This is a genomic window from Enterobacter sp. S-33, assembly GCF_028735835.1.
Lineage (GTDB): Bacteria > Pseudomonadota > Gammaproteobacteria > Enterobacterales > Enterobacteriaceae > Enterobacter > Enterobacter vonholyi.
In genome coordinates, this window is record NZ_CP117838.1 from 2402566 (window position 1) to 2458971 (window position 56406).

Here is a 56406-nt window from a genome sequence, read left to right on the forward strand (position 1 = left end):
CATATTTACCTCTCCTGAATTAAACGTGTTGCAGGGCTTTTTCCGCAAGCTGTGCAAAATAGCGGGCAGCGGGCTCAATCAGCGCTTCATCCGGGTTGAAGGCCGGATGATGTAAACCATACGGGCTGTTGCTGCCAATGCTGACAAACGCGCCGGGAACTGACTGCAAATAGACCGCAAAATCTTCCCCGCCCATATGCAGTTCCGCGTGCCGGGTTTCATATCCGGCGTCACGCGCGACCGAGGTGGCAAAATCGGCCCAGCGCTCATCGTTCACCAGCGCGGTGGGCCCGGCATACCAGGTGATATCAATCTGCGCGCTAAAGGCGCTGGCAAACCCGGCGGCGATTTCACCCACGCGGGCTTTCACATTCTGCTGCACTTCCGTGCGATGGGTGCGCAGCGTGCCTTCCAGCTCGACGCTTTCCGGCAGCACGTTCCAGGTGTTACCGCCCGCGATGCGGGTCACGCTCAGCACCACCGAATCCAGCGTGTTGACGTTGCGGCTGGCGACGCTTTGCAGCGCCGTCACCAGCTGGCTTGCCAGCACAATGGCGTCGTTGCCTTCGTGAGGACGCGCGGCGTGCGCGCCTTTACCGGTAATGCGGATCACAAAGCGATCGACGTTGGCATAGAACGGCCCGCCGCGCGTGGCGAACTCACCGACCGGCAGGCCGGGCTCGTTGTGCATGCCGAAGATTGCGCTGACATCGCGCAGGGCACCGGCACGCACCATGCTCTTCGCACCGCCAAAGTTCTCTTCGGCAGGCTGAAACAGGATCCGCACCCGGCCGTTTAGCGAGGCTTCCCGCTCTTTCAGCTTTAACGCGGCGCCGAGGATCACGCTGGTGTGGATATCGTGTCCGCAGGCGTGCATTACGCCTGCACGCTGCGAGCTGAACGGCACGCCGCTGCGCTCTTCAATCGGCAGGGCATCAATATCCGCCCGTAGCGCAATCAGTTTGCTGCCCGAGCCGATTTCCGCCACCAGCCCGGTCGACAGGTCGTAAGGCTGCAGGGTAATCCCGGCATTCGTCAGCCACTGGCGCAGGCGCGTTGTGGTCTCCACTTCCTGGCCGGACAGCTCCGGGTTCTGGTGCAGTTCGCGACGCCAGGCAATCAGCTGTTCGCCAAAGCTCATACGGTGACCTCCTTGTTAAGACGCGCCTCGGCCAGCAGACGCAGCGACGCGACGCGCGTTGCTCCCTCCGCCACCGGCGTGTCGATTATAAATTCGTCAATGCCCCACTGCTGATGCAGCGCGTTGAGCTGTTCCACTACCGACTCAGCGGTGCCCGCCAGCAGCGACTGCGCGCGACGTGCGATGCGCACCGGCTCGCTGCCCGCCTGCCGCGCAAACGCGTAGGCCTGCTCTTCGCTGGCCACGGTGACACGCTGTCCGTTTGCCAGCTCAACGCCCCACACTTCGACCTTCTGCGCCAGCGCGTCTGCCTCGGCCTGCGTCGGCGCGACGATCGCCTGTACCGCCACAATCACGTTCCGCGCGCTATTCTTACGCCAGGTCGAAACCACCTCGCGCAGCAGGTCCGGATCGCCGTTCAGGTGCGCGGCAAACACAAAGTTCCAGTCGAGCCCGGCGGCCAGCAGCGCGCTATCGATACTCGCGCCCAGCAGGAAACCCTCAGCAGGCGACGGCGGCAGCGGCGTGGCGCGGACGGCCTCTTCATTTGACTGATGCTCAGGACGGATCCAGCGATCGAGCTGGGCCAGCTGTTCTGCAAAGCTGCCCTTTTCCTGTTGATTCAGGCCCTGCTGCAGCGCGCGGGTTGAGAGCGGTAATCCGCCGGGGGCTTTCCCGACGCCGAGATCGACGCGGCCAGGCGCCAGCGCGGCCAGCACGTTGAAATTCTCAGCGACTTTATAAGGGCTGTAGTGCTGGAGCATCACGCCGCCAGAGCCAACGCGAATGCGCGTGGTCTGTCCGAGGATCCAGGCAATCAGCAGCTCCGGCGAAGGGCTGGCAAGCTGTGGGGTGTTGTGGTGTTCGGCAATCCAGAAGCGGTGATAGCCCAGATTTTCTGCCTGCTGCGCCAGCGCCAGGGTACGCGCCAGCGCATCGGCAGCCGTTTCGTTTTCAGCGATGGGGCTTTTATCCAGAATGCTGATTCGCCATGACATGTTGCGTTCTCGTTTGACTTAACATGTCGACATTATTAAAGGCGCATTTCACCACTGAGAAACAATTAATTTACATTTAGTTTGCCGGAAATCAGATATATAAAACCATGCTAAGAATAAGACTTTAAGGAGGCGATCAGAGTTTCCACCTGCTCCCGACGGGTAATGCGGACGAAGCGAATATGGCTGTATTGCGGGTTTTGCAGATCGGCTTCATAGCGCGTGCGGTTATTACGCCAGGTTTTGATCGTCCAGATGATAATGGATTCTCTGCTGAAGAACGCGCGCCGGAAACTCTCTTTATTTCCCGTTCCGGGCCAAAGCTCGTGTTTATGCCAGGCCCGTTTTATTGCTCGGGTAACCGCCTGCCTGAGGGTGCGGGCAAACCCATAATCCACCCACACCACCACGTCTACATTGCGCCATTTCACCGGTCGCGTACGGTTGTAGTTTCCGTCGAGCACCCAGTCTGGCGAAGCCTGTAGCGCCTGCTCCAGCTTTTCCTGAAACTCATCGTCCGGCGTGCCCTGCCAGTCAGCCTGCCAGTAGAGTCTGTCCATCTCGATACAGGGAATAGACAGCGCGGTCGCAATCTGCTTCGCCAGCGTGCTTTTTCCGCTCCCGCTGGTTCCGATGACGTTAATTTTCACCTCAGCCTCACTGTGTTAACGAAAACTGACCAAATGATAGCGTTTTCATCCTGTTAACGAAACGCTATTTCAGCATGACAATTTTTCCAGAGTGACGATCTCCCTCTTGCAGTTTGGGTTATGTCATTTATTTGCATCGCCATCCAAAAATGCCCCTGAAAATATTTTCATTTTTATTACATCCGACAAAATTAACAGATTAAAAATAATGAACGGTGGGTATTTCAGACTGTCAGAATTTCAGAGAGAATATGAACAAGACAGTTATAAAAAATAATCACCCTCATCTTGCCGGAGCATTTTCCGGATGTTTTTTATTCTTGCACATCACCATGGAGTTACTCATGAGGCGTAACACTCCCGTTACACAAAACGAGTATTTACTTAACGATGGTTCGACGTTAATGTCGACCACCGATACAAAAAGTCATATTACCTACGCTAATTCCGCTTTTATTGAAGCCAGCGGATATAAAGAAGAGCATCTTTTGGGCGAGCCGCATAACCTCATCCGCCATCCCGACATGCCTGCCGAAGCGTTTGGCGACATGTGGTTTACCCTGCAGCAAGGTGAGACCTGGACCGGGCTGGTGAAGAATCGTCGTCATAATGGCGATCACTACTGGGTGCGAGCAAACGTGACGCCGGTCTGGCAGGGCGGCTCCCTGACGGGCTATATTTCCGTGCGAAATAAACCCACACGCGAGGAGATTGCGGCCAGTGAAAAACTCTATACAAAAGTGCGTAATAACGAATTAAAACATTACCGTTTTTATAAAGGATTGCTGGTTCGACGCGGTTTATTTTCATTTATCTCGCTCTTTAAATGTCTCAGCACCAGTAAACGAATCCATCTTGGTATTGCGACGACGGCGTTACTCTCCTGTCTGGCCGTGTATTTATTTCCTGATAAATTTGTGCAATCGGCAAGTCTGGTGCTGCTGTTTACTTCCCTGGGTTATTATCTTCATGCGCAGATCGCCAGTCCGTTAAAATCCATTGTGCAACAGATGCAGCGCGTGGTTTCAGGACGTAAAACGGACTATTACCATTTTGACAGGATCGATGACATCGGGCTGATGATGCGCCTGGTGAATCAATCAGGTTTGAACCTGAATTCGCTGGTTGACGATGTCGGGGCGCAAATCAGCGGAATTAGCACCATCAGCCAGCAGGTTGCCAAAGAAGGTGCGGCGCTACAGACGCGCTCTGAAGAAACAGCAGACTTTCTGCAGCAAACCGCGTCGGCAGTAGAAGAGATTGCCAGCGCGGTGAAGCAGACGGCTGAAACCGCGAACGAGGCGATCCAGATGGCCGATCGCACCAGCGACAGCGCACACCGCGGTGAAGCGATGATGAAAGAGACCATCGGTATGATGCAGTCCGTGTCGCAGGATAACAGCCAGATCGTTGATATTATCAGCGTTATCGATCGCATTGCCTTCCAGACCAACATTCTTGCGCTGAACGCTGCCGTTGAAGCGGCGCGTGCGGGTGAAGCCGGGCGCGGTTTTGCCGTGGTGGCGGCTGAGGTGCGTAATCTTGCGCAGCACTCCGCGACGGCGGCGAAAGAGATCAAAGCGCTGATCGAGAAAAACGTCGCCAGCGTCAACGCTGGCGTGGAGAAAGTGGAACAGACCGAAACGCAGCTGACGGTTATGATCGACAACGTGCTGCGGGTCTCCTCCCTGATTAAGGAGATCGGCCACGCCACGCAGGAGCAAACCCAGGCGCTGACGCTCATCAACGCATCCATCTCCCGTATCGGCGCAATGACCCACAACAATACGGGGATGGTGGATAACGTCACTCACGCCGCGAATCACCTGACGGAGCGCACGACGCGCCTTAAGCAGGCGATTGCCGTTTTTGGCGGTTAGCCGTTCGGGGTCTGTGAAGCCTGAGATTATTTTTGTGCGTTATCGCAGATCCGTCACCCGCCTGTTACCGTTTCATGTTAACGGCGGGTGCTCTGAGGTAACCCCAATTTATACCATCTGGTAATAATTAAGATATTCTGATGATTAAATAATCAACCTCGCGATTGTTTTGACTAAAAACTCATCACGATTCAGCGTGTTGTGATCCCCGTCTGCTCTGACCACACGATTTCCTTCGACGTGCATCACTTTCGGCACGGTTATATTTTGCGTCGCTTATGAATTGCAGGTAGGATGCCTCGCCATGTTTCGCCTTATCCATACGCAGAATGACTGGGAAGGCGACATGTGTTTGCGCAGAAGCAATCGTTTGTATTGCGCTCTGCCAGGCAGGACTATCACGATAATGGTTCAGACAGGCAAACAGGTAACTCAATGAAAACAAGCAATAAAAGCGCAGCCGATCATCACGCTGCTAAACGTCGCTGGTTGAACTCCCACGAAGAGGGCTACCACAAAGCGATGGGCAACCGTCAGGTTCAAATGATCGCCATCGGCGGCGCTATCGGAACGGGTCTGTTTTTAGGTGCTGGTGCACGCCTGCAGATGGCTGGCCCGGCTCTCGCCCTGGTCTATCTGGTGTGCGGGATCTTCTCTTTCTTCATTCTACGCGCGCTGGGCGAACTGGTACTGCATCGCCCTTCCAGCGGCAGCTTCGTCTCTTATGCCCGTGAATTCCTCGGTGAAAAAGCCGCTTACGTTGCGGGCTGGATGTACTTCGTCAACTGGGCAATGACCGGTATCGTCGATATCACCGCCGTAGCGCTGTATATGCACTACTGGGGCGCGTTTGGCGATGTGCCACAGTGGGTCTTTGCGCTTGGCGCGCTGGCGATTGTCGGCACCATGAACATGATCGGCGTGAAGTGGTTCGCGGAGATGGAGTTCTGGTTTGCGCTGGTAAAAGTACTGGCCATCGTGGTGTTCCTGGTCGTGGGTACCGTCTTCCTGGGCAGCGGCAAGCCGCTGGACGGCAATGCCACCGGCTTCCACCTGATAACCGATAACGGTGGATTCTTCCCGCACGGTCTGCTGCCTGCGCTGGTGCTGGTTCAGGGCGTCGTGTTCGCCTTCGCCTCCATCGAACTGGTGGGTACCGCAGCAGGTGAATGTAAAGACCCGCAGACCATGGTGCCAAAAGCCATTAATAGCGTGATCTGGCGTATCGGTCTGTTCTACGTCGGTTCCGTGGTGCTGCTGGTTCTGCTGCTCCCGTGGACTGCCTATCAGGCGGGTCAGAGTCCGTTCGTGACCTTCTTCTCTAAGCTGGGCGTGCCTTACGTTGGCAGCATCATGAACATCGTGGTCCTGACCGCGGCGCTCTCCAGCCTGAACTCCGGCCTTTACTCTACCGGTCGTATCCTGCGCTCCATGTCCATGGGCGGTTCTGCGCCAAAGTTCATGTCGAAGATGAGCAAGCAGCACGTGCCGTACGCCGGTATTCTGGCTACGCTGGTGGTCTATGTCTTCGGCGTGTTCCTGAACTATCTGGTGCCGTCTCAGGTATTCGAAATCGTTCTGAACGTGGCGGCACTCGGGATTATCGCGTCCTGGGGCTTTATCGTGGTCTGCCAGATGCGTCTGCGCAAAGCGATTAAAGAAGGCAAAGCCGCTGACGTCAGCTTTAAGCTGCCTGGCGCGCCGGTGACCTCCTGGCTCACCCTGCTCTTCCTGTTCAGCGTGCTGGTGCTGATGGCGTTCGACTACCCGAACGGCACCTACACCATCGCGACCATTCCGCTGCTGGCCGTGCTGCTTATTGCGGGCTGGTTCGGCGTGCGTAAACGCGTTCATGAAATTCACAGCACCGCGCCGGTTCATCCTGATGATGAAAAACACGACGCGCCGCTGGTGGAAGAAACCTCGCGTTAAGCATCCGGTAAGCATTAAAAAGGGAAGGCAAATGCCTTCCCTTTTTTTATCTTACAGCGCGATACGAATGACATCGTCAGGCTGGGTGGCTTCCTGCTGGCGGGTGGATTTTTGCTTCACCGTCACGTACAGGGTTTTGCCATCCGCAGAGAGCGCCAGGCTGTTCGGGTAGACCGGCGTGTCGAACGTTTTAGTCACCTTATACGTTTTCGCATCTATCACGCTCACCTTGCCGGCTTCACGGTGCGTCACATAGGCTTCATTGCGGGCCGGGTTAAACAGGACCGCCAGGGATTCCGGCGCGGCTATTTTCGCGATCACGCTGCCGTCTTTCAGGCTCACCACCAGCACTTCCGGCTGCTTTGAATCAGTCAGGAACGCACGCTGACCGGCTGTGTCGAGGCTCAGGTTCAGGTAGAAGTGCTCTTTCCCGTCATCCTGCACTTTTTTACGGCTCAGGATTTTGTTCGTGACCGTATCAATGGTTAACAGCTCGCCGTCCGCATTCGTGGTGTACAGACGTTTAGCCTGCGCATCCAGCGCAAGGCCAGTGCTGTAAGTACCGGTCCTGGCAATGGTCTCTTTTAGCTTCAGCGTGGCGCCATCCACCACCCAAATCACGCTCTCTTTACCGACACCGGTGATGTAAATGGTGTTGCTCGCGTCGTCCGCCACCAGCTGGCGCGGCTGCAGCGGTTTGACGGTTTCGCTGCGTTGACGCCCGTCCAGCACCAGCCGCCCTTTTACGTCACCCGTTTTAGCATCAATCGCGGTTACCGCGCCGTTGATCGTATTGCCGAACCACAGCGTTTGGGTCGCATTGTCAATGGTGGCACCAAAGGGCTTGAGATCGCTATGGATCGCCTGCGTCACGTCCAGCGTGACCGGATCAAGACGGTAGACAACTCCGCCCTTATCGGTTTTACGGCTTTGCGAGGTCGCCACCCACAGCGCATTCTCCTGCTGGCTGACCGCCATTTCATACGCCCCTTTGCCCACCGCTTTACGCAGCACCTCTTCGGCGGCATGCACCTGGAACGTCCCGGCAAGCAGTAAAGTGGCAGACAGCAGTGACAGGCTCAGACGCGGTGAGCACAGATGACGTAAAGACATAACAATTCCTTTTCTGAAAAGTGGGGTTGGGCTGACATCACTTCCGGCAGACAACGTCATGGCATTGCCTTTTGATAATGAGAATAGTAATCATTAATGTGTTAAATGTGGAGTTTTTCTTTCCCGCTTCGCCTTCCATTAACGCAATGTGCGGTTATAGTTTTCAAAACTTTTACAAAACCTTTAACATATATGGACATGTTCCATTTGGTTCGTTTATACACCACAACCGGTTTTATTCATGAAAATCATTTCTGCCCGTAAGGCTTCTCTCCCGCTGCTGCTGGTTCCTGTTATTTTTGCGCCGCTCACCGCAATGAGCGCGGAAGAACAAACCATGATCGTCAGCGCCACGCCGCAAACCGTATCGGAACTCGATACCCCGGCAGCGGTCAGCGTCGTTAATGGCGATGACATGCGCCAGGCCGCGCCGCGCATCAACCTGTCTGAATCTCTTGGCAGCGTACCCGGGCTGCAAATTCAGAACCGTCAGAACTATGCCCAGGATCTCCAGCTTTCGATGCGCGGATTTGGCGCTCGCTCAACCTTCGGGGTGCGCGGTATCCGTATGTACGTCGACGGTATCCCTGCAACCATGCCGGACGGACAGGGCCAGACCTCCAACATCGATCTTTCCAGCGTGGAGAGCGTTGAAGTGCTGCGCGGCCCCTTCTCTGCCCTGTACGGCAACGCCTCCGGCGGCGTGATTAACATCAACACCCAGACCGGGCAGCAGCCGCCGACCATTGAAGCAAGCAGCTATTACGGCAGCTACGGTACCTGGCGCTACGGCATGAAAGCCACCGGCGCGATGGGTGATGGCACCCACGCGGGCGATGTGGATTACACCGTTTCCACCACCCGTTTCACCACCAAAGGCTACCGCGACCACAGCGGCGCGCGGAAAAATCTCGCTAACGCCAAACTGGGCGTGCGCATTGACGACGTCAGCAAGCTGACGCTGATTTTCAACAGCGTGGACATGAAGGCCAACGATCCGGGCGGGCTGAGCTATCAGGAGTGGCAGAACAATCCGCGTCAGTCTCCGCGCGGCGACCAGTACAACACCCGCAAGACCATCAAGCAGACCCAGGCCGGTCTGCGCTACGATCGCCAGCTCAGCGCTCAGGACGACCTGAGCGTGATGATGTACGCCGGCGAGCGTGAAATGACGCAGTACCAGTCGATTCCGTATCAGCCGCAGCTAAAAGCCACTCACTCCGGCGGGGTGATTGATATGCAACGCCACTATCAGGGCGTGGATACCCGCTGGACGCACCGCGGCGAGCTGCTGGTACCGGTGACTTTTACCACGGGTCTGAACTACGAAAACCTGAGTGAAGATCGTCGCGGATACGAGAACTTCGCGATGAGCAACGGCGTGCCGGACTACGGGGTCAAAGGCGATAAACGTCGCGACGAACGCAACCTGATGTGGAACGTTGACCCTTACCTGCAAACGAGCTGGCAGCTGACGCAGAAACTCTCTGTTGATGCGGGGGTGCGCTACAGTTCGGTCTGGTTTGATTCCAACGATCATTACGTTACGCCGGGCAACGGCGATGACAGCGGTGACGCGAGCTATCACAAATGGCTTCCGGCCGGTTCCGTGAAGTATGCGGTGACGGACGGATGGAACCTCTACGCTGCCGCAGGGCGTGGATTCGAAACGCCTACTATCAACGAACTCTCCTATCGCGCCGATAACCAGGGAGGCCTCAACATTGGGCTGCAGCCGTCCACCAACAATACGTATGAAGTGGGCAGCAAAACCCGAATCGGCAACGGCCTGCTGACGGCGGCGTTGTTCCGCACCGATACGGATGACGAGATCGTGGTGGACTCCAGTTCAGGCGGCCGCACAACCTATAAAAATGCCGGGAAAACTCGTCGTCAGGGTGTGGAAGTTTCCCTCGATCAGCAGTTTGCTGAGAACTGGAAGCTGAAGATGGCGTGGACGTATCTGGATGCCACCTACAGGACTAACGTCTGCAGCGACGCAGACTGTAACGGTAACCGGATGCCGGGTATTGCCCGCAATATGGGGTTCGCCTCGTTTGGCTGGCAGCCGGAGGAAGGCTGGTACGCGGGCACGGACGTGCGTTACATGAGCGATATCATGGCCGACGACGAGAATACGGCGAAAGCGCCGTCGTATACGGTGGTCGGGCTGAACACAGGGTATAAATTCAACTACGGCAGCTGGGGCATGGACGTCTTTGGCCGCGTCGATAACCTGTTCGATAAAGAGTACGCGGGCTCGGTTATTGTCAACGAGTCTAACGGTCGTTATTACGAGCCTGCACCAGGCCGTAACTACGGAGTCGGGCTGTCGGTCTCTTATCGCTTCGAGTAAGCTAAAAGAAAAGTTTATTTGATTAATGAAATAACGCTCCTGATGGCAATAAACCATCAGGAGTTATTCACCGGATAAATAATTAGGTGCGAAATATAGTCGCCCTGCTAAATAATCTCTTAGTTAAAATATTGTCGCTGTAAAAGCAAATTCGCTTCATCAATCACCTTATCAATCGCCTTCTGGCAGGCAACAACATCTCTTCTCTCAAGGGCGGAAAGGAGTTCGTCATAGTGATATGTCGAGGCTTTGATATCGTTAAGCTCCTGATGCAGATAGTTCATACAGGGCCCGATGCGCACCCAGAGCTGCTCAATTAATGCATTAAGCGTAGGCATTTCCGCATACTGATACAGCGTAAACCGGAAGACGCGATTCGCATGCAACGCCTGCTGGACGTTCCCGTTGCGCATGGCCTCATGGAAGGCCTCCGACAATTTGCGCAACGCCTCCAGTTTGCTATCAGACATATTCCGACAGGCTGCGGCAACCGCCATTGGCTCAAGCTGTTTTCTTATGGCGTTAATCTCGTTATAGCGCTCCAGCGTAACCTCCGGAACCAGAAATGCCTGCGCGGGCGTAGCGTGTAATGCCCCTGATGACACCAGGCGCAAAAGCGCCTCGCGAACAGGGGTAATACTGGTTCCTAATTTATCGGCAATTTCTTTCGTAATCAGTCGTGCCCCAGGTTTGAGTGAGCCTGTAATTAACGCTCCTTTCAAACTGTGTTCAACCTGCATAGTAAGGCTAACCCTTTGGGCTTTTTCTAAGTGATCCAAATCAAGCATGTGGAATTCCTGTAGCTAAAACTTAATGCTATTTTTAAACGCCAGTTTTAATAAAACGGCGCTGGTCCGATATATCCTGTATCGTCATGCCTGGTGGTGGGAAGTACGTAAAAACAGCAAAAAAAGCAAATTTTGTTTTTTTATCGTTTTCGGGCTCATCCGGGATGATGGCGCGAAAAGCTATGTCCAGTAATTAAAGACAATATATCGTATCTTCACAAATAAATATGGCGGGAAACCCCGCCATATTGCTGTTTATTTATTGTCACTCGCGACGCGAATCACGACTTTGCCGAAGTTTCGTCCTTCCAGCAGGCCAATCAGCGCCTCGGGGGCGTTCTCCAGCCCGTCCGTTACCTGTTCGCGATAGTGGATTTTCCCCTCCTGCACCCAGCGCCCCATCTCTTCCTGGAACTCCTTAATGCGGTGCCCGTAATCCTGTCCGATGATAAAGCCCTGCATACGAATGCGTTTCTTCAGGAGGGTCGCCATCAGGAGCGGCAGGCGATCCGGCCCCTCGGGCAAGCCCGTCGCATTGTAGCCGCTTACCAGACCGCATACCGGCACGCGCGCGGAGGTATTGAGTAACGGCAGCACGGCGTCAAATACTTTTCCGCCAACGTTTTCATAATAGACATCAATTCCTTTCGGGCAGGCGTGCTTCAGCTGGTCGGCAAAATCGGCCGCGTGATGATCCAGACACAGGTCAAACCCAAGAACCTCAACGGCATGGCGGCATTTCTCTGCGCCACCGGCCACACCAACCACCCGACAACCCTTGATTTTGCCGATCTGCCCGACGGTCGCGCCAACCGGACCGGTTGCCGCAGCCACCACCAGCGTTTCACCCGCTTTCGGTTGCCCGATATCCAGCAGCCCCATATAGGCGGTAAAGCCCGGCATACCCAGTATCCCCAGCGACCAGGAAGGATGAGCCGGATTTTCGCCCAGCTTCACAAGGCCGCTGCCGTCCGAGAGGTCATACTCCTGCCAGCCGCTGTAGCCCAGCACCCATTCACCCGGTTTGAAATCGGGATGATTTGACTGCTCAACCCGGCTGACCGTTCCCCCCACCATCACCGCACCTAGCTCAACCGGCGGTGAATAGGATGGCGCATCGCTCATGCGCCCCCGCATGTACGGGTCCAGCGACAGCCAGACGGTACGAAGCAAAAGCTGCCCCTCAACAGGGGCTGGAACAGGCTGCGTTTCCAGACGAAAATTTTCCGCCACCGGCGCACCCTGAGGACGAGAGGCCAGCACCCAGCGGCGATTTTGCGAAACAGGTTGATTCATCAGGATCTCCTTCTGGTACAAATGTTATTACAGCCTGGCTCACGATCGGCGTTATCGCATTAGCATTACGAGCCGGACTGGTTAAGCCGTACAACCAGATAGATGCAGGTTTCATTCGTTTCGTTGATGAACCGGCAGTCATTTGGCGGCCCCAGTTCGAGACAGTCGCCGGCGTGCATTTCGTGGCGAGTGTCGCCCTCCTGAAACACCAGCTCACCGGACTGGAGCCAGATAAGCTGACGCGCCAGCGCGTAAGAAGATGCAGGCATCGGAACATCGCTGCCCGCAGGCAGTTCAACCTGAACAAGGTCGATGGGCAGATCGGTGCGGGGAGAAACATGGCGGCGCAGGTAGTGCGTCTGCGGATCGCGCCAGACGGGCTGGTTTGCAAGGCGCAGCAGCTTGCCTTCCTGCATCTCGGCCCGGGCAATCAGCGTGGACATGCTGATGCCAAACGCGCCAGACAGGCGGGCAAGCAAGGTGGCCGTCGGGCTACTGTCCCCGCGTTCAATCTTGTGGATCATGGCGCGGGAGACGCCTGCCCGGTCGGCCAGCTCGCTCAGGGACCACCCGCGAGACTCACGCTCCAGGCGAATTCTTGCGCTAATCCGTTGATTCATCGTGTCTGTTATGGTGTTCATGACGTCATACTATAGTGAATGAAGAGCATTTCAATGGGCTTTTGATAACAAAAAAATATGGCTTATGCCGTAGCGTTCGAGCTATACGGTTGTGTAATATCGTAGCCACAACGTAACACTATAGTGAACAACACACAGAGGTTTAATCATGATCGTTCGTCATGCCTGCAAAGAAGACTGCGCTGCGATAGGAGAGATTTACAACCACGCGGTGCTGCATACTGCCGCGATCTGGAACGATAAAACCGTCGATACCGATAACCGAATCGCCTGGTTTGAGGCACGCACTCTCGCGGGTTACCCGGTTCTGGTAAGCGAAGAAGACGGCGTGATTACCGGCTACGCCTCTTTCGGCGACTGGCGCGCCTTCGACGGTTTTCGTCATACGGTTGAGCACTCGGTCTACGTCCACCCGGAACATCAGGGAAAAGGCATTGGCCGCACGCTGATGATCGCGCTGATAAACGAGGCCCGCGCCATCGGTAAACACGTGATGGTGGCCGGGATTGAAGCGCAAAACCATGCCTCGATTCACCTCCACGAAACGCTCGGCTTTGTCATCACGGGGCAGATGCCGCAGGTGGGAACCAAGTTTGGCCGCTGGCTGGACTTAACCTTTATGCAGCTGCAGCTGGACGAGCGCAGCGAACCGGACGCAATCCCATGAATCAGTCGCTGACGCTGGCGTTTCTGGTGGCGGCGGGAATTGGTCTGGTGGTGCAAAACACCTTGATGGTGCGTATCACCCAGTCCTCCTCCACCATTCTCATCGCGATGCTGCTGAACTCCCTGGTCGGCATTGTGCTGTTTGTCAGCATTCTGCTGCTGAAACAGGGCGTCGCCGGGTTCAGCGAGCTGGCCGCAACGGTTCGCTGGTGGACGCTTATACCGGGGCTGCTGGGGTCGTTTTTCGTGTTTGCCAGCATCAGCGGATATCAGAACGTTGGCGCGGCGACGACCATCGCCGTGCTGGTGGCAAGCCAGCTGATTGGCGGGCTGGTGATGGACGTGCTAAGGAGCAATGGCATTCCGCTGCGCGCCCTGATTGGCCCGGTGTGCGGTGCGGTGATGCTGGTGGTCGGAGCCTGGCTGGTGGCGCGACGCCAGTTTTAAACGTTACAGTATGGTGCCGCCTTTCGTCAGCTGTTCCTCACGCGCGTTCATCTCCTCTTTATGCTGCTTACCGTGGTGCGAAATCGCGGTGCGCAGACGCTGCTGCTGGGTATAGCGATCTTCACGACTGAGCTCAGCATCATCGCTTAATTCGATCAGCAGCTCGTTCATGTGGGTAATCACGCTCTCTTCGATGGCGGCATCGACGCGGGCGATAACTTCATTTAAATGTGACATTGTCACTCCTTGTTATGTGCCCGGTAAGCGCAGCGCCACCGGGCAAACAATCAGTTCAGCTTTGCCTTAGAGAAATCGCTGCCCATCAGGCTCACGCTGTATCCGGTCACGTTGCTGCGGGTCGCGTAGAACGTTTTCCCGTTGGCCAGCGCGATCCACGGCGCCTGCTGGTAGAAAATCTCCTGCGCCTGGCCGTAAAGTTTCGCGCGCTCGGCCGGGTTACTGGTCAGCTTCGCTTTTTGCACCAGCGCATCATACCCCTTATCGCACCAGCGCGCGGCGTTTGAGCCGGTTTTAATGCTGTTGCAGCCCAGCAGCACATCGGCGAAGTTGTCCGGGTCGCCGTTATCGGACATCCAGCCAAACAGCGCGGAGTCATGTTCGCCTTTACGCATTCCGGAGAGATATTCACCCCACTCGTAAGAGACAATTTTGGCTTTAACGCCGACTTTAGCCCAGTCGCTCTGGATCATCTCTGCGATACGACGCGAGTTCGGATTATAAGGACGCTGAACCGGCATTGACCACAGCGTGACTTCCGCGCCCTTCTCCAGACCCGCCTGCTTCAGCAGGGCTTTCGCTTTTTCAGGATCGTAGCTGTAGTCCTTCAGGTCTTTATTGAAGCCCAACATATTTGGCGGGATCGGCGATTTTGCCACCGTGCCCGATCCCATAAAGACCGCATTAACGATGGCCTTCTTGTCGGTCGCGTAGTTAAGCGCCTGGCGCACCAGCACGTTATCAAACGGTTTTTTCTCGGTGTTAAACGCCAGATAGCCGACGTTCAGCGCATCGACCGAGTGCAGCGTCAGGTCTTTGTTGTTCTTAATGGCGTCAAACTGAACCGGGGATGGCGCAGGAATAATCTGGCACTCGTTGGTCTGCAGCTTCGCCAGGCGGGTTTCCACGTTTGGCGTAATGGAGAAGATGAGATGCTTCGTCGGCACTTCGCCTTCCCAGTAGTTCGGGTTTGCGACGTAGCGGATCAGCGAATCCACTTTGTACTGCTGCAGCACGTAAGGCCCGGTACCAATCGGCCAGGTGTCCACGTTCTCAGGCGTGCCTTTTTTCAGCATCGCGTCGGCGTATTCGGCGGAGAGAATGGAGGCGAAATCCATCCCCCAGTCGGCCAGAAACGCGGCGTTGGGTTCGCTGAGGGTGAACTGAACGTGATAATCGTCGACCTTTTTAACGTCCTGGATCAGCTTATCGAGACCCACATCGTTAAAGTATTCGTAGTTGCCCTGCGACACGTTGTGGTACGGGTGTTTAGGGTCTTTCTGACGCATGACCGAGAAAATAACGTCATCGGCGTTAAAGTCGCGCGTCGGTTTGAAGTATTTATTGCTGTTGAACTTCACCCCTTTGCGCAGGGCAAAGGTATAAGTCTTGCCGTCCGGCGAGATCGTCCAGGACTCTGCCAGCGACGGCACCGGGGTGTTTTTCACCGGGTCGAAATTGATCAGGCGGTTGTACAGTACCTGAGAACTGGCCACAAAAGACGGGCCAGAGCTGGCGATTTGCGGGTTGAAGGACTCTGGGGACGCTTCAGAACAGTAAATAAGGGTGTCGTTGTTTGCCGCCCATGCGGCACCGGCTGGTAACAGCGCGCTCAGCGCAAGGGCGAGCAGTGTTTTCCCTGTAGACATGGTTATAACCCTGACAGTTTTATTATATAGGACAGTAATAACAGCACAGGCGTTTTGACCTGGCAAATAACGAAACACTATCAGGTTATTCTAAAGCCGCGTTTTTTGCTGTTTTAACCGCCAGCGCCCAAAAAGATGATTTGCCTTAAGTGCCATTATTCGTCAAGCACAACCGTCACTTTCTATGCCGCAAGAAATCGGTCCTTTTAGCGTCTCTTCCCCCGTTTGGTTGCTTCCTGGTTTCGTTAAAGTAACGGTGTGAAGAAGTATATGGGATCAAATCGTGGCAAAAACTCTTTTACGCAGCGGTAACCTGGATGACTTTCAGGCCGTTGGCGGCGGCGGACAAGCCGTTTTTGAATCAGCGTTACAAATCCGGGAAGCGCTCCGGTTGCGCAAACAACAGGCCATCGTCGACTGTCTGGCAATCCCTCAGGTCAACGACAGCGGTGACCGCGTGGACTGGTATTCCCCCGTTGAAGGGAGCGTAACCAGCTGGAAAGCGGCCGATGAAGATGACCGCTATCGCGCCCTGCGCTATCTGGAAAACACGCTCGCCAGCGTTGAGTCGTTAAGCAAGAAATGCCTCCAGTCCCCCAAAACCGCGCAGCAGCTTTTTGGCTCTCTGCTGTCAAAGGCGTTTCAGTTCCCGGGTGAAAACTTCCTCTTCCTGGTGGACGGAAAGCCTGTCATCAGCTTCTGGGGCTTTGTAAACCTGAACGAAAATGCGCGCGACGATGTTCTCGACTGCCTGCGAGAATCGCTGGTCCCTGAGCCTGCCCCCGTTGTGATTGAAGATCCTGAGCCCGAGCCTGAGCCAGAACCGGTTGTAGCCTTTGAACACGCCGACGAGCCGCTGATCGCCCCTTCCACGGTGGTGCGCATCACGCCGGAAGATTTGTATGAGCCAAAGCCAGCCCCGGCGGTTGCGCAACCCGCTCAGGAACCTGCTCTGCCGATCGTCGCGAAAAAACGTCGTGTTCCTCTGTGGACGCTGCCGGTTGCTGCCGTGATTGTTGCCGCCATTGCCGCACCGCTGCTGTGGCCAAAACAGTCGCCTTCCGCTGAGCCCGCACCGGTGCCCGCACCAGAACCCGTCGAGATTGCGCCAAAGCCGATCAAAGCGGTTGAGCCGCTGGCGATGAAACTGCCGCTGCATCAGGCAGAGGTGCTGGCAAACAAAGAAAAAGAGCCTGCTCCGGCGCCTGCGCCACAGCCTGCCCCGGTGGTGATTGTCGCCATCCCGAAAGATGCCATGGTGATGGAAGCGAATCAGGTGAAAGCGGGATCGACGCGTTTCCTGAACGGTACCTGGCGTGCGGTTCTCGACGTGAAAGATCCGGTCACCGGCAAACCGCCGTCAATGCGCTATCAGATCCAGAACAATAAGGGCTTCGCCCGGGTTGTCCATGGCGACAACGTTGTCTGCCGTGCGGAAGTGTTCTCCGGCCTGCACAGCAACGGCGAGCTGATGATTAAAAGTCGCGGTACTGCCCGCTGCACCGACGGTTCCCGCTACCCGATGCCGGAAGTTGCCTGTAAAGCAGGCGCCAGCGATATCGCTGAATGTCGCGCCCGTTATGATGCCAATACCGTCGTTCCACTGACGTTCAAGAAAGCAGGTGCCTGATTCTATGCTGGTAAATCTTTGCGACTATAAACAAAGCGTCACGCTTATTGCCAACAGCGGCGTGCAGTTCCTTGATTTCGGTCTGACGCCGCAGGACACCGCCAGCAACGGGCGCTTCGTACGTAAAACCGCGAACGGCCCGCTTTTGCGACTCGATTTCGACCTGGTTAACGGGCGCTATACCCTGCCGGGAACGAACGGCGGGCAGCCTGAAGTGGTTAAGCCGGAAACCACCATCCCGCTGCATCAGTCCCTGGCGGTGCTGGACGGCGTCTGGCTTCCGGTTCCGTTCCTGCGCTTCAACCCGCCGCGAACCTTCGTTGAGGGGCCGGATAACTGGGCGCGCGTTCAGGTGCGCAGGCTGGATACACCCGACACGGCAGGCAATACGCACCGCGTCACTCTCGCCCTTGACAGCCAGATTGCTGAACACGCCACCTCCGCCCTTTCCCCGGTTGAAAACGATATTCTGAACGGGACCCGTTTCGCGCTGGCCTGGCGAGACAAGGAGGTTGAAAGCTTCCTCGACCAGACGTGGATTGACGGCTGGCTGCGCGAGGCATTTACCCAGTATGCCGACGGCGTTGAAAACCGCTCAGAACGCGATCTCCAGCAGGCGATGCGCGGTTTTGAATATCAGGCCCACTGGCTCAACCTGATGACCATGCTCGGTGAACAGCTCACCGTGCCGGAAGTGAAATTTGTAACCCATACGCTCAGCACGCCTGCCATTCCGGTCGATCTGATCCTCGACGTGGGCAATACCCACACCTGTGGCGTCATTATTGAAGACCACGGCGATGCCAACGATGGCCTGCGCCAGACCGCCGAGCTGCAGGTTCGCTCGCTAAGCGAGCCGCAGTTCCTGAATGCGCCGCTGTTCACCAGCCGTCTCGAGTTTTCGGAGGCGCGTTTTGGCAAGCAGCACTTCTCGGTTGAAAGCGGTCGCGAAGATGCCTTTGTCTGGCCGTCCATTGTTCGCGTGGGTGATGAAGCCCGCAAGCTGGCGATGCAGCGTCTGGGGACCGAAGGCAACAGCGGCATCTCGAGCCCGCGTCGCTACCTGTGGGATGAAACGCCGGTCGTGCAGGACTGGCGCTTTAGCCAGATGAACAGCAAGACCCAGCGTGAACCGCTTGCCACCGCGTTTCCGCTGATGAACCTGATGAACGATGACGGCGAGCCGCTCTTCACGCTGCCGCAGGACGAACGGCTGCCGGTCTTTTCTCCGCAATACAGCCGCAGCACCCTGATGACCCACATGCTATGCGAGCTACTGGCGCAGGCGCTGGGGCAGATCAACAGCGTCGCCACGCGCTTACGTCTGGGATTCCCGGCGTCGCCGCGCCAGCTGCGCACGCTGATCCTGACGCTGCCCTCCGCCATGCCAAAGCAGGAGCGCGAGATTTTCCGTCGCCGCATGTTTGAAGCCATCGCCATCGTCTGGAAAGCGATGGGCTGGCACCCGCAGGATGAGGATTTTGTCACTCGCAAACAGCAGGAAAAAAGCGTGGTGCCGGTACCTGAAATCCAGATGGAGTGGGATGAAGCCAGCTGCGGTCAGCTGGTCTGGCTGTATAACGAAGCCATCTCCCGCTTTGGCGGCCAGACCGAAGCCTTCTTCGCCTCCCTTGCCCGTCCGGACCGTGAGCCTGAGCCGGGTAGCCAGCCGGGACGCGCGCTGCGCGTCGCGTCCATCGACATCGGCGGCGGCACAACGGATATGGCGATCACTCATTACCAACTGGACGACGGTTCCGGCAATAACGTCAAAATCACCCCGCAGCTGCTGTTCCGCGAAGGGTTTAAGGTCGCGGGCGACGATACGCTTCTGGACGTGATTCAGCGCTACGTGTTGCCCGCTCTGCAAACGCAGCTGCAGAAATCCGGTATCGCGGATGCCTCACTGCTGATGGCCTCGCTGTTCGGTGACTCCGGGCGCATTGATACCCAGGCCGTGCTGCGCCAGCAAACGGCGCTGCAGCTCTTTATGCCGATTGGCCATGCCATTCTTGCCGGGTGGGAGTCCAGCGACGTTGACGATCCGCTGGCTGGTCTGCACGCCACCTTTGGCGATCTGCTGCCGCAGAAGCCGACCCGCAACGTGATGAACTATCTGCAGCAGGCGATCGACCATGCCCTGCCTGCGGGTTCTGACGCTTTTGACCTCTTCGCCGTGCCGCTGCACGTCAATTTCCGCGAAATGCAGGATGCGATGCTGGCCGGGCAGTTTACGCTGGCCTCCCCGCTCCACGCGGTGTGTGAGGCGATTTCCCATTACAGCTGCGACATTCTGCTGATCACCGGACGCCCGGGCTGCCTGCCTGGGGTTCAGGCGCTCATTCGTCACCTGCAGCCGGTACCGGTCAATCGCATCGTCTGGCTGGATAAATACCAGGTACATGAGTGGTATCCGTTCAGTCAGCAAGGGCGCATTGGCAACCCGAAATCCACCGCTGCCGTCGGGGCCATGCTCTGCAGCCTGGCGCTTGACCTGCGCCTGCCGCGCTTCAACTTTAAAGCTGCGGACATTGGCGCGTATTCCACCGTGCGCTATCTGGGCGTGCTGGATAACACCGTCAATACCCTGCGCCAGGAAAACGTCTGGTACCAGGATATCGACCTGGATAAACCCGGCGCGAAGCTTGACGCGCGTCTGCACTTCCCGCTGCGCGGTAACGTGACGCTCGGCTTCCGCCAGCTGGCGAACGCGCGCTGGCCCGCCACGCCGCTCTATACGCTCAGCATCAACTCGGCCGAACTGGCAAAAGCCATTGCCGGTGACGGCGTGCTGAACGTGCGGCTCAGGCTCTGCGGCGGCAGCAAGCAGGAGGGGCCGGAGGCCTTCGAGCTGAGCGATGCCTGGCTGCAGGACGGCACGCCTGTTGCGTCTGACGCATTAACCTTCAAACTGAATACTTTGGCCGATCGCCGACACAGCGGTAGCCACTACTGGATCGACAGCGGGAGCGTATACCTGAAATGACAGCGACGACGACCACCACTCAGGCCTTAATTGGGTGGATTAATGAGACGCGCCTGAACGCCCCTGTGCTGGATAACGATGCCGACGCCCTGCTTGCCCGCATCAACGCGGCGCAGGCGCGGGAGCAGGCCATTGAACGCGCCATGACCCGCCAGAGCAGCGTTGGGCTTTACGGCCATTCGCAGAGCGCGAAAGCGCACCTGCTGTTGTCTCTTTGCGGCAGCGGTAATGGACGCCTGAACGTGACGCCGGGCCAGCGCACCTTTGACTATTTTTCGCATATCAATCCGGGACATGCCCTGACCAACATGGCCGTCCGCTTTACCCGTGAAAACACGGAGGTGGCGGATGAGGCGTTCCCGCTGCGTCTGAGTCTTGTCACCGAGGCCGAGCTGGTACAGCTGTTTATTGTCCGTACGACCCTCCATCCACAGATGCGCGCGGTGGATAAAGCGGTCATTGAGACACGTCTGGAGAAGTGGCGCGGGCTGCGCCAGCCGCAGAGCGTGCCCGGCATCACGGCTCAGGAAGTGGGGACGATTGCCCGCTTCTGGCAAAGCACGGTTCCCGCCGCTAAGCAGCAAATTGATGATGCCCTGTGGCATGAGTTTGCCCAACTGGTACCTTCTCTCGATCTCAGCACGCGAGCCAGCGTCTGGTCGCTGCTCTGGGGCGAGCAGCAGGAGTTGACCCAGCAGTGGTTAAAACTGGCCCATGTGCTGCACCAGACCAGCCATGCCGGCGATCTTGCTGCCCCGCTTAGCCTGCTGGTGGACAGCTTTGGGCTGCCGGGTGAAGGGTTCCTGACGCACGACGGCGCGTTAGACCTTCAGGACGCGCAGGAGACGCTGCTTCATCCGCTGAATAGCGGTGAAATGCTTAACGCCATCAGCATCCCGGTCGACGTGCTGGCATTCCTGACCCGCGAGCTGGTGCTGCCGGTTGAGAACGGGGCTCTGGATAACGTCGATATTATTGATATTCCGGTTTTTGAAGATAACCGTGCCGATCCGCTACGCCAGGCAAAATCCCAGTGGCTTCTTGAACATTACCGTCAACAGCTTCAGCCGGATGTGCTGGTGATTTGCAACGCGACGGCACAGCACGAACAGACGGCCAAAAAAGCAAAAGTGTTAATGAACTGGGTGAAGGAGACGCAGCCTGCTGAAGAATCTGCCCTGCCGGGGCTGGTGTGGGCGATCACCCCGCATGACGCCCGCTTTACTACCCGGCAGAATCTCGATGAAGCCGTACAGCATCTGCTCGGAAAGCCGGGTTTACGCTGGGGCACGCTGCAGGCGCTGGACAGCCACAGCATGCAGCGCGTCATCGAATGGCTGTCTCAGGCCACGTTACCCGCGCAGCGACAGAAACGTCTCGGCACGCTGAAAAACGCGCTGCGTCAGGAGCTGTCGGCGCTGATGCAAAGCTATCTGGCACCGCTGGTTGAGGAACCGGGGACAAGACGCGCTCAGGCGGAAAACATGGTGCGCATGCTGCAAAGCAGCGCCGCCCGCCACGGCGAACTGCTTGAAGGCCTGCTGCCGCCTCTGAAAGCCTTTGAAACGCTGCTCGCCGTTCAGCAGCCTCGCGAGGAGCAGGTTAACGGGCTATTTACGGATACCATTGACCTGTTTGCCGAGAACGCGCAGGAAAGCACTGGCCTGTTCCAGACAAAAGACAAAGCGCGTCTCGCGCACCGAGTCTGGATAAATCATCTGCGCCAGTGGAGCCGCAACGAGGCGACCGCTGCCCGTCTTGGGCTGGATCCTGAGGTGTTACAGCAAATCGCGGATGTGCTGGTCGTCACCAGCTACCGGCTGGATCTGCCTCAACAGCTTCAGCGCATTGTCGAAGCGGATAAAAGTAGTGCAGCACAGCTGCATGCCGTGATGGGCAATTTCGTTGGCTGGCTGGGTTACGACCAGACGCCCGTGGCGACGCGTCCGGCAAGCCGCATCCGCAAGGGCCAGGCCATCTTCGTCACGCCGGTGGTCAGCAGCGCCGAGCCTCGTTTGACGCGCCTGGGAGAACAGCCTGTACATGCGGCCACCGCGTACGTGTACGACTGGCTGGTCGCACTCTATAGCCGCGCGATAGAGAACATTGATTACCAGCACCCGCATGATGTTCAGCCTGACGCACGTCAGGCACTGCGGGCTTTAATAAAGTAGCCGCCCTTCTTGCCGGGTGGCGCTGCGCTTACCCGGCCTACATTTCGCAACGATGATAAATCGCACAATAATCACATCGTCATACATTCGGCTAAGGCCCGCGCCAGCGCAGACGGATTTTCCCACGACATCGAATGCCCCGCCGCAGGGATAATTTTTACCTCAACGCCCTTTTGCTTCAGATTATCCACATCGTCATCCGGCAGAGAGAGCTCGCCAAAAATCAACGTTACCGGGCAAGGGAGTGACAGGAACTGCGCTTCCCACTCGGGCTCAACGCCCGCCACCAGGCTCGATGCGCCCCGCCAGACGGCATACGGCGCATTATTCTGCAGGCACCCGGCCCACGCCGTTTTTTCTGCGCTGAGCATGGCGTCATAACCCTGCTCCAGAAACTGTTGCTCGGTTTGCGCTGCAATAGACCGGCTGAACATGCCCCCACCCGCGTGGAAATTGGGCTCTGACACCATCAGTCCCTTCACGCGCGACCCCAGCAGCCCCGCCGTTTCGATAGCGATACTGCCGCCCATGCTGTGGCCGTATAACCAGAAGGAATCCAGCTCAAGATGGTCAATCAGTTCCGCGACAACGTGCGCCTGGTCAGTGGTTTTATAGCTGTAGTGCTCAGGCTTATCGCTGTAGCCGCTGCCGGGCAAGTCGATGAGAATCGCTCTGCGCGCGCCAAACAGCGGGTCATGTACGACGCGGGGATATTCGTAGGAAGAGGCGCAGCCCAGCCCGTGAATAAACACCACGGGATCGCCGGTGCCGGGCAGGTCATGCCAGCGCACGGTGCAACCGGCCTGCTGCGAGTAAAAACTGTTCATAAGCACTCCTTTTTATGATGCACTGTGTATTTATACAGTTACCACATCAGGAATGCTATGTTCATCTTTTAAAACTGGAAGCGTGCTTCAGAAAAGCGAGACCAGCAGCGCAACGGGAAAGCTCATTGGCCAGGTTGACCCCACCAGAAAAGCGCTGAGCAGGCGGATACGTTTGCGGTCTTTAGAGAGGAACCAGGTGATTAATGCGCAGATGGAAGCCATGATTGCGTAAAAAACCAACATCTTTTGATACAACGTCATTCTGTATACCAGAGCCGAAAAAATAACCGCACGCAATATGCGTCATATGTTGACACAGATCAAGTTTTTTCGTTACAGAATAACCACTTAAAAATTACGGCTAATAACAATTGAGTATCTTTCGTAACACGTGTGGCGGGCAAGGAGAACGCCTGGCCGCGCATGCGGCCAGGCTGGGAGGATTAGTGTTTTATCATGACATGCCGCACGACCGTATAATCCTCAAGCCCGTAGACCGACATATCCTTCCCGTAGCCCGATAGTTTCATGCCGCCGTGCGGCATTTCGCTCACCAGCATAAAATGGGTATTCACCCAGGTGCAGCCATACTGCAGGCGCGCGCTCAGGCGATGGGCGCGGCCAACGTCTTTGGTCCAGACCGAAGACGCCAGGCCGTATTGCGAGTCGTTTGCCCAGGCCAGCACCTGTGCCTCATCATCAAATTCGGTGACGCTCACCACCGGGCCAAACACCTCGCGCTGCACAATGGCATCTTCCTGTTTGGCCCCCGCCAGCAGGGTTGGCTGGAAGTAGTAGCCCGCCCCCTCTTTTTTGCTGCCCCCGGTCACGACGGTGACGTGGCTCAGGGCTTTGGCCTCATCCACCGCTTTGCACACGCGGGATAAATGCGCCGCCGAACTCAGCGGCCCCAGCTCGGTTGATTCGTCCTCGGGTACGCCCATTTTCAGGCTCGCAACCGCAGCACCCAGTTTTTCCACCAGCGCGGCGTAAATGCCCTTTTGCGCGTAGATACGACAGGCGGCGGTACAGTCCTGCCCGGCGTTGTAGAAGCCAAACGTCCTCACCCCTTCGACAACCGCATCCAGGTCGGCATCATCAAAGACGATAACCGGCGCTTTACCGCCCAGCTCCATGTGGGTGCGTTTAATGGAGGACGCCGTATGGCCGATGATATGTTCCCCGGTAGCAATTGAACCGGTCAGCGAGACCATACGGACTTTTTCATGACCGGTAAGCGGATCGCCGACCGTTTTGCCCCGACCAAACAGCACGTTAAGAACGCCCGCCGGGAAGATATCTTTTGCCAGCTCTGCCAGCTTAAGCGCGGTCAGGGGCGTAATCTCAGAGGGCTTAATCACCACGCAGTTCCCTGCCGCCAGCGCGGGTGCCAGTTTCCAGGCTGCCATCATCAGCGGGTAGTTCCACGGTGCAATAGAGGCAACCACGCCCACCGGGTCGCGGCGGATCATCGACGTATGGCCGTCAAGGTACTCTCCGGCGGCCAGCCCGTTAAGGCAGCGGGCGGCCCCGGCAAAGAAACGGAAAACGTCAACCACCGCCGGAATTTCATCACCCAGCGCGCAGTGCAGCGGCTTGCCGCAGTTGAGGGATTCGAGCCGGGCAAACTCCTCGCCGTGGGCTTCAATCGCATCCGCCAGCTTCAGCAGGCTCTCGGCGCGGGTTTTCGGCGTCGTTTGTCCCCACGCCACAAAAGCACGGTCGGCAGCCTGAACCGCCGCGTCGACCTGGGCCGCTGACGCCTCAGCAATCTCCAGCAGCACCTCTCCGGTGGCCGGGTTATAAATCGGCTGTTTCTCACCCTCTCCGGCAACCAGTTCACCGTTTATCAGCAGATGTTTTTGCATAGCATTTTCCTGTTGAATTCACTGTTATTTCCCGCTGCCGGCAATGTTTTCGCCGTCGCGGGTTAGCCACCAGGCTCCCAGAATGGGGATAGTTGTCACCAGCATCACCAGCAGAGCCACGACGTTGGTGACCGGCACGTCGCGCGGACGCCCGAGCTGGTTGAGCAACCACAGCGGTAACGTGCGCTCGTGTCCCGCCGTAAATGTTGTGACGATTATCTCGTCAAACGACAGGGCAAACGCCAGCATACCCCCGGCCAGCAGCGCTGAACCCAGATTGGGCAGCACCACATAGCGGAAGGTTTGCCATCCGTCGGCCCCGAGATCCATCGACGCTTCGACCAGACTCCAGGAGGTGCGCCTGAACCGTGCAATTACGTTGTTAAACACCACCACCACGCAAAAGGTGGCGTGTCCCACCACGATAGTGAAAAAGCCCGGCTCAAGGTCGATCGTTTTGAAGGCCGTCAGCAGCGCCAGGCCGGTGATGATCCCCGGTAACGCAATCGGTAACATCAGCAGCAGAGAGATCGCATTCTTGCCAAAAAACTCGCTTCGCCACAGCGCCGCTGCAGCAAGCGTGCCAAGCACAAGGGCAATGGCGGTGGAAAGCGCGGCAATTTGAAGTGACAACGTCACGGATTCGATAATATCGCCGCGCCCCGCCGCCACGCTAAACCACTTCAGCGTTAGCCCCTGAGGCGGAAAGCTGAAAGCGGCGTCTTCGGTGTTGAAGGCGTAGGTCGCGATAATCAGCAGCGGGAAGTGCAGGAAGATGACGCCTCCCCACGCTGCCACTTTGAGGAACAGCGGTGCGCGTTCAGAGTGCATCGAATGCTCCCAGACGTTTCACGAACGCCAGATAAAGAGAAATCAGCACGATGGGAACCAGCGTGAACGCGGCAGCCATCGGCATATTGCCAATTGCGCCCTGCTGGGAGTAGACCATGTTACCGATGAAGTAGCCCGGCGGCCCCACCAGCTGCGGAACGATAAAATCCCCCAGCGTCAGGGAGAACGTGAAAATTGATCCCGCCGCAATGCCCGGAATGGCCAGCGGCAGAACGACGTAGCGAAAGGTCTGGCGCGGGCGGGCGCCGAGGTCGGCCGAGGCCTGCAGCAGCGAGGCCGGCAGGCGTTCCAGCGCTGCCTGGACGGGCAGGATCATAAACGGCAGCCAGATGTAAACGAAGACCAAAAACCGTCCCAGCCCCGAGGTGGACAAGGTGTTGCCGCCAATCGCCGGGAGCGTCAGGAGTGAGGTCAGAATCGGCTCCAGCCCGAGATGGTTGAGAAACCATTGCGCCACGCCGTCCTTCGCCAGCAGCAGCGTCCAGGCGTAGGCTTTGACGATGTAGCTCGCCCACATCGGCAGCATGACAGCGATATAGAAAAACGCTTTCCACTTGCCGCGGGTGTATCGCGCCATGTACCAGGCCATCGGGAATGCGAGGATGGCGCTGGCAATAGTCACCGCAATCGCCATCGTTAAGGTTCGCAGGATGATGTCATAGTTTGCCGGGTTGAAGAGCGCCTGAATGTTCGCCAGGGTCAGGTCCGGCGTGACCGCCATGGTGAAATCGTCAAAGGTGTAGAAACCTTGCCACAGCAGGGTCAGAAGCGATCCTAAATAGACGATGCCAAACCACATGAGCGGCGCGAGCAGAAGCAGGAACAGGCCGAGCGACGGTTTCCGCCAGAACAGCGCCGTCATGCGGCTGAAGCGGCCGTGCGAGGCGGGAGGATGCGCGACACTCATAGACATTTCACCTCTCCTCATGCAGGCGAATCATCGCCTCGCGTGACCACGACGCCATCACCGCCTGCCCCGGCGCAATGCCGCTCAGCGGCGAGGTTTCACTGAGATTGGCCTGGCTCACCAGCAGTTTGGCGCCATCGGCAAGCTTCAGCTCCAGCCGCGTGGCCGCCCCCTGGTACTGAACGGCCTGCACGATGCCCTGAACCTGAACGTCTCCGCCCTCGTTAAGACGGATATGTTCCGGACGCAGGGAATAGCTGCCTTCCATGCCGCAAATTTTGTGCGCTAGTCCTGCATCAAAGACGTTGGAAGTGCCCACAAAACTCGCGACAAACGGCGTGCGCGGACGCATGTAGAGATCGCGCGGGGTATCCACCTGCTCGATCCGCCCGTTATTAAACACCGCCACCCGGTCTGACATCGAAAGGGCTTCACCCTGATCGTGGGTGACGAAAATGAAGGTGATGCCGAGTTCCTGCTGAAGCTTCTTCAGCTCGAACTGCATCTGTTCACGCAGTTTGAGATCGAGCGCACCTAAGGGCTCATCCAGCAGCAGGACGCGCGGCTCATTGACCAGCGCGCGGGCGATGGCGACACGCTGCCGCTGGCCGCCGGAAAGTTGCGAAGGTTTGCGGGCAACGGCAAAACTCAGGCCCACTTTTTCCAGGGCATCACGGGCCTGCGCATGGCGTTTTTTCTTGTCGATGCCTTTGACCATCAGCCCGTAGGCGACATTGTCGAGGATCGACATATGCGGGAACAGCGCATAATCCTGAAACACGGTGTTCACGTCCCGCTCCCAGGGGGGCAGTTCGCTCGCTTCTTTACCGAAGATAGAAATCGTCCCGCCTGACAGCTGTTCAAAACCCGCTACCAGACGCAGGCAGGTGGTTTTGCCGGAGCCCGAAGGCCCCAGCATGGAGAAAAACTCTCCGTCGCGGATCGCAATGGTGACCCCATCCACCGCCCGGACGTCGCCGTACAGACGGGAAACATTGTTAAACTCGACTGCGTACGTCATGTTCTGCTCCCGGGCAATTAACGACCGCCCATGATGGCGATGTAATCCTGCGTCCAGCGGCTGTAAGGGACAAACTTGCCGCCTTCTGCGATGGGGGTTTTCCAGAACATGATTTTGTCGAACTCGTTATATCCGTTTGTTTCACAGCCTTTATCGCCCAGCAGCGTGCTGGCTTTACACCCTTCCGGTACCACGGGCAGGGAGCCAAACCATGCTGCCAGATCGCCCTGAACTTTCGGCGTCAGCGACCAGTTCATCCACTTGTAGGCGCACATCGGGTGTTTAGCCTGTGCGTGCAGCATGGTGGTGTCCGCCCAGCCGGTCACCCCCTCTTTCGGGAAGACGGTTGCAATAGGCTGGTTCTCAGCCTTCAGGGCATTCGCCTGATACGGCCAGGCGCTGGAGGCCACGACGCCTTCGTTTTTGAAGTCGCTCATCTGGACGGTGGTGTCGTGCCAGTAGCGGTGAATCAAAGCATGCTGGTCGCGAAGCACCTTAAGCACGGCGGCATACTGTGCTTCGGTGAGCTGGTACGGGTCTTTAATACCCAGCTGCGGCTGCGTGGCTTTGACGAACAGCGCGGCATCCGCGATGTAAATCGGGCCGTCATACGCCTGCACGCGTCCCTGATTGGTTTTACCGTCCGGCAGATCCTGTTTGGTAAAGACCACGCTCCAGCTGTCCGGCGGCGTCGGGAAGGTTTTGGTGTTGTACATCAGCAGGTTTGGCCCCCACTGGTACGGCGTGCCGTAGACTTTCCCGCCGACGTTAAACCATTCCCCTTTCACAATCCGTTCGTCGAGGGTTTTCCAGTTGGGGATAAGATCGGGGTTAATCGGCTGGACGCGTTTGCCCATGATCAGGCGCAGGGAAGCGTCACCTGAGGCGGTGACCAGGTCATATCCCCCTTTCGCCATCAGGCTGACCATTTCATCCGACGTGGCCGCCGTTTTGACGTTCACCGCACACCCGGTCTCTTTTTCAAACTGGGTGACCCAGTCGTAGTTTTTATCCGTCTGTCCGCGTTCGACGTATCCCGGCCAGGCGATAATATCCAGTCGACCTTCCCCGTCGCCGATGGCCTTTGGTGGTTCTGCGGCTTGCGCTGTCATGATAGTCATGCCGAGCGCGCACAGGCTGCTGCGGGCAAATTTTTTGCTCATAAGGGTTACTCCTGTCGCAATGAAATTTAGCGGCAGCCGTGCCGTAAAAATATCTCCCTTATTAAACGTAGACCGCGCGAATGCGCCGCACCGTTCGGCTTAAGGAAATTTCATCAAGGTGTGACCGAGGGCGCATTCCCCGTTAACTGGATTATAGACAAGGAGTTAGCCGCGAGAGACGGTATGCAGATTTCCTATGACAGGGCACCGCGAAATATTCACAGTGCCGTCATCAGGATAAGAAATGAATATTTAAAAAACGAAAAAAGGATTATTCCAGCATCGTGCTAATTAATTTGCCTAACTGAATGACCGCCTGCTCTTCTCGCTCTCCCCAGGCCCACGACGTATTAAAACGGAAGAACGGCGTCCATGCGTCAGAAGTGGAAAACATCTTTCCGGGGGCAATGCTGATGTGGTGCGTTAAGGCTTTTTCGCTCAGCAGCCCCGCGTCCAGATGCGCCGGAAGCTCCAGCCATAAAAAGTAACCGCTGTCGTTATGATGGATTTTGACGCCGGCAGGCATATGGCGCAAAAGGGACTGCCAGGCCTGCTGCTTTCGCTCGGCGAGCGTACGCCGCAGGCGGCGCAGATGGGCGTCGTAGCGTTTCGTCGCCAGGTAATCAACCAGCGCCAGCTGCACAGGTGAGCTTGTGGAGAGCGTGCTCATCAGCTGCAGCTGCTGAATACGTCGCGCGTGTTTTCCTGCCGCAACCCAGCCGATGCGAAAACCGGCCACCAGACATTTTGAAAAGGACGAGCAGTGCAGCGTCATATCCTGACGATCCCATGCTTTCGCCGGAAGCGGTTTTTCGCGCCCAAAATAGAGCTCGCTGTAGACGTCGTCTTCAATCAGAGGAACGTTGTGCTGCGTTAACAGGGCGACAAGCTGCGCTTTTTTTTCCGCGCTCAGCGTGAAGCCAAGCGGGTTTTGACTGTTGGTCATTATCCAGCAGGCTTTAACTGGATACTCCTTCAGCGCCTGCTCAAGGGCATTCAGGTCAATCCCTTCACGGACGTCCGTCGCAATCGACAACGCTTTAAGCTTCAGGCGTTCGAGCGCCTGCAGCGCGCCGTAGAAACAGGGGTTTTCGACAATCACCCAGTCGCCCGGCTCGGTCACCGCCTGCAGGCTGAGATTGAGCGCTTCAAGGGCGCCTGCGGTGATCACAATCTCTTCCGGGGAGATGTTCATCCCCTGCTGCGCGTAGCGGCGGGCAATGGCGTGGCGGAGATCGACGTTACCCGGCGGCAGGTTCTCAATCACGCTCATCGCCGTCGCGGTTTTGCTGACGTTCGCCAGCGAGCGGTTGAGCTGCTGCAGCGGGAAAAGTCGGGGATCGGGAAACGCGGAGGCAAAAGGAACAACGGACGGGTCGCGGCTAGCCTGTAAGACGTCGAAGATGTAGGTGTTAATATCCACGACTTCGTCACGAATCACCTGGGCAGGTGGAGCAGGCTGATGTGCGGTCGGGCGCGAGGCAACGTAATAGCCCGACTGCGGTCTGGCGACAATGCGCCCCTGACTTTCCAGCATCTGATACGCGTGGCCAACGGTCATAAAACTCATGCCGCTGCTCGCCACCTGCTCTCGCAGAGAAGGCAGCTTATCGCCCGGCAGCCATACGCCGAGCTCTATCTGCGAGATAATTTGTTGCGCCAGACGCTGGTATTTTTTCATCAGATTCTCCTTGTGGCTGACAGTGTATATCAGCAGGAGAAAAAGAGAAGATTTAGCTAACTGTTATAGTTCGGGAAACGAATTACTTGCGGTACTCGGTAACGTGGCTTTGCGCCTGACGCGCAGCGGCCAGGTGATCGAGCGTTATCATCGACGATTTGCAAAAGATGCATTTCGCGCCGAGTGGGTTTTTCTCAGACACATCAAAGACTGAGGTACGGTACTGCGAGCCATGACAGCATGGGCAGCGGAAATGAATATAAGAAGTCATAGGATTCTCCTGTGAACGTAAAAACGTAAATTACTAATGGGCCGATTGGGCATAATGGTTTTAAACAAAACGAATCGGAATGTAGATAAAGACCCAAAAGAGGCTGCGGAGAGGCACAACGTGATGAGAACTGCTTTATAAAACTACGTCAGATATTTATTTGGACTCAAAACCAGAAGACCATTAACGCACGGCGCTGACGACAAAGCAAGCTGTTTTATGTGTAAAATGCATAAAAATACAGTTTTGAACTGTGATGCTCACATTACAGTGGGATATTGATTAAGCCTATAGCTACAACCAAGTACATAACCCTATGAAATATAAATAATTTAAATGCCATTTTTTGCCTAATTGGCTTGCCCGTTCTGGAGTATTAAATTACTCACAAATACCATTGACTTAATGAGAAAGGAGCTTTACATGGCAATCCCAGCATATTTATGGATAAAAGACGATGGCGGAGCGGATATTAAGGGTGCGGTTGATATACAGAATCGGGAAGGAAGCATAGAAGTTAATGGTTTTTCCCACAATCTCAGTCTGCCTACAGATGGTCTTACGGGAAAAATCACCGGTACCCGCAAACATTCATCCATAATCATACAAAAAGACTTTGATTCATCGTCACCGTATCTTTATAAGGCAGTTGCAACCGGTCAAACTCTTAAATCGGCTGAGTTTAGATGGTACAAGATTAATGATGCGGGGCAAGAAGAAGAATACTTCAACATGTTTCTTGAAGGTGTGAAAATCGTCGGTGTCTCACCAATGATGCATGACACAAAAGATCCCACAAAGGAAAAACATAATCACCTCGAGTGCGTAGAATTTCGATATGAAAAAATCACCTGGAAACACTGTGACGGTAACATTATGTTTACCGACAACTGGAATGAGAGACCGCAAGCATGAGGTACCCAACTTTAGCGGTATCTCCTCATCCACCTTATGATATTTCATCTTTCTCTCCGCCAGGCGTTAATATTATAAATAATATGATGCTGGCAAGATTTCATCGAGGCCCATCAGCACTAACATATGAGTGGTTTTACCAACAGGTCAGGTTACATGGCCCATGGGATTATAAAACAAGAATAGGCCGCCAATACGAGAATTTTGGTAATTTTCACTATGGTGCAGTTGGTACTGCGGCTGGAATATCTGCCTCCATTCTTTTACGTGCTGCAGGCTGGGCGCAGTCAAAGTCAGGGAATGGCAACTCAAATGATGGACACTGGTATGGTTCCCCTCCTTTTGGGGATGACCCGAATGATCAACTCTGGATAAAATGCGGAATAGACTATGCAGCAAGAACGGGGTTTTAAAAAACGCTATATACTCGCACCTGTATTTTTCGCACTCGCCTACGCAGGATGGGTTTTATTTTTCACCAACTTCCCTGTCGAACAAGAATTACATTCAAAAGTGAACGTTAATAAGTGGGCTGTTTTGTACGTCACACAAGCTAATGGAGGAGCCATGACATCCTTTACCTATCATTACTATTTATTAGATGCAAAAAGAAGCGAAGAAGATTTTTTAACGCATATCGATCAGGCCACGCCATTCATGGTGACTAACGATCCTGCGGTGAAAATCGATGTTAAAGACGATGGTGTATATCTGCGTGTTCGAGGTGACGTATACTCTTTCCATAATACGTCTAAACTTGCCAATATCCTTCTGAATGCATCACCATATTGATGGCTATGGCAGCTCATTTATTATTCGTCACATCAGTAAAGGTGCTTACTGGATGTTCAAAAGCGCGAAAACTGTTATAGCAAAATAAGCTGGGTCTGTTTCTGCCCCCTCCCCCAGACGCGGCTTAGAATGGCATCGACATAATTACATCGCGGAGTTTTGCATGTTTGGTTTGGATGCGTTTCACCTTGCGCGGATACAGTTTGCCTTTACCGTATCCTTTCACATTATTTTCCCGGCCATTACCATCGGTCTTGCAAGCTATCTTGCCGTGCTCGAAGGGCTGTGGCTGAAAACAAAAAATCCGGTCTGGCGCTCGCTGTACCATTTCTGGTCGAAGATTTTTGCCGTCAACTTTGGCATGGGCGTGGTGTCCGGGCTGGTGATGGCCTACCAGTTTGGCACTAACTGGAGCGGCTTTTCGCAGTTTGCCGGCAGTATTACCGGCCCGCTTCTGACCTATGAAGTGCTTACCGCCTTCTTTCTCGAAGCCGGGTTCCTCGGCGTAATGCTGTTCGGCTGGAACAAGGTCGGACCGGGTCTGCACTTCTTCTCCACCTGCATGGTGGCGCTGGGGACCATTATCTCTACCTTCTGGATCCTCTCTTCAAACAGCTGGATGCAGACCCCGCAGGGCTATGAGATCGTCAACGGTCAGGTGGTGCCGGTGGACTGGTTCGCGGTGGTGTTTAACCCCTCCTTCCCTTACCGCCTGCTGCATATGTCGATAGCCGCGTTCCTGAGCAGCGCCCTGTTTGTGGGCGCATCCGCGGCATGGCATCTGCTGCGCGGGAATAATACCCCCGCCATCCGGGCGATGTTTTCGATGGCGCTGTGGATGACGCTGATTGTCGCCCCCATCCAGGCCATGGTTGGCGATATGCACGGGTTGAACACCTTAAAGCACCAGCCCGCCAAGATAGCCGCGATTGAAGGACACTGGGAAAATCCGCCTGGTGAGCCTACCCCGCTGCTGCTGTTTGGCTGGCCGGATATGGAGCAGGAGCGCACCCGCTTTGGGCTGGAGATCCCGGCGCTGGGGAGTCTTATTCTGACGCACAGTCTGGATAAACAGGTTCCGGCGCTGAAAGAGTTTCCAAAGGAAGACCGCCCGAATTCCACTATCGTCTTCTGGTCGTTCCGCATTATGGCGGGCCTGGGCATGCTGATGTTGCTGCTTGGGGTAACGGCACTCTGGCTGCGATATAAAAAGCGCGTTTATTCATCGCGCCCTTTCCTGTGGTTTGCGCTGCTGATGGGGCCATCGGGGCTGATTGCCATTCTGGCCGGGTGGATCACCACCGAAGTGGGCCGCCAGCCTTGGGTGGTCTATGGGCTCCAGCGAACGAAGGATGCGGTTTCTGCCCATGGTGATTTGCACATGAGCGTGAGCCTGCTGGCCTTCTTCGTCGTCTATACCTCGGTATTCGGCGTGGGTTACAGCTATATGGTGCGCCTCATCCGAAAAGGCCCGCAGCCGCATGAATCTTTCGCCACCGAGTCCGACGGACGTCCGGCGCGCCCGCTTTCTGCCGTCACAACTGAACATAAGGAGCAGCCATAATGGGTATCGATCTTTCCATTATCTGGTTTGTGATCATCGTTTTCGCCACGCTGATGTATATCGTCATGGACGGTTTTGATCTGGGGATTGGCATTCTGTTCCCGGCAACGCAGAACGCCGACGATCGCGACGTAATGGTCAACAGCGTCGCGCCGGTCTGGGACGGAAATGAAACCTGGCTGGTGCTTGGCGGCGCTGCGCTGTTTGGCGCATTCCCACTGGCCTACGCGGTGATCGTGGATGCCCTCACCATTCCGCTGACGTTAATGCTGATCGGACTTATTTTCCGCGGGGTGGCATTTGAATTTCGTTTTAAGGCCACCCCGGCGCACCGTCCTTTCTGGGATAAGGCGTTTATAGGCGGTTCCATTCTGGCGACGTTTACCCAGGGCGTGACGGTGGGCGCCGTCATTAATGGCTTTACCGTCACCGGCCGGGCCTATACCGGCGGCCCCTTTGACTGGTTTACCGCGTTTAACCTGTTTTGCGGCGCGGGCCTGGTAGTAGCCTACGCGCTGTTAGGCTCGACCTGGCTGGTGATGAAAAGCGAAAACGCGTTGCAACAGCGGATGCGTGAAGTATCGAAAACACTGTTAATCGTGCTGCTGGCGTTTATTGCCGCCATTAGCCTCTGGACGCCGCTGGCGCAACCGGCCATCGCCGCGCGCTGGTTTACGCTGCCGAATCTGTTTTATCTGCTGCCGGTTCCTGCTCTGGTGGTGATTTTTAGCCTGTACCAGTGGCGCTGCCTGAATAATCCCGCCAGCCATAGCCGTCCGTTTATTCTGACATTGGGGCTGGTATTCCTCGGCTTTAGCGGGCTTGGGATCAGCATCTGGCCGCATATTATTCCACCGTCGATCACCCTTTGGCAGGCCGCCGCACCGACGCAAAGCCAGGGCTTTATGCTGGTCGGCGCGCTGTTGATCATTCCCGTTATTCTGGTCTACACCTTCTGGAGTTACTACGTATTTCGCGGCAAAGTTCAGCATGGGGAGGGTTATCACTGATGCAACAACCGGTCTGGAAAAGATTACTGTGGCTGGCCATTATCTGGGGCGGCAGCGTACTGGCACTGGCTGCTGTCAGCATGCTCTTCCGTATGCTAATGACGGCTGCAGGGTTTAAATCGCATTAACATCATTCCGGGCAACCGCTGCGTTGCCCTGTTCCCCCGCACTTTCAGATAAACCCCATTAACGCATGGCAGCGTATCGTTACACTGGAAAAAGATTCACAGTGTTTATAGTTTGAGAAGAAAAATGAAAAAGCTCATCGCGTTAAGTGTTATCAGTCTTGTTCTTACCGGCTGCGTTAATCCGGGTAAAGCCTCCGTTCAGCCGGAGCAACTTCAGAATCACCGCTTCGTGCTGGAAAACGTGAACGGTAAGGCCGTGAAGACCGCGACAACGCCACCTGAGCTCAGTTTTAGCGCGCTGCCTGATATCAGCCTGGTGAATAACATCAGCGTTTCCGGCCAGATGTGTAACCGCTTCAACGGACAGGGGAAATTGTCCGAAGGCGAGCTTAAGGTTAAAACGCTGGCCATGACGCGCAAGCTTTGTACTGAACCGCAGCTGAATGAGCTGGATCAGGCCATCGGCGACATGCTGCGCAAAGGGGCGCAGGTCGACCTGACTGAGGACCAGTTAACGCTGGCGACAGCCGATAAAACGCTGATGTTTAAGCGTGTAGAATAATCAGTAGTTACCGCAGCTTCCAACGGCAAGCGACTGTTCGCTACAGCGTTTGCCGTTTGGCAAGGCGCACATCCCAATAGCAGAACCATCAAGCTGGCGAGCGACAGACAGCGAACCGCCAATCATTGCGCAGTTAGCCTGACCAGAGCTGGACATCGCCGCTTTCATTCCCGGCGCCACGTGGGCTGCCGTTGCCTGCTGAACGGGTTCACTGCTACATGCCGACAACAATAATGCGGCACACCCTACCAAAAACGCTGAGCGCATGCTTTCTCCCCCATAAATGATGCGAAACCTATGCATAATAGGCATCACAGCCCGTGTCGTCGAGAGAGAAAGTGCGTATTTATGCGCTTCGGAAACAATTTCTCGCAATTTTTTCGCCAAAAGTTTGATCTACTCATTGATAGCGATAATACCAAGAACACAAAAGCGAAAATCGTAAAATCCCCCGTTTGCTAGAATACACAGATAATATTCAGGGTTTGTTGCCGTAATACAGACCCCTATTTTTTGCGCAATGTAAGGGTGTTGTCCTATGCAAACTATTGACGGTAATGGTGCAGTTGCCTCAGTCGCGTTTCGCACCAGTGAAGTTATCGCCATCTACCCGATTACGCCAAGTTCTACCATGGCCGAGCAGGCGGATGCCTGGGCTGGTAACGGGTTAAAAAACGTCTGGGGCGATGTCCCGAGAGTGGTAGAAATGCAGTCTGAAGCCGGTGCGATTGCCACGGTGCACGGCGCGCTGCAAACCGGCGCGCTTTCCACGTCGTTTACCTCATCTCAGGGATTGCTGTTAATGATCCCTACTCTTTACAAACTCGCCGGTCAACTGACCCCCTTCGTTCTGCACGTTGCGGCGCGTACCGTTGCCACTCACGCGCTCTCTATCTTTGGCGATCACTCTGACGTGATGGCGGTACGTCAGACCGGCTGCGCGATGCTGTGCGCCAGCAGCGTTCAGGAAGCCCAGGACTTTGCCTTGATTTCGCATATCGCCACGCTCAAAAGCCGCGTGCCGTTTATTCACTTCTTTGATGGTTTCCGAACCTCTCACGAAATTAACAAAATCGTCCCGCTGGCTGACGAGACAATCCTGAATCTGCTCCCGCAGGCGGACATTGACGCGCACCGTGCCCGGGCCCTTAATCCGGAACACCCGGTTATTCGTGGCACATCGGCAAACCCGGATACCTATTTCCAGTCCCGTGAGGCCACGAACCCGTGGTACAACGCGGTTTACGACCATGTTGAACAGGCTATGAATGACTTTGCCGCCGCGACCGGTCGGGAATATAAACCTTTTGAGTACTACGGCCATCCGCAGGCGGAACGGGTCATTGTGCTGATGGGGTCGGCCATTGGCACCTGCGAGGAAGTTGTTGACGAGCTGCTGACGCGCGGCGAAAAAGTTGGCGTGCTTAAGGTGCGGCTCTATCGCCCGTTCTCGGCCAAACATCTGCTTTCGGCTCTGCCTGAAAGCGCGCGCGCTGTGGCGGTGCTCGACCGCACTAAAGAGCCGGGCGCGCAGGCGGAACCGCTGTATCTGGATGTGATGACGGCCCTGGCAGAAGCCTTTAATCAGGGCGAACGTGAAACGCTGCCGCGCGTGATCGGAGGTCGCTATGGGTTATCGTCCAAGGAATTTGGGCCGGACTGCGTGCTGGCGGTATTCAACGAACTTAGCGAAGCGAAGCCCAAGCCGCGCTTTACCGTCGGTATTTATGATGATGTGACGAATCTGTCCCTGTCGCTGCCGGAAAACACCCTGCCCTCGACCGCCAAACTTGAGGCGCTGTTCTATGGTCTGGGCAGCGACGGCAGCGTCTCCGCGACCAAAAACAACATCAAAATCATCGGTAACTCCACGCCGTGGTATGCCCAGGGGTACTTCGTTTACGACTCCAAAAAGGCAGGCGGCCTGACCGTTTCCCACCTGCGGGTGAGCGAACAGCCCATCCGCTCTGCGTATCTTATTTCTCAGGCTGATTTTGTTGGCTGTCACCAGCTGCAGTTTATCGATAAATACCAGATGGCCGAGCGCCTGAAGCCTGGCGGTATTTTCCTCCTGAATACGCCATACAGCGCGGATGAAGTCTGGTCTCGCCTGCCGCAGGAAGTACAGGCGGTGCTGAACCAGAAAAAAGCCCGTTTATTTGTGGTGAATGCGGCAAAAATTGCCCGCGAATGTGGCCTGGCCGCGCGCATCAATACCGTTATGCAGATGGCCTTCTTCCATCTGACGAACATCCTGCCGGGCGACAGCGCGCTGGCGGAACTGCAGGGCGCGATTGCCAAAAGCTACAGCAGCAAAGGGCAGGAATTAGTCGAGCGTAACTGGCAGGCGCTGGCGCTGGCGCGCGAGTCGCTGTTTGAGGTACCGCTGCAGCCGGTCAATGCCGCAAGCCCGAACCGCCCTCCGGTGGTGTCCGATGCGGCGCCTGATTTCGTTAAGACCGTGACGGCGGCGATGCTGGCCGGTCTGGGTGATGCCCTGCCCGTCTCTGCGCTGCCGCCGGATGGAACCTGGCCGATGGGTACCACGCGCTGGGAAAAACGTAACATCGCCGAAGCGATCCCTATCTGGAAAGAAGAACTGTGTACCCAGTGCAACCACTGCGTTGCGGCCTGCCCGCACTCGGCCATTCGTGCCAAAGTGGTTTCACCGGAAGAGATGGAATCCGCGCCTGCGAGCCTGCATTCACTGGATGTGAAATCCCGCGATATGCGCGGACAGAAATACGTTCTGCAGGTCGCGCCGGAAGATTGCACCGGCTGTAACCTTTGCGTCGAGGTCTGTCCGGCGAAAGACAGGCAGGATCCGGAGATCAAAGCCATCAATATGATGTCGCGTCTGGAGCACGTTGAAGAGGAAAAAGTTAATTACGACTTCTTCCTGAATCTGCCGGAAATCGACCGCAGCAAACTGGAACGCATTGATATTCGCACTTCGCAGCTGATCACGCCGCTGTTTGAATACTCCGGCGCCTGCTCGGGCTGCGGTGAAACGCCGTATATCAAGCTGCTTACCCAGCTGTACGGTGACCGGATGTTGATTGCCAACGCAACCGGCTGTTCGTCTATTTATGGCGGTAACCTGCCCTCCACGCCGTACACCACCGATGCCAACGGTCGCGGTCCGGCGTGGGCAAACTCGCTATTCGAAGACAACGCCGAATTTGGTCTGGGCTTCCGCCTGACCGTTGACCAGCACCGCGCACGCGTGATGCGCCTGCTGGAGCAGTTTGCCGGGCAGATCCCTGCCGGGCTCAATGACGCGCTTCATGCGGATGCAACGCCAGAAGAACGTCGTGAGCAGGTTGCCGAGCTGCGTCAGGCGCTTCAGGGCGTAGCGGGCGCAGAACAGCTGCTGACCGACGCGGACGCGCTGGTCGAAAAATCGATCTGGCTGATTGGCGGTGACGGCTGGGCTTACGACATCGGCTTTGGCGGGCTGGATCACGTGCTGAGCCTGACCGAAAACGTCAATATCCTGGTTCTGGATACGCAGTGTTATTCCAACACCGGTGGTCAGGCGTCGAAAGCGACGCCGCTTGGCGCAGTGACGAAATTCGGCGAACACGGTAAACGCAAGGCGCGCAAAGATCTCGGTGTAAGCATGATGATGTACGGTCACGTTTACGTCGCGCAAATTTCGCTGGGTGCCCAGCTTAACCAGACGGTGAAAGCAATTCAGGAGGCGGAAGCGTATCCTGGCCCATCGCTGATCGTTGCATACAGCCCTTGCGAAGAGCATGGCTACGATCTGGCGCTCAGCCACGACCAGATGCGCCAGCTGACCGCGACGGGCTTCTGGCCGCTGTACCGGTTCGACCCGCGTCGTGCTGATGAGGGTAAATTACCGCTGGCGCTGGACTCTCGTCCACCGTCAGATGCCCTGGCCGAGACGTTAATGCAGGAACAGCGCTTCCGCCGCCTTAACGCGCAGCAGCCGGAAGTGGCGGAACAGCTCTGGAAAGACGCCGCGGCCGATCTGCAAAAACGTTATGACTTCCTGGCGCAAATGGCGGGTAAAGCCGAAAAACCGACCAGCGACTAGTACCTCTGCCCGGCTTGTCCGGGCATTTTTTTGCCATAAAAAAAGCCCGGCGTATTCACACCGGGCGAATCCAGATAATCATTGAATATCTATTTTGTTTCCTTAATAGCATTCATGTTAATTATGGATGAATGATCTTAAAGGCATATAACGCATCAAGGTTACCTTAATTAACGCCCAATTAATAATTTTAATTAAATATGCTTAACTTTAAATCATTCATCAAGTCAATGACCGTTTCAGTTGATTTATTCGGTTTAGATTTTACTTAGTTCGTAACAATTATATTTTATTACTCTCGCAGCGGAGTGATTTAGCATGAGACAACTTTCTCATTCTGAAAGTTCAACAGGTAATTAAATAAAAACAACCACCATGGAATATCAAAATGCAAAGAAAAGTACTGGCCCTGATGATTCCGGCTCTGTTAATGGCTGGCGCAACTCATGCAGCAGAGATTTATAATAAAGACGGTAACAAATTAGATCTGTACGGAAAAGTAGATGGTCTGCACTATTTCTCCGACGATAAAGGCGCTGACGGGGATCAAACCTACATGCGTCTGGGCTTCAAAGGCGAAACCCAGATCAACGACATGATGACCGGCTACGCGCAGTGGGAATACAACATTCAGGCAAATAACACCGAAGGGTCTGATAATCAGTCCTGGACGCGTCTGGCCTTCGCGGGCGTCAAAGTGGGTGACTACGGCTCCTTCGATTACGGTCGTAACTACGGCGTGCTGTACGATGTGGAAGGCTGGACCGATATGCTGCCTGAGTTCGGCGGCGACTCCTACTCTAAAGCCGACAACTTTATGACCAGCCGCGCCAACGGTGTGGCAACCTACCGTAACACCGACTTCTATGGTCTGGTGCAGGGCCTGAACTTTGCGCTGCAGTATCAGGGCAAGAATGAAGACGCCAGCAACAACCAGGAAGGCACCAACAACGGTCGCGACACGCGTCACGAGAACGGCGACGGCTTCGGTATCTCTACCACCTATGACTTCGGTATGGGCATTACTGCAGGTGCGGCGTACACCTCTTCAGACCGTACCAACGAACAGGTCATGAATACCACAGCGGGCGGTGACAAAGCGGATGCGTGGACTGCGGGTCTGAAATATGACGCCAATAACATCTATCTGGCGGCAATGTACTCTGAAACCCGCAATATGACCCCGTATGGTGATAAAACCGATTCCGTTGCGAATAAAACCCAGAACTTTGAAGTGACCGCCCAGTACCAGTTCGACTTTGGCCTGCGTCCGTCCCTTTCCTACCTGCAGTCGAAAGGTAAGGACCTGGGCAACGGTCAGGGCGATCGGGATCTGGTTAAATACGCTGACGTAGGCGCGACCTATTACTTCAATAAAAACATGTCCACCTACGTTGATTACAAAATTAACCTGCTGGATGAAGATGACAGCTTCTACAAAAACAACGGCATCGGCACGGATGACGTCGTAGCGTTAGGTCTGGTTTACCAGTTCTGATTGTCAGAGCCCGCACCATGGTGCGGGCTCGCTTGTATTTGAAGTTCGTCACAAAAGATAGTTTCAGAAAGGGATTGGTTGAGGGAAAGTTGAAAGAAAGCTGGTTAGACTACGGAGATAGCCCTTTTGTCATTAAGGATAACAGCGTTGTTTGGTCGTGTATCTCTTGCCGTCCTTACCCTTTTAGCATTGGTGTGGATGGCGTTAATTTTTGATTTTGGTGATATTGTCGGGCATCTCGGCGCGCTGTTAAACCATCTGGATGGCAGTTGACCGTTTACCAGGAAACAAAAAGCCACCAGCAGTGCCGGTGGCGGATATACGCATAGGTCGCGTTATTTTTTCACAGGTTGAGGCTTTTTATCGCCTGATTCAGGGGCCTCACGCGGATCGTCTTTTTCAACACAAAGCATAGTTTCTCCTGTATCAGATAACCATTCTCCACTATAGCCAGGCTGATTAAAGAGTGGCCAGGCGGCAATCATGCCTGCTGTTCACCTTTCTCGCGAAAAGTGAGATAGCCAAATACGCCACTTTCTCCATCCATGGGATGGTTAACCCCGTCCATCACCTTCACCTCAGGAAAATCAAATGGTGAAACGTTTTCAAAACAGGCGACATTCACGCCATATTCGTTTGGGTTAGAACGACGCTGATGGAACGTGTAAATCCCGCACACCGAGCAGAAGAAATGCCGTGCCGTTCCCGTGTTAAAGCGGTACTCGGTGAGCTTATCCTCACCTTTGGTCACCGTAATCCCCGACAGCGGCGCAGAAACGACGACAGCGCCTCGCATTCGACAAAAGGAACAGCTGCAGCGCCGCGCGGTGTTGAGGCCATCAGTAAGTTCAACGGTGAATGCCACCGCGCCGCAGTGGCACTTCGCATTTCGTCTTTCAGCCATGGGCTATACCCCTTTTCTCACGAGCTCGGCCGCTTTAACGAAAACCTCGTCTTCTACACCATCGCCTTTTTGCCTGCCGAGTCTGACCAGTTCATCCACTATACTGTTGCGATGGATCGGTTTTTGCGCTGAAACCAGCCCAATAACGGCGGCCCCAATCGCCAGCCCCACTAATCCGGTTTGTTCATCTTTGTTTTTCATATTCATGCTCCTGGTACAACAAACAAGGGTAGCAGGAATATGGTAAAACGGAATGCCAGACACATGATCTGTGAATAATATTTAGACAGTTCAAACAGGTACGACTTCTAAAATCGACAGATACGAACGGGTGTCTATTATTTTGTTTAGCTTCAGACGAGTCTTTTCGAACAAGGTCTGATACTCAGACTCTGTTCTTGCACGTCCTCCATCAAAGCTTGTTAACAAAAGAAGATCAATTTCAAATCGTCCCTGTTCATTATTTTCTTTTTTAATAAGTGGCTCAAAAATTAATAGCCTGGAGTTTTCTTTCATAGCATTTCTGCAGCATTGAAGTATCTGAATGGCCTTTTCATCAGGCCAGTCCATTAAAATGTATTTAAGTAGATAAATGTCTGCTACAGGACAGGCTTCAAAAAAACTGCCCTCTACGGTCTCCCATCGGCGATGATCATTCAACAGATACAGTCGATTCCGCTCAAGCACGTCTGTTTGATCAAAAAGGATCCCCGTCAGGGTCGGGTTTCGACGTAAAACGGCCAGCAATAAATTACCCAGCCCACCGGCGATATCGGCAACGACAGCGCTTTGAGGGAACGAATAGCTATCTGCGATGACTTCATTCTCTACGGATGACATAGAGGCCATACCGGCATGAAAAATGTTGCTGTCAGCCCCACTATCGTCATGCTGCCAGTACTCGTAAAAAGGCTTGCCAAACAATTCATTAAAGACAGGTTTGCCTTGCAATATCTCATCCATTTTTGCCGCTGGCTGCCAGAATGTCTGGTCTGTCAGCATGAGCACTGCTGCACGCAAGGAAAATTCATGCTCAGAACAGAGGAATTGTGCTGATTGGCTAAGGCTGTATTCAGCGTCAGATAATTCGTTGAAAACTCCACGAGAGGACAATAAGCGCATGATCCGATGAAGATAGTCGCCATCGACATTAAGCTCCTCCGCCAGTTGCGTAACGGATTTTTTTCCTTCAACCAGACGATCTGCGACCCCTAATACCGCGACAGCCCGAAGTGCTGCCTGCCAGACAAAACCCATGCTTTGCTCTAACAAACACATTCCTTCTTTACGGCTTAGTAAATCCAGACTATTACGTTGTGACATTTTCTGCTCCTTACCAATAAAGATGTGTTGAACAACTAAAAAGTTGCTAACAAGCGTAAGTCTGGCAGTGAGCTTTATCCATAATTTCAGCAAGGTTTACTTCTGCTGTTTCGTATTGGTTTGCATACAGTACATTTAAACACGTAAAAAAACAGGGCCACTTACCCTTCATTTTGATTAGTAATGCGCAGAAACTATTACTTTATAAATGATTGTCTTACATCCAAAAAATCCTGTGACAACACAGGCATTCTCTATTTAGAATCTCGGCGTCAGCCCATACTTTGGCGTTTTGATATTTGCAGCCCAAACCTTGATATTGTTTTGCAACAGAATAGTGAAATCTGATTTTAAATGCGTCACCATTCCATTGACGCTGTCCGCATCAACCACAGAAAAATGTTCAATTCTATTTTGCCCTACCTCAACACAATAATATTTTGCGGGCAGCTCCTTACCATTAACATTTAGCGACTGGTTGTTTTCACCACAACGGCCTTCAGTAATAAATGACACCAGCAAGTTAGCGGATTTCCTCCCTGGCTGAGAAACACTCACCATGACCGGGAAACCTTCCGAGGTCTGTGTCATATCATAAAGGACGGCATTTTTCATATACCAGGTATTATATTCCCGCTCCTGAAAAGCAGACCAGGAAGGCGCAGAAAAGACCACCAGCACTGCCAGTATAAGAGATTCTATTTTCATGGGATGTTGTCGTCCGTGTTGTTGCACGTATTATTCAGATTGTGCAAAAAACAGCAACCCCTTAAGAAAAGCCCTACTACTATTGGCAGTAACAGAGGGATTAATACAAAGAAGAATAAGAAGATAAATGGTAAACCACCGCCATCATGGCGATGCTGACCACGACGCTGATGAAAAAGTACGTTTTGAAAGGCTGCTTTTGGGTTTTATGGCGAAAGAGCTGTTGCCCCACAATGGCGCCAGGCCAGCCACCTGTTACGCCAAATACCAGCAAAGTAGCTTCCGGCACCCTGCGCATCCCCTTCCGCGCCGCCATTTTATCGGCGCCATACATGACTATTGTCAGCAGATTGATCAGCAGAAACCAGATTACCAACGGATTCGGAGTCAACAGGCTAGCAATAGCAGCGAAAATCAGTAGTACATAGCAAAAGCGATTGAGAGTCATTGTTCTGGTCACAGGCTGTTAAACGGTTTTCGACGGCATATGATACCCAAAACAGGTAAAGTTTACTTCTTTAAAACAGGGTGAATGCCTGGCGCTTTACTGATTAACATTTAAACTGCATTAATCAGTAAAGCATCCTTTCATTATAATCGTGCAGTTTACATATTTTTCTTAAAAAAATATTCTGAAACGGCTCACTGCAAAAACACATTGTGCGTGCATCCCTTTAACAAAATAAAAACGAATGCAGTGGCTGTGTAAACAGACGGGTAAGAAATATTGATGGAGATCAATTTATAAAACAAGCAGATAATTTTTAGCCGCGTCGTGTCATGCCCAGCGTTTAGCATTACAGTTGAACACAATTAATTTGACCAGATGGTCAATGAATAACAAAATATCACCGTAGTTAAAAAATAATATCTGCATTCCTTTAGGGGGGTGATGTCCCCCCATTTTTCCGATGTGATAAACCTCATTCCACCATTATCTTCACTTTTGGTTTCGACAGAAGGACTTTTACCAGTTCCTTAAACGGCGTGGGTTTGTAGAAGAAGAAACCTTGTAAGAACTTGATGTGGTTATGGGTGAGATAATCAAGTTGCTCTTGTGTTTCAACACCTTCCGCCACAATACTGATTGATAATTTTTTTGCCAGTTCCAGTACCGAATCCAGTATAACGGTTGAGTCCTCACTGGCATTAACCCTGGCAACAAAGCTTTGGTCGATTTTAATGTAATCGATATGCAGATCCTGCAGGTAGGACAGACCAGAATACCCCGTACCAAAATCATCAAGAGCAATGGCAAATCCAATCTCATGTAGCGCATTGAGGGTCTTAACGAGATGGTCATCGATATCGAGAGGTTCACGCTCGGTCACCTCAATGACCAGGTTAAGATCCTGTCGAGTAAAGCTTTGCTTGTAATGGAGACACTCTTCAACGAAGGTGGACGCAACGATATGGGACGCGCTGAAGTTAATACCGACGTGGAACCCTTCTGGCAGCAACGTAGAGATCGAATTCATATGCGATGCAACCTGACGCATTAAGCTCTGAGTTAAGGGAATGATTAAGCCTGATTTCTCCGCGAGAGGAATAAATGAAGCCGGAGAAATAAACCCTGACTGTGGATGCTTCCATCTGGCCAGCACTTCCACACCTCGTAGCGCCCCCTCTTTGCCGCTGACAACGGGCTGGTAATACGGAATAATTTCATTTCTGTATATGGCGGTACGCAGTGACTCTTCCGGTGAAACATCCTTAGAAAGATATCGCTGAAGAATATAAGCAGAAAGAGACGATATTATCAGCAGGAATAACACTACGCCTCCGGCTCGATTGAGTAATCTCTTAAGACTAAAAAGAGGTGGAGAATTAAATTGTACCGAGAAAGGAAAAGCTGAGGCCTTGACCGTTAATACCTCTTTCTTCGTATGGTCTACCGTAGTCACATCGCCTGTCAGGCCTAAAAGGGTATTGCCTACTCTTAGAGAATATTCAACGCCGTTTAATGGCATATCCAGCGCATCCCGGATATGGCTATCACTGATACTAACGATGATTCGGCTTCCGGCGTGGGTTGTCTGGTATAAGAGAACCGGAAGACCGTTGACGGTACTCCCCGAAGGAACCAGGAGCAATGATGACTCAGGCAGCACTGAGCTATTGACCAACAATACGCGGTTTCCCGGTAATGAGGAGCACCAGACCGCGTTATTTTTCAGAATAATGATCGTTCTCAGGTGAGGCTGTAATGCTGCCTCGGTACCCAGCCGATATTGCCCTTCTGCATCACACTCATTCTCGGCAAGTTGCATTGCCATCTGAGTCGCATGACGGGCTTCTTTAAGAATAACGTTCATGTTCCGTACGACGTAGCGCGCCTCTGCCAGGCTGTCAGCACGTGCAGAATACCAAACCTGTAAATTGATGATAAAAACGCCGAGCAAAAACATTGTCGTGGCTGCAGCTAAGGGAATAGATGCATGGCGCATTTAGGGTTCTCGATTTGAGTAAAGTTGCCGCTTCAGCGATCCTGAAGTGATTGAATTATCTTCGTCTTAAGCATGGTTGATAAAGAAATAAATACCATATCAGGCGTCAGAAATTTTCTCGCAAGCCAGATGGAGTGGAAACAAAAGGCCGCCGAACGGCAGCCCTGGTGGATAAGTGTTTATTAGTACCGCTTTATTGTATTGATCGGGGTTCTTTCTGACCAGTCAGGTCGCTCGCCAGCCATGATGGCACGCTGTTGCGTTGGCGTCACAGACTGCGTAATTTCTGGCATTGACTTGTATTCGGGTTGCGTAGGTGGATTGAGAACAAGATCGGAACTACAGCCTGATAACAGCAAAACCGCCAGTAGTAATGAATTAAATTTGAACACGTGCCCCCTTCCAATGGGATAAAGTTATAAGAAAAAGCATGGTGCTGATTGCATCCTGGTGACACGTTAATGATATACAAAGCCACGCGCCTGGCTGAAGACAGCAGATTCACCACACAGATAACCCCATAAGGTTATATTTAGTCGGGCAATACGCGCAACGCTTTGTTTTCGTACTCACCAGAGCAAAAAGGTGGAAGGAAAGCCGACTACGCTTCTAATATCGAGGGGGTTTATGCTAAAAACGCTACTTCGTTTCTTTTGGTCAAGTGTTTAGAAGGAATTTGAATGGTTAAGGTTGAGGTATTAAAAACGAAGTACCCAGGCGCAGCGGCCTGGCAAATGGGTGACAGCCCGGAACTGGCGAGCAAGCTTGCGGACCTGATTAAAAAAGGAATCAAAACGGCCACCTGCGGATCTTTTGCCTCGTACTCGCAGGATGTGTCTGCACCGCGGGTGGGTAGCTACAACATAATCCTTGATGGACAAAACGTCCCGGTCTGTGTGATCAGGCTGGTTTCACAGCGGCTGGTGCGTTTTTGCGATGTTACTGAAGAATTCGCTCGCAAAGAGGGTGAAGGTGATTTAAGCCTTGAATACTGGCAGAAAGAGCATCAGCGATTTTTCGTCTGCGAAGGTCATTTTTCTGAAGATATGGAACTGATCGCAGAAGAATTTGAATTGGTTGATGTGCTGTAAGCGGAGATTAAGTGGCCAGGATGGTACCTTCGCTGAATTCGTTCCGGTAAAAGACAACGTAAGTTCTCCTCGCGCTGGTCCTCATGGGTGCATCAAAACCTGCGATTTGTTTTCATGCCCAGGATGCACAGGGGCACACAGAAAGCCTGCTACGCTTTTCGCGTATCGGCTCCGGATTTAATGAGCTGTAAAACGTGCTGGTATTCGTCGCCGGAATCCGTACCATACGCGGCATACAATGTTTGCCCCTGCTGGCTCCGAAGGTAGTACTCAATGCAAGAGAATCAAGAGATTAACAAAAAAGAGCAATACAACCTCAATAAGCTACGCTGATTTTGCCAACCCATTGATGTCATTTAATTTATAATTTAATTCAATTAGTTATAGCATAATAACTTCTCCCTAAAGCTACCCAGAACTACATTTTTTGTGCCCTTTTTTTGCCCCTATTTCGCATTTTTGCCCCTAAATTTGCCCCTAACTTTAGCCAGCGCGCCCCCCTTCTTCTCCCTGCCCTATACTTTAAGTCTGACATCTGGCTGGAGGTTTCTATGTGTGGACGTTTTGCACAAGCTCAAACGCGTGAAGAATACCTGGCTTACCTGTCCGATGAAGCTGATCGCGACATCGCATACGACCCTGAACCTATTGGCCGATACAACGTCGCGCCCGGCACCAAAGTGCTGCTGTTGAGCGAACGCGACGAGCAGCTGCATCTTGATCCGGTTTTCTGGGGTTATGCGCCCGGATGGTGGGATAAGCCGCCACTGATTAACGCTCGCGTCGAAACCGCGGCCGCAAGCAGAATGTTTAAACCTCTGTGGCAACATGGCCGGGCGATCTGCTTTGCAGATGGATGGTTCGAATGGAAGAAAGAAGGTGACAAGAAACAGCCTTATTTTATCCATCGGGCAGACGGTCAGCCGATTTTTATGGCGGCGATCGGCAGCACACCGTTCGAGCGAGGCGATGAGGCAGAAGGTTTTCTGATAGTAACGTCTGCCGCTGACAAAGGCTTAGTGGATATTCACGACCGCCGGCCCCTGGTCCTATCGCCTGAAGCGGCCCGGGAATGGATGCGCCAGGACGTTGGAGGGAAAGAAGCGGAAGAGATTGTATCTGACGGCTCTGTACAAGCTGAGATGTTTATCTGGCATGCTGTGACCCGTGAAGTAGGAAATGTAAAAAATCAGGGGAGAAAATTGATAGAACAAATAGATATATAATCTGATGTACTTTTGATGTGTACTTTATATTTGGTTCAATTTTATCTCACTTTAAGAAAGAAATATATTTGCAGCCATCGGGCCACTAAGCCCATTTATACGATAAAATTCAACACGAACGCCAGGTTTTAACGTTTGGCTTTCATTATTACTTAATGCAGAAATATGTAAAAAAACATCTTTTCTGCCATCTGATGGGATAATCAATCCCTTTCCGCTCTTGAAGTCAAAACTTTTGACAATTCCTGTCATTTTACGAGACAAATATTTTCCTAATGGCAATCCAGATTTGACTATACAGGATTGGTTAATAATAGCTAATCCTATTTTATTGGCCTTCTGGAAGGCTAAAATAAAATTTGCTTAATCATTCAGCACGTGCCTTAATGGTTTGACTGATTCGTTGCGATGATGAATCTAACTTTTCCAAAAGCCGTTCTCATAACCAGGTGTTATCTCTGATACCTCCTCCTCTTGAGTCCAAACATATACCAGCATACGTTTCTTATCATGAGCTTGCTTGTCAGTTTGAAATGTTCAAACGGAGTTTGTATGTCATCTAAAATCATAGGCCTTGTTAAGTGGTTTAACGAAGATAAGGGGTTTGGCTTTATCTCCCCACTCGATGGAAGTAAAGATGTTCTTGTTCACACTTCTTCCCTGCTGGGAGAAAAATTTAATACTCTATTTGAAGGACAAAAAGTCAAATTCGCTATCATAGCTGGAACTAAAGGTCCAATCGCTGCCAAGGTAACACTTTGCGATAGATGATTTTTAGATGGTTTACTTAAGCCAGCATGACTTTATCAGTGGAAGGTGATTGTTCGGTTACGCACATCATTACAACAGGCCAGCATATTTACTTACCATCAAGTTTGCTGACCGATGTGATGAAATGCAGGACTGCTGCATGAACAGTCTCAAAGCAGAAGCTAACTGCTTATAAAATATTAAAGTGCGTAAGAGGTTAGGCAGCCTCTAAATCATCACTTCTTATTTTTTTAATTTTCTTAGAAGCGCTGGGGAGATTTGAATAAAGCACAGCAGTATGGGCACACCAATTGAGCCCCCTTTTGTACACGATTGTAACTATGTTCGGAATCTTTTGAGCAGTTTGGACAAGGACATTTTACTAAATAATTTCGGCGGAATTGAGTGTTTTTACGTGCTGACATAGATTTCTCCAGTTGAAATGGACCGTTACAGTACACGTTAAGTCAGTATAATGCTTGTTTTAATTTCGATAGAGGCAAAAAAAATGAACAAACAGCCCCCTTTCGAACACCTGCAGGGGCTAAAAGCCCTCAAAATACATGGTGATATATGAAAAAAGTAATCATTTTTTTTAATGGTAAGCCAAGTAAAGTTATCACTGTGCTTAAAGGTGTGACATCAATACGCGAAGAATATCCTAATGGAGAAGTGATAAACCTTCAGATAATGTCAGCAGGTTTTCCCTCTTTAACAGGTGACCATGAAGTGGTCTATGTGGCATCAGATCGAGAGCTTACCTCTCAGGAAATATTAGATGCGGCGCAGAAGTATCTTTGACGCAAGGGATTCAACGCCAACGTTCATGAAATCATTATTATAACTACGTTTAATTATTATAGCCTGCTTAACGCAGGCTTTTTTTTACCCCCACACAAACATTTATAATTAAGACATTTACATCCAACACCATGGCAATATGACTTTATTGCTGAAGAAACCATAAGGCCTCCATGAAAATTCTATATTACACAGTATTAATAGTTATTGAAGCCCCATTCTCAGATAATAATATCAACCCTCTTATCTTAGGTCTCTTGCATGACCGAAACTATTCAAGTAAGTCAAACCGAGGCGTTAAACTTCCATCCCATGCATTCATTGGTTCAGAGGGTCAGGCAGTTTTAGAGTGGGAGTCTGAAAAAGATGGAGCAGAAAAACTAAAAAAAAGACTCTACCAGATGCTGCATGGAATTACACGTTTAGAAGAGTCTCCCACAGCAATTTTTCTAATGATTTGCCCAGAAGATAAAACCTTAACCTTTGTTTCAAGACTTAAAGTAAAAAAATGAACATCGATATTTTAACCTTCACCATCTGAAAATACCGTGACCGTGAAAACTGCGAAAGAAAATCATGAGGCACATCAGTAAATTTTGTATCATTTGCTAAGCATTGCTGTTACATTCGGTTTAATGATGAATCCTCCTCAGCGGCAGGGCTAACTAACCTGATGATTTGTATATCAAGCGGCTCATCGTGAATTTCTGAAGCAGCGAGTCACGAGTGGTTAGCTCAATGACTCACCGGGAGGCACCCGGCATCATACCCATAAGCCCCTGTATAATTGCAGGGGCTTATTTACATTACAAAAGCATAGTAGTAGACATATTAATCTTAATACTCATAGCCGATAATTAGGTTCGAATGAATATACCGTTTAAAGAATCATCTAACTTTTATTAGGTCTGAATACCTCGTAGTATATCGTGGAGATAACATATCCCGTTTCATCTGCCATTGCTGCTGTATGCCCTGCCCGGCAAAATAAAGCGTTCCCTTTCCATCTTTTGCGTTCAGATAATCCAGAACTTCCATCAACCTATCGCTACCAGCACGCGGCGCGTTCTCGTCGAACAAGTTGAGCTGGGCCACACCATGGCTAAAGAAGTCACCCAGCATAATGCCGGCTTTCTGGTAACGGTGTCCGTCTTTCCAGATTTTGTCCAGGCACTTTACCGCGGCGTTAATGATGTCGCGTGAATCCTGAGTGGGGGTAAGAAACTTCATGGACGCACTGTTACCGTAATACGGCTCGTTAAGCGCAAAGGGAGAGGTTTTCACGAACGCAGAGATAAACCGGCAATACTGGTGCTCACCACGAAGCTTTTCAGCACCACGGGCCGCATAGCTGCAGATGGCCTGACGCATCTGCTCATATTCTGTGACGCGTTCACCAAAAGACCGGCTGCAGACGATTTCCTGCTTAGCTGGTGCAAACTCCTCCAGCTCGAGGCATGGCTCGCCGCGCAGCTCCCTGACCGTTCGCTCGAGTACCACGTTAAAGTGTTTGCGGATAATCCAGGTGCTTTGTTCTGAGAGGTCCAAAGCCGTTTTGATGCCCATGGCGTTAAGCTTCTTACTTATACGCCTGCCGACGCCCCACACGTCCTCCACCGGAACCAGAGCAAGCAGTCGGCGCTGGCGATCGAGATTGGATAGGTCCACTACCCCGCCCGTTTGCCGCTGCCATTTTTTGGCGGCATGGTTTGCGAGCTTGGCCAGTGTCTTTGTCTGGGCAATACCAACCCCGACAGTCAGGTGCGTACGCTTCAGAACTGTAGCGCGGATCTCTTTGCCAAATTCCGTCAGGTCCCGGCAGTTGCGAACACCTGTCAGGTCGCAAAATGCTTCGTCGATACTGTAAATTTCAACTCTGGGGCTCATTTCTTCGAGTGTTGTCATCACCCGGTTCGACATATCAGCGTAGAGCTCGTAGTTACTGCTGAAGCAAACAACCCCAGCGCGCCGAAATAAGTCCTTTTGCTTGAAGAAAGGCTCCCCCATCGTAATTCCAGCCGCCTTGGCCTCGGCGCTGCGCGCGATTACGCAGCCGTCATTGTTCGAAAGAACAACCACTGGCCGCCCTTTCAAATCGGGACGAAACACCGTCTCGCATGATGCGTAGAACGAATTCACGTCACAGAGCGCAAACATACTCAGCTCGCCGATTTGACGATGAAAGTAACAACGCCGAAAACGTCCAGCGTATCTTCGCTGCCTACAACAATCGGACTGTAGGCGCTATTCATTGGGATGAGTTGTACTGTCGGGCGTAACTGCAGGCGTTTAACAGTAAATTCCCCTTCCACCGCGGCGATGACAATGTCACCATGCTCAGCAGTGCGTGAGCTGTCCACCACCAGCAGATCACCGTCGCTGATCCCGGCTTCGATCATTGAATCACCCGCGGCTTTAACGAAGTATGTGGAACTCGGGTGAGCAACTAGTAACTCATTGAGATCGATGCGCTGTTCCACGTAATCAGCCGCGGGGCTTGGGAAACCACACTGTACTAAGTCACTGAAAAGCGGAAGAGTGAAAATTTCTCGCAGTTCTGTTGGCCTGATGAATTCCATTGCACACACCTCAAATACTGTTTTTATATACAGTAGTTTTATTTGTAAGTGTCCGCAAGATACAGGCCCAACCCTCACTGCTTAAAGCTTCGCCGTTTCGTTTCTAAGTTTCTCTCTCGTTTCGAATTATGACTTTTGTAAATTATTCGATTCAAACTCCAATTGAGTAGTTTTAATCCAACGCCCCTACATCCAGTTCTTTGATTAGCCTTTTGAGGCAACTAACTTCATCCATTAGAGCAAGGATTGCTTCATGGTGAAGGGCGGCGGCCACACCGAAGGTATCTACTGATTTTACATCCTCAATTTCTGAGCCATCTCGTAAGGTTGTTTTTCCATATGATTTAACTGCGTCAGGAAAAACCTTCTCGACTTCCTGAGCTATGAAGCCATACCCGTGCGCAGGAGTATCGAGGCGGTCCCATTCAACGCCTCGAAGCTGCTGCATTTTCATAAGCGGATCAGCTATTACCGTTATATTTTCTTTAATGCGCTCATCGGAAGAAGTTACCCAATTGCCTATCGCAGCGCCATTTGAATGGAATACCCATGCAACAAGTCCTTCCTGATCAGACCCTTTCAGGCCCAATGTCACGTTATCAAAATTAGCCCCGCCGCCACGGGCCCCCCCGAATGTCCATTCCCCTGTATACCAGGTTCCTCTAAGAATGTTGACATAATTTCCTGTATTTGGGTTATACCCATTGGCAACGATCAGGCTGATTCCGTTATTCATCAAACCACCGCCACCATTATCTCCTGAACTGATGGCAAATCCGGGATTACCGCCTACGCCGGGCTGGACTGTAATTGGGCTCGTGATTTTCCCACCCGCTTTCTGATCGACGGAATTTAATCGTGAATCGTTACCAGCGGCCACTGTTCCCGCTGCTGTTCCAACATCCCTGGTAGAGCTGTTTCCTAAACCGAGGTTTGTGCGAGCGCCTGATACCGTTGTCGAACCGGTACCGCCCTGTTCTACAGATAGCGCTGTCGTAAGTCCGCTGAGAGAGGTGATGTCGCGGTTTGCACCTTTTGCCGCCTTGCCTGAAAGTGATGTTGTAATGCTATTCCAGGCTGGGCCCGTCCATGTTGTGCCATCTGGCAGGGTTACCGTTACATTTCCGGTTCCAGAAAAAATACTTTGCCAGTTCTGTTTGTCGTAATTCAGTCCACGCAGCGCTTCAGCACTTTGCGCCACCAGCGCAGCAGTGACCATGTTCAGCGCCACGCGCGGGACCGCTGACCAGGCCGCGCCAGATTGCGTTGGCCCGGTAAAGTTGCTGACCAGTATCAGTTGGGTATCACTATCTACCGTTTTTACTGGTAACGTGTACGGAACGCCGCCCACAGTAGAGACAATGAAGTCACCTGCGGCAAGTTCGGTAGTAAAAGAGGTTCCGGAACCGCCAACAATAGCGGATCCATTTGTCAGGGTGAGGGTACCTGCCGACATAAAAGACTCCTGAGTGCAGATAATAAAAAACCCGCCGAAGCGGGTTCTTGTTTTGTTCACTTTGAACAGGTCGACCTGGTGAAGTTATTTTTGCTCACCCATCGCCAATTGAAGGGGTAGCCTGCCCTATATTCTGTCTGATTGGCTACTTTGCGCACATCGTAAATCTGTACCGAAAGAACCTGACCTCCAATAAGTGCTTCTGCCTCGCATAATGGTTTTTGCTTTTGCAGAACTGAACCAGAGCAAGCAGAAAGAAATAGGCAAAATGCCATCGCTAACATTATTTTCGTCATTTCACACCTTGATTAGTTTTTATTAAGTGAAAACTAACGCAGCGGTACTGAAATATAAAATAGATATAACAGATCAATTAAGTGAATTTGATCGCTTAAAACGATCAATCATAGGCGGCGGTGTTGATAGCCGTCAAAGCTATTCCAGTCGTTGTCCCACCCGCAGCAGAACCGGTAGCCGTTGTCGAGGGCGCGGCATTAATTCTGGTTGATGAACCATTAAACCGACATCCAGAGTAGGCTGTGATATTCACAATAGTGGGTGGTTTAGTGTTATTGTTCTGGATGATCTGGGAGCCAAGAATAGCGGGTGCCACCGCATAACTACCAGGCAGAGTGACGTCAATATTAATTCCACCTGTCGTAGCTCCAGGCGTCCCAACAGTCACAAGGTCACTCAATATCCGACTCTCGTTTGTCAGAACCAACTTCCCGGTGGCATCCCAGATAGCAAATCCCCATTTTGGCAATGTCTGAGGATAAATAGCAAAGATGTAAGCCGTTAATGTATGTGCCTGTCCATAGGCATTGCTTGATCCAACAAGAATATTTCCTCCTGATCTGGCTGCAGTAACCACAGTAGGCTGAGCAGTATCACTCGTTTTGCAAAAAACCATCGCCGGATAAGAAACGTCCAGAGCTATTGTTGCAGATGCACCGTGATATGCCCCGCTTGCTACTGAGTTAACCACTACCCTCCTGTAGAGACAAAATGGCGTGGACTGAGGCGTAATAAAGGGATTTCCATTATCCAGAGCTATCAGTGCGCCATAATCTGCCATTATGCTTTCTCCACAAAAACTACGAGCTCACATTCAGAGGCTGGATAGTTTCCAATCCCAACGCTGTTTGCCGCGCCAAGAGTTATCGTATTTCCGCTGGCGACGATACTGCGCCCTACCGAGACCGCCCCCTTATCCAGAGAAACGACAAATCCGACCTTCATTCCTGCCGGAATGGTAAACGACCAGCTTCCAGAGTTTTGCCCCTTAGAAAGTTGAATACGTCCGACCACTGAAACTGGCTTAATACCATAATTGTTCGGATTGCCATTGGCATCCCATGTCTGAATGCCCCACGTCATTAAAATACTCCTGTAAGTTTACCAATCTGTACGCG

At 53.2% G+C, this 56406-nt stretch carries 58 protein-coding genes and 2 pseudogenes (2 of these 60 cut by a window edge); 24 read left to right on the top strand and 36 right to left on the bottom strand.

Annotated elements, in window-relative coordinates:
• From PUP35_RS11315 to PUP35_RS11330, 4 genes and pseudogenes are all read right to left on the bottom strand, one after another.
• Nucleotides 1-3: pseudogene (locus PUP35_RS11315) on the bottom strand (NtaA/DmoA family FMN-dependent monooxygenase) (it extends 2261 nt beyond the left edge of the window).
• Nucleotides 4-19: 16 nt separating this feature from the next.
• Nucleotides 20-1141 carry a M20 peptidase aminoacylase family protein gene (locus tag PUP35_RS11320; protein ID WP_115875247.1) on the bottom strand — a complete coding sequence of 374 codons (1122 nt, stop codon included), beginning with the start codon at nt 1139-1141 and terminating at the stop codon, nt 20-22.
• Complete coding sequence (locus PUP35_RS11325) at nt 1138-2139, bottom strand: LLM class flavin-dependent oxidoreductase (RefSeq protein ID WP_274239467.1); 1002 nt, start codon at nt 2137-2139, stop codon at nt 1138-1140. Before PUP35_RS11325 ends, PUP35_RS11320 begins: the two co-directional genes overlap by 4 nt.
• 110 nt (nt 2140-2249) lie before the next feature.
• The gene (locus PUP35_RS11330) at nt 2250-2789 is read right to left on the bottom strand and encodes an AAA family ATPase (RefSeq protein ID WP_115875251.1); all 540 of its coding nucleotides are present in this window, start codon (nt 2787-2789) and stop codon (nt 2250-2252) included.
• 344 nt (nt 2790-3133) lie between these two features.
• Between PUP35_RS11330 and PUP35_RS11335 the strand changes: the two genes are divergently transcribed.
• Both PUP35_RS11335 and ansP read left to right on the top strand, forming a co-directional pair.
• A complete protein-coding gene (locus PUP35_RS11335; RefSeq protein ID WP_274239470.1) occupies nt 3134-4669 on the top strand; it encodes a methyl-accepting chemotaxis protein in 1536 nt (511 codons plus the stop codon).
• A 435-nt stretch (nt 4670-5104) separates the two neighbouring features.
• A complete protein-coding gene (ansP, locus tag PUP35_RS11340; protein WP_111963662.1) occupies nt 5105-6601 on the top strand; it encodes an L-asparagine permease in 1497 nt (498 codons plus the stop codon).
• Nucleotides 6602-6652: 51 nt separating this feature from the next.
• On the opposite strand, the gene yncE is transcribed toward ansP, so the two are convergent.
• Nucleotides 6653-7714, bottom strand: coding sequence for a 7-bladed beta-propeller protein YncE (yncE, locus tag PUP35_RS11345; protein ID WP_274239473.1), 1062 nt, complete (start codon nt 7712-7714; stop codon nt 6653-6655).
• Nucleotides 7715-7955: 241 nt separating this feature from the next.
• Here yncE and pqqU point away from each other — a divergent pair, with 241 nt between their 5' ends.
• On the top strand, nt 7956-10070 hold the full coding sequence (pqqU, locus tag PUP35_RS11350) for a TonB-dependent receptor PqqU (protein ID WP_274239475.1): 2115 nt from the start codon (nt 7956-7958) through the stop codon (nt 10068-10070).
• A 119-nt stretch (nt 10071-10189) separates the two neighbouring features.
• Here the strand turns inward: pqqU and PUP35_RS11355 are convergent, their stop codons facing one another.
• From PUP35_RS11355 to PUP35_RS11365, 3 genes are all read right to left on the bottom strand, one after another.
• Nucleotides 10190-10858: a GntR family transcriptional regulator gene (locus tag PUP35_RS11355; protein WP_274239477.1), complete on the bottom strand. Its 669-nt coding sequence runs from the start codon at nt 10856-10858 to the stop codon at nt 10190-10192.
• 255 nt (nt 10859-11113) lie between these two features.
• Nucleotides 11114-12154 (bottom strand): NADP-dependent oxidoreductase, encoded by a 1041-nt coding sequence (locus PUP35_RS11360; RefSeq protein WP_274239479.1) that lies wholly within the window; start codon nt 12152-12154, stop codon nt 11114-11116.
• Between the two features lie 65 nt (nt 12155-12219).
• Complete coding sequence (locus tag PUP35_RS11365; protein ID WP_008501301.1) at nt 12220-12795, bottom strand: helix-turn-helix domain-containing protein; 576 nt, start codon at nt 12793-12795, stop codon at nt 12220-12222.
• Nucleotides 12796-12943: 148 nt separating this feature from the next.
• On the opposite strand from PUP35_RS11365, the gene PUP35_RS11370 reads away from it, so the two are divergent.
• Together PUP35_RS11370 and PUP35_RS11375 are read left to right on the top strand one after the other, a co-directional pair.
• Nucleotides 12944-13462, top strand: a complete 519-nt coding sequence (locus tag PUP35_RS11370; protein ID WP_115875262.1) for a GNAT family N-acetyltransferase — start codon at nt 12944-12946, stop codon at nt 13460-13462.
• Nucleotides 13459-13908, top strand: coding sequence for a DMT family transporter (locus PUP35_RS11375; RefSeq protein ID WP_032656841.1), 450 nt, complete (start codon nt 13459-13461; stop codon nt 13906-13908). Before PUP35_RS11370 ends, PUP35_RS11375 begins: the two co-directional genes overlap by 4 nt.
• A gap of 3 nt (nt 13909-13911) precedes the next feature.
• Here the strand turns inward: PUP35_RS11375 and PUP35_RS11380 are convergent, their stop codons facing one another.
• Entirely contained in the window at nt 13912-14145 is a 234-nt protein-coding gene (locus PUP35_RS11380; protein WP_271367995.1) for a YdcY family protein, read from the bottom strand.
• 50 nt (nt 14146-14195) lie between these two features.
• Nucleotides 14196-15794: an ABC transporter substrate-binding protein gene (locus PUP35_RS11385; RefSeq protein ID WP_249575973.1), complete on the bottom strand. Its 1599-nt coding sequence runs from the start codon at nt 15792-15794 to the stop codon at nt 14196-14198.
• A 283-nt stretch (nt 15795-16077) separates the two neighbouring features.
• Here PUP35_RS11385 and PUP35_RS11390 point away from each other — a divergent pair, with 283 nt between their 5' ends.
• The 3 genes from PUP35_RS11390 to PUP35_RS11400 are packed head-to-tail and all read left to right on the top strand — an operon-like array spanning nt 16078 to nt 22584.
• Nucleotides 16078-17424, top strand: coding sequence for an SrfA family protein (locus PUP35_RS11390; protein WP_115875273.1), 1347 nt, complete (start codon nt 16078-16080; stop codon nt 17422-17424).
• A 4-nt stretch (nt 17425-17428) separates the two neighbouring features.
• Entirely contained in the window at nt 17429-20410 is a 2982-nt protein-coding gene (locus tag PUP35_RS11395; protein WP_274239490.1) for a virulence factor SrfB, read from the top strand.
• Nucleotides 20407-22584, top strand: a complete 2178-nt coding sequence (locus PUP35_RS11400) for a virulence factor SrfC family protein (protein WP_274239492.1) — start codon at nt 20407-20409, stop codon at nt 22582-22584. Before PUP35_RS11395 ends, PUP35_RS11400 begins: the two co-directional genes overlap by 4 nt.
• 71 nt (nt 22585-22655) lie before the next feature.
• On the opposite strand, the gene PUP35_RS11405 is transcribed toward PUP35_RS11400, so the two are convergent.
• From PUP35_RS11405 to ymcF, 9 genes are all read right to left on the bottom strand, one after another.
• Nucleotides 22656-23411, bottom strand: coding sequence for an alpha/beta fold hydrolase (locus PUP35_RS11405; protein WP_274239494.1), 756 nt, complete (start codon nt 23409-23411; stop codon nt 22656-22658).
• 87 nt (nt 23412-23498) lie between these two features.
• The gene (locus PUP35_RS11410) at nt 23499-23672 is read right to left on the bottom strand and encodes a GhoT/OrtT family toxin (RefSeq protein WP_013096478.1); all 174 of its coding nucleotides are present in this window, start codon (nt 23670-23672) and stop codon (nt 23499-23501) included.
• 182 nt (nt 23673-23854) lie between these two features.
• Complete coding sequence (gene patD / locus PUP35_RS11415) at nt 23855-25279, bottom strand: aminobutyraldehyde dehydrogenase (protein ID WP_274239496.1); 1425 nt, start codon at nt 25277-25279, stop codon at nt 23855-23857.
• A 24-nt stretch (nt 25280-25303) separates the two neighbouring features.
• Complete coding sequence (locus PUP35_RS11420; RefSeq protein WP_274239497.1) at nt 25304-26110, bottom strand: ABC transporter permease; 807 nt, start codon at nt 26108-26110, stop codon at nt 25304-25306.
• On the bottom strand, nt 26100-27038 hold the full coding sequence (locus PUP35_RS11425; RefSeq protein ID WP_376708929.1) for an ABC transporter permease: 939 nt from the start codon (nt 27036-27038) through the stop codon (nt 26100-26102). The genes PUP35_RS11420 and PUP35_RS11425 overlap by 11 nt, the downstream gene beginning before the upstream one ends.
• A 7-nt stretch (nt 27039-27045) precedes the next feature.
• A complete protein-coding gene (locus PUP35_RS11430; protein ID WP_111963677.1) occupies nt 27046-28059 on the bottom strand; it encodes an ABC transporter ATP-binding protein in 1014 nt (337 codons plus the stop codon).
• 17 nt (nt 28060-28076) lie between these two features.
• Nucleotides 28077-29222: a putative ABC transporter substrate-binding protein YdcS gene (ydcS, locus tag PUP35_RS11435; RefSeq protein WP_271368007.1), complete on the bottom strand. Its 1146-nt coding sequence runs from the start codon at nt 29220-29222 to the stop codon at nt 28077-28079.
• Between the two features lie 271 nt (nt 29223-29493).
• Nucleotides 29494-30903 carry an aminotransferase-like domain-containing protein gene (locus PUP35_RS11440; RefSeq protein ID WP_271368008.1) on the bottom strand — a complete coding sequence of 470 codons (1410 nt, stop codon included), beginning with the start codon at nt 30901-30903 and terminating at the stop codon, nt 29494-29496.
• An 82-nt stretch (nt 30904-30985) separates the two neighbouring features.
• Nucleotides 30986-31174: a cold shock small protein YmcF gene (gene ymcF / locus PUP35_RS11445; RefSeq protein WP_028013309.1), complete on the bottom strand. Its 189-nt coding sequence runs from the start codon at nt 31172-31174 to the stop codon at nt 30986-30988.
• Between the two features lie 423 nt (nt 31175-31597).
• On the opposite strand from ymcF, the gene PUP35_RS11450 reads away from it, so the two are divergent.
• The 7 genes from PUP35_RS11450 to hslJ all read left to right on the top strand — a co-directional run bounded on the left by PUP35_RS11450 (nt 31598) and on the right by hslJ (nt 36145).
• Complete coding sequence (locus PUP35_RS11450; protein WP_252093054.1) at nt 31598-32089, top strand: Hcp family type VI secretion system effector; 492 nt, start codon at nt 31598-31600, stop codon at nt 32087-32089.
• Nucleotides 32086-32502, top strand: a complete 417-nt coding sequence (locus PUP35_RS11455; protein WP_115875293.1) for a polymorphic toxin type 44 domain-containing protein — start codon at nt 32086-32088, stop codon at nt 32500-32502. The genes PUP35_RS11450 and PUP35_RS11455 overlap by 4 nt, the downstream gene beginning before the upstream one ends.
• Entirely contained in the window at nt 32480-32881 is a 402-nt protein-coding gene (locus tag PUP35_RS11460; protein ID WP_133294531.1) for a hypothetical protein, read from the top strand. The genes PUP35_RS11455 and PUP35_RS11460 overlap by 23 nt, the downstream gene beginning before the upstream one ends.
• Nucleotides 32882-33044: 163 nt before the next feature.
• Entirely contained in the window at nt 33045-34445 is a 1401-nt protein-coding gene (locus PUP35_RS11465; RefSeq protein ID WP_115875297.1) for a cytochrome ubiquinol oxidase subunit I, read from the top strand.
• Nucleotides 34445-35455, top strand: coding sequence for a cytochrome d ubiquinol oxidase subunit II (gene cydB, locus PUP35_RS11470; RefSeq protein ID WP_115875298.1), 1011 nt, complete (start codon nt 34445-34447; stop codon nt 35453-35455). Before PUP35_RS11465 ends, cydB begins: the two co-directional genes overlap by 1 nt.
• Nucleotides 35455-35583 (top strand): DUF2474 domain-containing protein, encoded by a 129-nt coding sequence (locus tag PUP35_RS11475; RefSeq protein ID WP_008501283.1) that lies wholly within the window; start codon nt 35455-35457, stop codon nt 35581-35583. The genes cydB and PUP35_RS11475 overlap by 1 nt, the downstream gene beginning before the upstream one ends.
• 124 nt (nt 35584-35707) lie before the next feature.
• Nucleotides 35708-36145, top strand: a complete 438-nt coding sequence (gene hslJ / locus PUP35_RS11480; protein ID WP_115875300.1) for a heat shock protein HslJ — start codon at nt 35708-35710, stop codon at nt 36143-36145.
• On the opposite strand, the gene PUP35_RS11485 is transcribed toward hslJ, so the two are convergent.
• On the bottom strand, nt 36146-36412 hold the full coding sequence (locus PUP35_RS11485; protein ID WP_032658293.1) for a putative hemolysin: 267 nt from the start codon (nt 36410-36412) through the stop codon (nt 36146-36148).
• Nucleotides 36413-36683: 271 nt separating this feature from the next.
• Here PUP35_RS11485 and nifJ point away from each other — a divergent pair, with 271 nt between their 5' ends.
• The 3 genes from nifJ to PUP35_RS11500 all read left to right on the top strand — a co-directional run bounded on the left by nifJ (nt 36684) and on the right by PUP35_RS11500 (nt 41979).
• Complete coding sequence (gene nifJ, locus PUP35_RS11490; protein ID WP_274239516.1) at nt 36684-40208, top strand: pyruvate:ferredoxin (flavodoxin) oxidoreductase; 3525 nt, start codon at nt 36684-36686, stop codon at nt 40206-40208.
• Nucleotides 40209-40596: 388 nt separating this feature from the next.
• The gene (ompC, locus tag PUP35_RS11495; RefSeq protein WP_274239517.1) at nt 40597-41706 is read left to right on the top strand and encodes a porin OmpC; all 1110 of its coding nucleotides are present in this window, start codon (nt 40597-40599) and stop codon (nt 41704-41706) included.
• A 147-nt stretch (nt 41707-41853) separates the two neighbouring features.
• On the top strand, nt 41854-41979 hold the full coding sequence (locus PUP35_RS11500) for a hypothetical protein (RefSeq protein WP_258525023.1): 126 nt from the start codon (nt 41854-41856) through the stop codon (nt 41977-41979).
• Nucleotides 41980-42041: 62 nt separating this feature from the next.
• Here the strand turns inward: PUP35_RS11500 and PUP35_RS11505 are convergent, their stop codons facing one another.
• From PUP35_RS11505 to PUP35_RS11535, 7 genes are all read right to left on the bottom strand, one after another.
• Nucleotides 42042-42119 carry a hypothetical protein gene (locus tag PUP35_RS11505; RefSeq protein ID WP_223239581.1) on the bottom strand — a complete coding sequence of 26 codons (78 nt, stop codon included), beginning with the start codon at nt 42117-42119 and terminating at the stop codon, nt 42042-42044.
• A gap of 68 nt (nt 42120-42187) precedes the next feature.
• Nucleotides 42188-42610: a GFA family protein gene (locus tag PUP35_RS11510; protein ID WP_111963684.1), complete on the bottom strand. Its 423-nt coding sequence runs from the start codon at nt 42608-42610 to the stop codon at nt 42188-42190.
• A 3-nt stretch (nt 42611-42613) separates the two neighbouring features.
• Nucleotides 42614-42811, bottom strand: coding sequence for a hypothetical protein (locus PUP35_RS11515; protein ID WP_023312007.1), 198 nt, complete (start codon nt 42809-42811; stop codon nt 42614-42616).
• Between the two features lie 90 nt (nt 42812-42901).
• On the bottom strand, nt 42902-43933 hold the full coding sequence (locus PUP35_RS11520; RefSeq protein ID WP_274239523.1) for a methyltransferase: 1032 nt from the start codon (nt 43931-43933) through the stop codon (nt 42902-42904).
• Between the two features lie 258 nt (nt 43934-44191).
• The gene (locus PUP35_RS11525; protein WP_115875309.1) at nt 44192-44641 is read right to left on the bottom strand and encodes a hypothetical protein; all 450 of its coding nucleotides are present in this window, start codon (nt 44639-44641) and stop codon (nt 44192-44194) included.
• 100 nt (nt 44642-44741) lie between these two features.
• Nucleotides 44742-45089, bottom strand: coding sequence for a DUF1294 domain-containing protein (locus PUP35_RS11530; RefSeq protein ID WP_127731102.1), 348 nt, complete (start codon nt 45087-45089; stop codon nt 44742-44744).
• A gap of 475 nt (nt 45090-45564) precedes the next feature.
• Nucleotides 45565-47088: an EAL domain-containing protein gene (locus tag PUP35_RS11535; RefSeq protein WP_115875312.1), complete on the bottom strand. Its 1524-nt coding sequence runs from the start codon at nt 47086-47088 to the stop codon at nt 45565-45567.
• 680 nt (nt 47089-47768) lie between these two features.
• On the opposite strand from PUP35_RS11535, the gene PUP35_RS11540 reads away from it, so the two are divergent.
• The 3 genes and pseudogenes from PUP35_RS11540 to PUP35_RS11545 all read left to right on the top strand — a co-directional run bounded on the left by PUP35_RS11540 (nt 47769) and on the right by PUP35_RS11545 (nt 49405).
• A complete protein-coding gene (locus tag PUP35_RS11540; protein ID WP_274239529.1) occupies nt 47769-48179 on the top strand; it encodes an ASCH domain-containing protein in 411 nt (136 codons plus the stop codon).
• Between the two features lie 93 nt (nt 48180-48272).
• A pseudogene (locus tag PUP35_RS21995) lies at nt 48273-48417 on the top strand (site-specific integrase); the annotation flags it as partial.
• A 313-nt stretch (nt 48418-48730) separates the two neighbouring features.
• A complete protein-coding gene (locus PUP35_RS11545; protein ID WP_274239530.1) occupies nt 48731-49405 on the top strand; it encodes an SOS response-associated peptidase in 675 nt (224 codons plus the stop codon).
• Between the two features lie 51 nt (nt 49406-49456).
• Here the strand turns inward: PUP35_RS11545 and cspF are convergent, their stop codons facing one another.
• The gene (cspF, locus tag PUP35_RS11550; protein WP_274239531.1) at nt 49457-49669 is read right to left on the bottom strand and encodes a cold shock-like protein CspF; all 213 of its coding nucleotides are present in this window, start codon (nt 49667-49669) and stop codon (nt 49457-49459) included.
• A 288-nt stretch (nt 49670-49957) separates the two neighbouring features.
• Here cspF and PUP35_RS11555 point away from each other — a divergent pair, with 288 nt between their 5' ends.
• A complete protein-coding gene (locus PUP35_RS11555) occupies nt 49958-50176 on the top strand; it encodes a cold shock domain-containing protein (RefSeq protein WP_126328651.1) in 219 nt (72 codons plus the stop codon).
• A gap of 239 nt (nt 50177-50415) precedes the next feature.
• On the opposite strand, the gene PUP35_RS11560 is transcribed toward PUP35_RS11555, so the two are convergent.
• On the bottom strand, nt 50416-50580 hold the full coding sequence (locus PUP35_RS11560; RefSeq protein ID WP_213758942.1) for a YnfU family zinc-binding protein: 165 nt from the start codon (nt 50578-50580) through the stop codon (nt 50416-50418).
• A gap of 148 nt (nt 50581-50728) precedes the next feature.
• On the opposite strand from PUP35_RS11560, the gene PUP35_RS11565 reads away from it, so the two are divergent.
• Both PUP35_RS11565 and PUP35_RS11570 read left to right on the top strand, forming a co-directional pair.
• A complete protein-coding gene (locus PUP35_RS11565) occupies nt 50729-50956 on the top strand; it encodes a hypothetical protein (protein ID WP_025910815.1) in 228 nt (75 codons plus the stop codon).
• Nucleotides 50957-51129: 173 nt separating this feature from the next.
• Nucleotides 51130-51468, top strand: a complete 339-nt coding sequence (locus PUP35_RS11570; protein ID WP_126328652.1) for a hypothetical protein — start codon at nt 51130-51132, stop codon at nt 51466-51468.
• Between the two features lie 376 nt (nt 51469-51844).
• Here the strand turns inward: PUP35_RS11570 and PUP35_RS11575 are convergent, their stop codons facing one another.
• The 7 genes from PUP35_RS11575 to PUP35_RS11605 form a co-directional block, all read right to left on the bottom strand.
• Entirely contained in the window at nt 51845-53113 is a 1269-nt protein-coding gene (locus PUP35_RS11575; RefSeq protein ID WP_126328653.1) for a Y-family DNA polymerase, read from the bottom strand.
• A 2-nt stretch (nt 53114-53115) separates the two neighbouring features.
• Nucleotides 53116-53535, bottom strand: a complete 420-nt coding sequence (locus tag PUP35_RS11580; RefSeq protein WP_115874780.1) for a translesion error-prone DNA polymerase V autoproteolytic subunit — start codon at nt 53533-53535, stop codon at nt 53116-53118.
• A 172-nt stretch (nt 53536-53707) separates the two neighbouring features.
• Nucleotides 53708-54991, bottom strand: a complete 1284-nt coding sequence (locus tag PUP35_RS11585; RefSeq protein ID WP_274239545.1) for a tail fiber domain-containing protein — start codon at nt 54989-54991, stop codon at nt 53708-53710.
• A 56-nt stretch (nt 54992-55047) separates the two neighbouring features.
• Nucleotides 55048-55287, bottom strand: coding sequence for a phage exclusion lipoprotein Cor (cor, locus tag PUP35_RS11590; RefSeq protein ID WP_126328655.1), 240 nt, complete (start codon nt 55285-55287; stop codon nt 55048-55050).
• Nucleotides 55288-55391: 104 nt separating this feature from the next.
• Entirely contained in the window at nt 55392-56069 is a 678-nt protein-coding gene (locus tag PUP35_RS11595) for a hypothetical protein (RefSeq protein WP_126328656.1), read from the bottom strand.
• Nucleotides 56069-56371, bottom strand: coding sequence for a hypothetical protein (locus PUP35_RS11600; RefSeq protein ID WP_274239548.1), 303 nt, complete (start codon nt 56369-56371; stop codon nt 56069-56071). The genes PUP35_RS11595 and PUP35_RS11600 overlap by 1 nt, the downstream gene beginning before the upstream one ends.
• Nucleotides 56371-56406: the final stretch of a host specificity protein J gene (locus PUP35_RS11605; RefSeq protein WP_274239549.1), read on the bottom strand. It continues 3150 nt past the right edge of the window; 36 of the gene's 3186 nt are visible here — the last part of the coding sequence; its start codon lies beyond the right edge, outside the window; its stop codon occupies nt 56371-56373. The genes PUP35_RS11600 and PUP35_RS11605 overlap by 1 nt, the downstream gene beginning before the upstream one ends.

Bases quoted from the DNA above. Each gene is read 5' to 3' on its own strand.
- PUP35_RS11320 (WP_115875247.1), bottom strand. From the start codon at position 1,141: ATGAGCTTTGGCGAACAGCTGATTGCCTGGCGTCGCGAACTGCACCAG.
- PUP35_RS11325 (WP_274239467.1), bottom strand. From the start codon at position 2,139: ATGTCATGGCGAATCAGCATTCTGGATAAAAGCCCCATCGCTGAAAAC.
- PUP35_RS11335 (WP_274239470.1), top strand. From the start codon at position 3,134: ATGAGGCGTAACACTCCCGTTACACAAAACGAGTATTTACTTAACGAT.
- ansP (WP_111963662.1), top strand. From the start codon at position 5,105: ATGAAAACAAGCAATAAAAGCGCAGCCGATCATCACGCTGCTAAACGT.
- yncE (WP_274239473.1), bottom strand. From the start codon at position 7,714: ATGTCTTTACGTCATCTGTGCTCACCGCGTCTGAGCCTGTCACTGCTG.
- pqqU (WP_274239475.1), top strand. From the start codon at position 7,956: ATGAAAATCATTTCTGCCCGTAAGGCTTCTCTCCCGCTGCTGCTGGTT.
- PUP35_RS11355 (WP_274239477.1), bottom strand. From the start codon at position 10,858: ATGCTTGATTTGGATCACTTAGAAAAAGCCCAAAGGGTTAGCCTTACT.
- PUP35_RS11360 (WP_274239479.1), bottom strand. From the start codon at position 12,154: ATGAATCAACCTGTTTCGCAAAATCGCCGCTGGGTGCTGGCCTCTCGT.
- PUP35_RS11365 (WP_008501301.1), bottom strand. From the start codon at position 12,795: ATGAACACCATAACAGACACGATGAATCAACGGATTAGCGCAAGAATT.
- PUP35_RS11370 (WP_115875262.1), top strand. From the start codon at position 12,944: ATGATCGTTCGTCATGCCTGCAAAGAAGACTGCGCTGCGATAGGAGAG.
- PUP35_RS11375 (WP_032656841.1), top strand. From the start codon at position 13,459: ATGAATCAGTCGCTGACGCTGGCGTTTCTGGTGGCGGCGGGAATTGGT.
- PUP35_RS11380 (WP_271367995.1), bottom strand. From the start codon at position 14,145: ATGTCACATTTAAATGAAGTTATCGCCCGCGTCGATGCCGCCATCGAA.
- PUP35_RS11385 (WP_249575973.1), bottom strand. From the start codon at position 15,794: ATGTCTACAGGGAAAACACTGCTCGCCCTTGCGCTGAGCGCGCTGTTA.
- PUP35_RS11395 (WP_274239490.1), top strand. From the start codon at position 17,429: ATGCTGGTAAATCTTTGCGACTATAAACAAAGCGTCACGCTTATTGCC.
- PUP35_RS11400 (WP_274239492.1), top strand. From the start codon at position 20,407: ATGACAGCGACGACGACCACCACTCAGGCCTTAATTGGGTGGATTAAT.
- PUP35_RS11405 (WP_274239494.1), bottom strand. From the start codon at position 23,411: ATGAACAGTTTTTACTCGCAGCAGGCCGGTTGCACCGTGCGCTGGCAT.
- PUP35_RS11410 (WP_013096478.1), bottom strand. From the start codon at position 23,672: ATGACGTTGTATCAAAAGATGTTGGTTTTTTACGCAATCATGGCTTCC.
- patD (WP_274239496.1), bottom strand. From the start codon at position 25,279: ATGCAAAAACATCTGCTGATAAACGGTGAACTGGTTGCCGGAGAGGGT.
- PUP35_RS11420 (WP_274239497.1), bottom strand. From the start codon at position 26,110: ATGCACTCTGAACGCGCACCGCTGTTCCTCAAAGTGGCAGCGTGGGGA.
- PUP35_RS11425 (WP_376708929.1), bottom strand. From the start codon at position 27,038: ATGAGTGTCGCGCATCCTCCCGCCTCGCACGGCCGCTTCAGCCGCATG.
- PUP35_RS11430 (WP_111963677.1), bottom strand. From the start codon at position 28,059: ATGACGTACGCAGTCGAGTTTAACAATGTTTCCCGTCTGTACGGCGAC.
- ydcS (WP_271368007.1), bottom strand. From the start codon at position 29,222: ATGAGCAAAAAATTTGCCCGCAGCAGCCTGTGCGCGCTCGGCATGACT.
- PUP35_RS11440 (WP_271368008.1), bottom strand. From the start codon at position 30,903: ATGAAAAAATACCAGCGTCTGGCGCAACAAATTATCTCGCAGATAGAG.
- ymcF (WP_028013309.1), bottom strand. From the start codon at position 31,174: ATGACTTCTTATATTCATTTCCGCTGCCCATGCTGTCATGGCTCGCAG.
- PUP35_RS11450 (WP_252093054.1), top strand. From the start codon at position 31,598: ATGGCAATCCCAGCATATTTATGGATAAAAGACGATGGCGGAGCGGAT.
- PUP35_RS11455 (WP_115875293.1), top strand. From the start codon at position 32,086: ATGAGGTACCCAACTTTAGCGGTATCTCCTCATCCACCTTATGATATT.
- PUP35_RS11460 (WP_133294531.1), top strand. From the start codon at position 32,480: ATGCAGCAAGAACGGGGTTTTAAAAAACGCTATATACTCGCACCTGTA.
- PUP35_RS11465 (WP_115875297.1), top strand. From the start codon at position 33,045: ATGTTTGGTTTGGATGCGTTTCACCTTGCGCGGATACAGTTTGCCTTT.
- cydB (WP_115875298.1), top strand. From the start codon at position 34,445: ATGGGTATCGATCTTTCCATTATCTGGTTTGTGATCATCGTTTTCGCC.
- PUP35_RS11475 (WP_008501283.1), top strand. From the start codon at position 35,455: ATGCAACAACCGGTCTGGAAAAGATTACTGTGGCTGGCCATTATCTGG.
- hslJ (WP_115875300.1), top strand. From the start codon at position 35,708: ATGAAAAAGCTCATCGCGTTAAGTGTTATCAGTCTTGTTCTTACCGGC.
- PUP35_RS11485 (WP_032658293.1), bottom strand. From the start codon at position 36,412: ATGCGCTCAGCGTTTTTGGTAGGGTGTGCCGCATTATTGTTGTCGGCA.
- nifJ (WP_274239516.1), top strand. From the start codon at position 36,684: ATGCAAACTATTGACGGTAATGGTGCAGTTGCCTCAGTCGCGTTTCGC.
- ompC (WP_274239517.1), top strand. From the start codon at position 40,597: ATGCAAAGAAAAGTACTGGCCCTGATGATTCCGGCTCTGTTAATGGCT.
- PUP35_RS11505 (WP_223239581.1), bottom strand. From the start codon at position 42,119: ATGCTTTGTGTTGAAAAAGACGATCCGCGTGAGGCCCCTGAATCAGGC.
- PUP35_RS11510 (WP_111963684.1), bottom strand. From the start codon at position 42,610: ATGGCTGAAAGACGAAATGCGAAGTGCCACTGCGGCGCGGTGGCATTC.
- PUP35_RS11515 (WP_023312007.1), bottom strand. From the start codon at position 42,811: ATGAAAAACAAAGATGAACAAACCGGATTAGTGGGGCTGGCGATTGGG.
- PUP35_RS11520 (WP_274239523.1), bottom strand. From the start codon at position 43,933: ATGTCACAACGTAATAGTCTGGATTTACTAAGCCGTAAAGAAGGAATG.
- PUP35_RS11525 (WP_115875309.1), bottom strand. From the start codon at position 44,641: ATGAAAATAGAATCTCTTATACTGGCAGTGCTGGTGGTCTTTTCTGCG.
- PUP35_RS11530 (WP_127731102.1), bottom strand. From the start codon at position 45,089: ATGACTCTCAATCGCTTTTGCTATGTACTACTGATTTTCGCTGCTATT.
- PUP35_RS11535 (WP_115875312.1), bottom strand. From the start codon at position 47,088: ATGCGCCATGCATCTATTCCCTTAGCTGCAGCCACGACAATGTTTTTG.
- PUP35_RS11540 (WP_274239529.1), top strand. From the start codon at position 47,769: ATGGTTAAGGTTGAGGTATTAAAAACGAAGTACCCAGGCGCAGCGGCC.
- PUP35_RS11545 (WP_274239530.1), top strand. From the start codon at position 48,731: ATGTGTGGACGTTTTGCACAAGCTCAAACGCGTGAAGAATACCTGGCT.
- PUP35_RS11555 (WP_126328651.1), top strand. From the start codon at position 49,958: ATGTCATCTAAAATCATAGGCCTTGTTAAGTGGTTTAACGAAGATAAG.
- PUP35_RS11560 (WP_213758942.1), bottom strand. From the start codon at position 50,580: ATGTCAGCACGTAAAAACACTCAATTCCGCCGAAATTATTTAGTAAAA.
- PUP35_RS11565 (WP_025910815.1), top strand. From the start codon at position 50,729: ATGAAAAAAGTAATCATTTTTTTTAATGGTAAGCCAAGTAAAGTTATC.
- PUP35_RS11570 (WP_126328652.1), top strand. From the start codon at position 51,130: ATGAAAATTCTATATTACACAGTATTAATAGTTATTGAAGCCCCATTC.
- PUP35_RS11575 (WP_126328653.1), bottom strand. From the start codon at position 53,113: ATGTTTGCGCTCTGTGACGTGAATTCGTTCTACGCATCATGCGAGACG.
- PUP35_RS11580 (WP_115874780.1), bottom strand. From the start codon at position 53,535: ATGGAATTCATCAGGCCAACAGAACTGCGAGAAATTTTCACTCTTCCG.
- PUP35_RS11585 (WP_274239545.1), bottom strand. From the start codon at position 54,991: ATGTCGGCAGGTACCCTCACCCTGACAAATGGATCCGCTATTGTTGGC.
- cor (WP_126328655.1), bottom strand. From the start codon at position 55,287: ATGACGAAAATAATGTTAGCGATGGCATTTTGCCTATTTCTTTCTGCT.
- PUP35_RS11595 (WP_126328656.1), bottom strand. From the start codon at position 56,069: ATGGCAGATTATGGCGCACTGATAGCTCTGGATAATGGAAATCCCTTT.
- PUP35_RS11600 (WP_274239548.1), bottom strand. From the start codon at position 56,371: ATGACGTGGGGCATTCAGACATGGGATGCCAATGGCAATCCGAACAAT.